The following is a 49,455-nucleotide window of genomic DNA, read 5'->3' as shown; positions in this document are numbered from 1 at the left end:
GGGTTGACCCTGCGGCCAGGTAGCCCCTTGGGGCGCGCCGTTCGTAGAATCGTTTAGTGGCGTCGATCCGGCCATCACCGGGGAGCTTTCGGAAGAACGGCCGCCTGGCTCAGTAGAACCGAACGGGTAGGCCCGTCACAGCCCAATGAGCGGCCGCGCAGCGCGCGGCAAGCGGGGTGGTACCGCGGCGCTCGCGCAGCCAGCGCGTCGTCGTCCCCGGCCTGACAGGACTGGGCACAGGAGACGACGCACACCGTGACCGAAAACGCTGACGTCCAGGCGTATCCGAAGCCGGGAGCTCCCGACTTCCCGGCGCTCGAGCTCGAGGTGCTCGACTACTGGGCCCGCGACAACACCTTTCGCGCCAGCATCGCCCGCCGCGACGGCGCCGACGAATACGTGTTCTACGATGGCCCGCCGTTCGCCAACGGGCTGCCGCACTACGGGCACCTGCTCACCGGCTACGTCAAGGACATCGTTCCGCGGTATCGCACGATGCGCGGCTACAAGGTGGAGCGCCGGTTCGGCTGGGACACCCACGGGCTGCCCGCCGAACTCGAGGTCGAGCGGCAGCTGGGCATCACCGACAAGTCGCAGATCGACGACATGGGCATCGCCGCGTTCAACGACGCCTGCCGCGCCTCGGTGCTGCGCTACACCGACGAATGGCAGGCCTACGTCACCCGCCAGGCGCGCTGGGTCGACTTCGACAACGACTACAAGACGCTCGATCTGCCGTACATGGAATCGGTCATCTGGGCGTTCAAACAGCTGTGGGACAAGGGCCTGGCCTACGAGGGCTACCGCGTGCTGCCGTACTGCTGGCGCGACCAAACCCCGCTGTCCAACCACGAACTACGCATGGACGACGACGTCTACCAGAGCCGCCAGGACCCCGCGCTGACCGTCGGGTTCCGCGTCGCTGGGGGCGAGCTCGACGGCGCCTACCTGCTGGTGTGGACGACGACCCCGTGGACCTTGCCGTCCAACCTCGCGGTCGCCGTCAACCCCGACGTGACCTACGCCCACGTCAAGGTGGGGGAGCGGCGTTTCGTGTTGGCGCAGCCCCGGCTGGGCGCCTACGCCAAAGAGCTCGGTGACGAACCCGAGATGCTGGGCACCTACCGGGGCGCCGAGTTGCTGGGCACCCGCTACCTGCCGCCGTTCGCGTACTTCGCCGACACCGAGAACGCGTTTCAGGTGCTGCCGGGCGACTTCGTCACCACCGAGGACGGCACCGGGATCGTGCACATGGCGCCGGCCTACGGTGAGGACGACATGGCGACCACCGACAAGGTCGGCATCGTGCCCGTCACCCCAGTCGACGCCCGCGGGCGTTTCGACGCCACCGTGCCGGACTACCAGGGGCAGCATGTCTTCGACGCCAACCCGCACATCATCCGCGACCTGAAGAACGGCAGCGGCCCCGCGGCGACCAACGGCGCGGTGCTGCTGCGCCACGAGACCTACGAACACCCCTACCCGCACTGCTGGCGGTGCCGCAATCCGCTGATCTACCGCGCGGTGTCGTCGTGGTTCATCGCGGTCACCCAGTTCCGCGACCGCATGGTCGAACTCAACCAGCAGATCACCTGGTACCCCGAACACGTCAAGGACGGCCAGTTCGGCAAGTGGCTGCAGGGCGCCCGGGACTGGTCGATCTCACGAAACCGCTACTGGGGCACGCCGATTCCCGTGTGGAAGTCCGACGACCCCGCCTACCCGCGGGTCGACGTGTACGGCAGCCTCGACGACTTCGAACGCGACTTCGGGGTGCGGCCCGACAACCTGCACCGGCCCTACATCGACGAGCTCACCCGGCCCAACCCCGACGACCCCACCGGGCGCAGCACCATGCGCCGCATCCCCGACGTGCTCGACGTGTGGTTCGACTCGGGATCCATGCCGTACGCGCAGGTGCACTACCCGTTCGAGAACGCGGACTGGTTCGACACCCACTACCCCGGCGATTTCATCGTCGAATACATCGGCCAGACCCGCGGTTGGTTCTACACGCTGCACGTGCTGGCCACCGCGCTGTTCGACCGCCCGGCGTTCAAAACCTGTGTGGCGCACGGGATTGTGCTCGGCTCCGACGGGCAGAAGATGAGCAAGTCGCTGCGCAACTATCCCGACGTGTCGGAGGTGTTCGACCGCGACGGCTCCGACGCGATGCGCTGGTTCCTGATGGCCTCGCCGATCCTGCGCGGCGGCAACCTGATCGTCACCGAGCAGGGCATCCGCGAGGGCGTGCGGCAGGTGCTGCTGCCGCTGTGGAACGCCTACAGCTTCCTGGCCCTCTACGCGCCCAAAGTCGGCGCCTGGCGCACGGATTCGGCCCAGGTGCTGGACCGCTACATCCTGGCCAAGCTCGCCGAGCTGCGCGACGATCTGACCCGCGAGATGAACACGTGTGACATCTCCCGCGCGTGCGACCGGCTGCGCCAGTTCACCGAGGCGCTCACCAATTGGTATGTGCGACGGTCGCGTTCGCGGTTCTGGGAGGAAGACCCCGACGCCATCGACACGCTGCACACCGTGCTGGAGGTGACGGCGCGGCTGGCCGCCCCGTTGCTGCCGTCGGTCACCGAGATCGTCTGGCGCGGGCTCACCGGCGGGCGCTCGGTGCACCTGACCGACTGGCCCGGCCCCGGTGCGGTGCCCGCAGACCCCGAGTTGGTTGCCGCGATGGACCAGGTGCGCGAGGTCTGCTCGGCCGGGTCGTCGCTGCGCAAGGCCAAGAAGTTGCGGGTGCGCCTGCCGCTGCCGAAACTCACTGTGGCGGTGGCTAACCCGCGATCGCTGGAGCCGTTCACCGACCTGATCGCCGACGAGCTCAACGTCAAGTCCGTCGAGCTGACCGACGCCATCGACACCTACGGACGGTTCGAGCTCACCGTCAACGCGCGGGTTGCCGGGCCGCGGCTCGGCAAGGACGTGCAGGCGGCCATCAAGGCGGTCAAGTCCGGTGCGGGCGTCGTCAACCCGGACGGCACCCTGACCGCCGGTCCGGCGGTGCTGCAACCGCAGGAGTACAGCTCCCGGCTGGTCGCCGCCGACCCGGAATACACTGCGGCGCTGCCCGACGGTGCCGGACTGGTCGTCCTGGACGGCACGGTCACCCCCGAGCTGGAGGCCGAGGGATGGGCCAAGGACCGGATCCGCGAGCTGCAGGAGCTGCGCAAGTCCACGGGACTCGAGGTTTCCGACCGCATCTCGGTGGTGATGGCGGTGCCCGCCGAACGCGCCGGCTGGGCCGCGACGCACCGCGACCTGATCGCGGGGGAGATCCTCGCGACCAGCTTCGAATTCGGCGAACCGGTCGACGGCGCCGACATCGGCGACGGGGTGCGCGTCGCCATCGCGAAAGCCTGAGCGGCGTCAGGCCCGCGTCGCCGCCGTCGCCAAAGTGACGTAGTCCATGGTGAATTCGCCACCAAGCCGGTCGATGACGGTCCCGACGGCGTCCTGCACCGTTGCGACCTCGTCCGGCCCGAGAAGGGTGAGCTGGCCGGTGGTGGCCAAATGGTCCAGCCACTCCTCACGCGTGTACCGCCGCTGCCATTCGAACCGCCACTGCTCGGGTTCGGCGAAGCCGCCGGCGGTCCGGATGCCCTGCAGCGCCCGCCGCACGTTCGCCTCTTGCAGCCCGAAACCCGGCGTCAGCAGCGGCGCGTCGGGCGCCACGCGCGCAAGCACGTCCTCGAAGGGCTGCGCCACCTCCGCGGGCGGATCGAAGACATGCCAGTACAGCGCCAACAGGCCGTGTGGCCGCAACACCTGCGAGGCCTTCTCGGCACCCCGCACGGGATCCACCCAGTGCCAGGCCTGTCCCGCGACGACCGCGTCGAAGGAACGGCCGCGGGGATCCCACGTCTCGAAGTTGCCGATCTCAACGTCGATGCCGCTGCGGCGGGCGACCTCGGCCATCCGGGCGTCGGGGTCGACGCCGAGCACCGTCACCCCGGCCGCGGTGTATTGCCGTGCCCCGATGCCCGTGCCGCAACCGACGTCCAGGAATTCGGTGCCGGGACTTGCGGCGATCACGCGCTGGATGAGGGCGTCGGGATACCGGGGCCGGGCCCGGTCGTAGCGATCGGCGTCTACGCCGAAGGACTCCGCTACTTGACGCATCAGGTGCGGCTGCGGGTCGGGCGGGGGGTCAGTCGACACAGGGGGCATGCTCTCCGTTGTACGCCTGGTCCCGATCGCCGGGGCGGCGCGAGCGAGCCCGACCGCGAAGATTTCACGGTGCGATTAGGTGCGCGCAACGCTCACGGCTTGACGGCGCGCCAGCGCAGCCTGCCGCCGCGAACCTCGACGTCGACGTCAGCAAACCCCGCCGCGCGCAACCGGTTTGGCAACGTCCGCGGGTCGACGGTGTTGCAGGTGTCGCGGAAGTGCAGGATCCGGAACCGCAGCGACGTCACGCTGTCGCTGCCCGCGAAGACGCCCCGGCGCCGCAGCACCCGAAACGCCTCGGCGAACAACCGGTCCTGCAACTCGACCGTCGGGACGTGGTGCAGCATCGTGAACGACACCACCGAACTGAACTCCTCGGCCGGCAGCCCGGTGTCGGTGCCGTCGCCGTTGATGATCCGCGCCCGGTCGCCGTAGAGCCGCTGCAGGCGCTGCGCCATCGGCGTATCGATCTCGACGGACGTGAGCTGCGGTGTCTTGTCGACCAGCACCCGCAGGATCGCGCCGTAGCCCGGTCCGATCTCCAGGGTGTTGTCACCCAGATCAACACCGGCCAACGCCCATGGCAGCAGCTCGTCCTCGACCGCTTTCGCCCACCGATCCGAGCTACAGATCCGCCGGTGCGCCAGGTTCATGGCCATGCCAAAACGGTATCCCAGGGGCGCAATACATTTGTCGGGTGGAGTCGCGCTGGGTGCTGCATCTCGACATGGACGCGTTCTTCGCGTCCGTCGAGCAACTCACCCGGCCGACCCTGCGGGGCCGGCCGGTGCTCGTCGGCGGCCTCGGGGGCCGGGGCGTGGTGGCCGGCGCCAGCTACGAGGCCCGCGTCTTCGGGGCCCGATCGGCGATGCCGATGCATCAGGCCCGCCGGCAGGTCGGCGTGACCGCCGTGGTGCTGCCGCCGCGCGGGGTGGTCTACGGCGTGGCGAGCCGGCGGGTGTTCGACGCCGTGCGCAGCTTGGTGCCGGTCGTCGAGCAGTTGTCGTTCGACGAGGGTTTCGGCGAGCCGGCGCACCTGGCCGGGGCGGCCGCCGAACGGGTCGAGGCGTTCTGCGAGGACCTGCGCCGTCGGGTCCGCGACGAGACCGGCCTGGTGGCCTCGGTCGGCGCCGGCTCGGGCAAGCAAATCGCCAAGATCGCCTCCGGCCTGGCCAAACCCGACGGCGTCCGGGTGGTGCGGCGGGCCGAGGAGACCGCGCTGCTCGACGGTCTGCCGGTACGCCGGCTGTGGGGGATCGGGCCGGTGGCCGACGAGAAGCTGCATCGCCTCGGCATCGAGACGATCGGGCAGTTGGCCGCGCTGAGCGACGCCGAGGCGGCGAACATCCTCGGCGCCACCATCGGGCCGGCGCTGCACCGACTGGCCCGCGGCATCGATGACCGGCCCGTGGCCGAACGCGCCGAGGCCAAACAGATCAGCTCCGAATCGACCTTCGCCGTCGACCTGACCACGCTCGGCCAGCTGCGCGACGCGATCGACCCGATCGCCGAGCACGCGCACCAGCGGTTGCTGCGCGACGGGCGCGGCGCCCGGACCGTGACGGTCAAGTTGAAGAAATCCGACATGAGCACGTTGACCCGCTCGGCGACCCTGCCCTACGCGACCACCGAGGCGGCGGCGCTGGGGGCGCTGGCCCGGCGGCTGCTGCTGGACCCGCGCGAGATCGGGCCGATTCGGCTTCTGGGCGTGGGCTTTTCGGGGCTCAGCGACGTGCAACAGGAATCGCTGTTTCCCGACCTGGACCTCACCGGGCCGGCGTCGGAGGCGCCGCACGACGTGGCCTCCACCGAGACCGCGACCGAGGCGATGTTCGCGCCGGCGCCCGCGGCGGGCGCCGCCCCCTGGCGCGTCGGGGACGACCTGCGCCACCGCGACCTGGGGCACGGCTGGGTCCAGGGCGCCGGGCACGGCGTGGTGACGGTGCGCTTCGAGACCCGCAGCTCCGGGCCGGGGCAGGCGCGGACGTTCCCCGCCGACACCGCCGAACTCAGCCGCGCCAACCCGACGGACAGCCTGGACTGGCCGGACTACATCGAGGCCCTGCGGGCCCGCGACGCCGGCGACGCGTCAGCCCCAGCGGCCGACGACCTCGGCGACGTCTAGCCCGGCGGCCAGCGCGGCCATCACCAGCACCCGCGCCTGCGGCGGCCGCAGCCGCGGCACCATCAGCGCGCCGGCCGCCACCAGGTCGTGGCCGGGGCCGTAGCCCGCGCTGACCCGGCCGCCGGGCACGCGCGTCGACACCCCGACGACCACGCCGGCGTGGCACTGCCGCCGCACACCCTCGACCACCGCGGCCGGCGCGTTGCCCGAGCCCAGCGCCTCGACGATCACCCCGCGCGCGCCGGCGGCCACGCAGGCGTCCAGGGCCACGGCGTCGCTGCCCAGGTAGGCGGCGACGATGTCGACCCGCGGAGCGGCGGCGGCGCTCACCGCACCGACCTGCGGGCGCGTCTTGGGCCCCCGCAGCGTCACACCGCCGGAGCTGGTGCCCAGCAATTCACCGGCGAAGCCGCTGAGGTCCTGGGTGGCCGCCTTATGCAGGCCCAGCGGCTGCCACACCCGGCCCGCGAACGACAGCAGCACGCCCAGGCCGCGGGCGGACGGGCTGGCCGCCACCGCCAGGGCGTCGCGCAGGTTGGCCGGCCCGTCGGCGTCGGGCGCGTCGGCGCTGCGCATCGCGCCGGTCAAGACGACGGGCGCCTCGCCGTCATAGGTGAGCTCGAGCCACAGCGCGCTCTCCTCCATGGTGTCGGTGCCGTGGGCGACAACCACGCCGTCGGCGCCGCCGGAGACCGCGGCGGCGATGGCGGTGCGCATCCGGTCCCAGTCCGGCACCGTCAGCTCCGAGCTGTCCACGGCCATCAGGTCGACGACATCCACGTCGAGGCCGCCGCGCACGGGCGCGACCAGGTCCGCGCCCCGCAGGGCGGGCCGGTGCACCCCGTCGGGGCCGGTCGCGGTGGAAATCGTGCCGCCGGTGGCGATGACGGTGAGTCGTCCCATGGGGAAATCATGGCGCACGCCGTGCGCCAACGGGCCGGCCCTTTAGTGGATGATGAGAGGGTGCCCGAAGAACCCTCTGGATCGACCGAGCCGGTGACCGCGCCCGAGCGGGACGCCGCGGCGCCCGCCCCGCGGCGGTTGCGTCTGCTGGTGTCGGTCGCGGCGGTCGTCCTCGCGTTGGACATCGTCACCAAGGTGCTGGCCGTCAAGTTGCTGCCGCCCGGCCAGCCCGTCTCGATCATCGGCGACACGGTCACCTGGACGCTGGTGCGCAACTCGGGGGCCGCCTTCTCGATGGCCACCGGCTACACCTGGGTGCTGACGCTGATCGCCACCGGCGTGGTGGGCGGCATCTTCTGGATGGGACGGCGGCTGGTGTCGCCGTGGTGGGCTGTCGGGCTGGGCATGATCCTGGGCGGCGCGATGGGCAACCTCGTCGACCGCTTCTTCCGGGCCCCCGGCCCGCTGCGGGGCCACGTCGTCGACTTCCTGTCGGTCGGCTGGTGGCCGGTGTTCAATGTCGCCGACCCGGCGGTGGTCGGCGGGGCCATCTTGCTGGTCGCGCTGTCGATCTTCGGCTTCGACTTCGACACCGTGGGCCGGCGCAAACCCGGCGACGGGGCAGCCGACGACAGCGCGGCCGACGATCACAAGGCCGACCAGAACAAATGAGTGCCCGCTCGATGCCCGTGCCGGAGGGCTTGGCGGGGATGCGCGTCGACGCGGGGCTGGCCCGTCTGCTCGGGTTGTCGCGCAGCGCCGTCGCCGCCATCGCCGAGGGTGGCGGCGTCGAGTTGGACGGGGTGCAGGCCGGCAAGTCCGACCGGCTGACCTCGGGCGCCTGGCTGCAGGTGCGCCTACCCGAGGCGCCCGCGGCGCCGGAGAACACGCCGGTCGACATCGAGGGCATGACCATCCTGTACTCCGACGACGACATCGTCGTCGTCGACAAGCCGGCCGCGGTGGCGGCGCACGCCTCGGTCGGTTGGAGCGGACCCACGGTCCTGGGCGGGCTGGCCGCCGCGGGCTACCGCATCACCACCTCGGGCGTGCACGAGCGGCAGGGCATCGTGCATCGCCTGGACGTCGGCACCTCCGGGGTGATGGTGGTCGCCCTTTCCGAACGCGCCTACACCGTGCTCAAGCGGGCGTTCAAGCAGCGCACCGTGGACAAGCGCTACCACGCCCTGGTGCAGGGCCATCCCGACCCGTCCAGCGGGACGATCGACGCGCCGATCGGCCGGCACCGGGGCGGCGAGTGGAAGTTCGCGGTCACCTCCGACGGCCGCCACAGCCTCACGCATTACGACACCGTGGAGGCCTTCGTCGCCGCCAGCCTGCTCGACGTGCACCTGGAAACCGGTCGCACGCACCAGATCCGGGTGCACTTCGCGGCCCTGCATCACCCGTGTTGCGGCGACCTCGTCTACGGGGCCGACCCGAAACTGGCGAAAAGGCTTGGCCTGCAACGGCAATGGCTGCACGCGCGGTCGCTGTCGTTCGCCCACCCCGCCGACGGCCGGCGGGTCGAGTTCGTCAGCCCGTACCCGGACGACCTGCGCCACGCGTTGGACGTCCTGCGCGACGAGGGCTGATCAGGCCGGCGTGCGCGCCTCCACCAGCAGCCGCGTCGAGTGGGCGACGAACGATCCCTGCGCCGTGATGCGCTCGTGCAGTTCGGCGAGCCGGTCCCGGTAGCGGTGCACCGTGAAATCGGGCACCGTCCAGATCACCTTGCGCAGGAAGTACACGACGGCGCCGACGTCGAAGAACTCCGCCCGCATCCGCTCCATGCGCAGGTCGACGACTTCCAGCCCGGCGGCCTCGGCCTGCGCGCGCACGGCGTCGGGGCGAAACTCGGCCCACCGTTGCGGCTGGGGCCCGATGAAGAACTCGACCAGTTCACCCATGGTGGCCGGGCCGATGTGCTGGGCGAAGTAGGTGCCGCCCGGCCGCAGGACCCGGCGGATCTCCGACCACCACACCGAGACCGGGTGGCGGGTGGTGACCAGGTCGAACGCCTCGTCGGCGAACGGCAACGGCGGCTCGTCGCGGATCGCGACCACCAGCACGCCGAGCGGGTGCAGGCGCCGCGTGGCCAGCGCCGCATTGGGGGGCCACGTCTCGATGGCCGCCATGGTCGGCGGGAACGGCGCCGCGCCGGCAAGCACCTCGCCACCGCCGGTGTGGATGTCCAGGGCGGCCGACGCCGTCGCCAACCGCTGCCGCAGCAACCTCTGGTAACCCCACGACGGGCGTTGTTCGGTCGCGCGGCCGTCGAGCCACGCGAAATCCCAACCGTCGGCAGGAGCGGCGGCGGCTTCGGCGATCAGCTCCTCGAAAGTGCGCGGCATCCCAGCATTGTCGGACAGCGCTCAGATCTGATGCGTACCGGCCTTCCCGTTGACCAGCGCGAGGGTGCTCCAGGTCTGCGTGGTGCCGTGAGAGTAGATCTCGACGATGTTGCCGAACGGGTCCTCGCAGTAGCAGACGTAGAAACCGATCCCCGGCGCGAATTCCCACACGGCGCTGCGCTGCTTGCCACCGCTGTCGACGATGCGCCGCGCCAGACCTTCGACGTCGGGGTCGATGACGCAGAAGTGGAACGTACCGGTCCTGTGCAAGTAGAACTGCGTGTTCTCGTCCGCGCTTCGCTGCGTGGGTTGGGGATCGGAGAACTCGAACAGTTCCAGCCCGACGCCGTTGCCGGCGTCCATCATCGCGATCCGGCCCGACACCACGTGCGGTCCCAGCATGTCCGCGACCAGCCGGCCGAAGTATCCGTCACCGGCGGTGTACTCCTGGGGTTCGTGCAGCAGCGCGAAGCCCAGCACGCGCTGGTACCACTCGACGGCCGCATCGGCGTCGGTGACGGTCACACCGACGTGAGTGATGGTGCGGGGCTGCACATTTGGGCTGGCTGCGGTCATTGCTGAGTCTCCGTCGGGGCCTTGCCAGCCTCAGTGCAGCACGGCGTAACTGCCGGTCGGACAGGTTCGCCCGAACTCGTCACCGATGCGCGCGCATTGAGTCATCGGGCGGCCCCGCGGGCTTCCGGCCGGGGCGCGTAGTCACGGGGGGTGGCCCCGAATCGCGTCCGGAACTCCTTGATGAAATGTGAGGCGCTGACGTAGCCGACGCGCTGGGCGACGTCGGACACGCTCAGCCGCCGATCCAGCACCAGCTCGCGCGCCCGGTTCAACCGAACATCCTTGACGTATTGATAGGGCGAAGACCCCGTCACCTCGCGAAACGCCCGGGTGAACGCCGAGGGGCTCAGGCCCACCTGCGCCGCCAGGGTCGCGACGGTGAGCGGTTCGGCCGAATGCGCGTCGATGTACGTCAGGGCGGCGCCGATCGGATTGCCGGCCGCCTGCTGGGCGGCGAAGTGCAGCAGCCGGGCGAACTGCTCGCGTTGCAGCACCCGGTAGACGAGTTCGCGCACGTACAGCGGCGCCAGCACGCGCCGGTCGACGTCGCTCGACAGCGTCCGCAGGAAGCGCAGGACCGAGCCGAGCACCTCGTGGTCGAGCGCGGAGACGACGCACGCCGGGGCCTGCGCCGGCACCGCCGCGGCACCGCGCCGCCGGCCCGGCATCTCATCGGAGAGCGCACGCACGGTGCCGGGGTCCACCTCCAGCACCATGCACACGCAGGGCCGGCTCGGTGAGGCCTCGAGCACCTCGCTCTGAAAGTGCAGGTCGCCGTTGATGACCAGGTAGCTGAACTGGTCGTAGACGTGGCGCCGGCCCCTCTCGATGACCGCTTTGCGGCCTTGCGCGACGAGGCCCAGCGAGAGTCCCTGGATCTCCTGCCACTCGGGTTCGGTGGGGTCGGTGAAACGGTAGATCGTCAGGCCCGGCCACAGCCCGACGTTGGCGCCCGTCCGCGGTGCGCGGGCCGTCAGCTCGGCGACGAGGTCGGCGGAGCTGACATGGTGCTCGATGTGTGCGGTGGCGGTCAGGTCGTCACCTCCTCGAGCAGCAACACGCCCCGAACGCGGCCGGCGCCGCGCCTAAAAGGTATCGAACCGGCGGGTCGTGTGTTGGGAAACCGATGCGCCGGCCGCGGTGAAATCGGCAAACATCGAGCAGGAATCTTGTACCGCGGTCGTCGACGATCGGGTTGGCTGTGGTGACACCGGGACCAGGACCGGCGCCGGCGATGACGACGACAAGAGGAGGGGTCATGCCGATGCGGGCAGCGCGCATGCACGGGTACAACCAGCCGTTGGAGATCGACGAGGTCCCGGTTCCCGATGCCGGGCGCCACCAGGTGCTGATCAAGGTGGCGGCAACGGGCATGTGCCGCAGCGACTATCAGTTGTTGGACGGCTATTTCCGGGACGGCCTGCCGGTCGAGTTTCCCTTCATTCCCGGTCACGAGGTGGCGGGCACCATCGCCGCGGTGGGTGCCGACGTGCCCGCGGCGGCCGGCATCGCCGAGGGCGACCTCGTGGTGGTCGACCCGAACTGGGGGGACGGCACCTGTCGGCAGTGCCACGAAGGAAATCAGCAACTGTGCGCCAACGGGCAGCTCGTCGGTTTCGGACCCAACGGGGGCTTCGCCGAATACATGGTCGCGCCGTTCGACCACGTGATCTCCATTGCCGATCAGCAAAATCCGCAACCCGAGTACCTGGCGCCGCTGACCGATGCGGGGCTCACGCCGTATCGCGGCATGAAGAAGCTGCGTGATGCGGGCAAGCTCGGCGCCGGCCGGACGGTGGTGGTCAACGGCATCGGCGGCCTGGGCGGTTACGCGGTGCAGTACGCGCGGCTGCTCGGTGGCGGCGCGACGGTGCTCGGATTCGCCCGCAGCAACGAAAAGCTGGCGATTGCAAGGGAACACGGCGCCCACCACACAGTGAACGTCCGGGACAAGTCCGTCGAGGACGTCCAAAACGAGCTCGAGGACCTGACCGGCCGGCGCACCGTCGACGCTGTCCTGGACTGCGCCGGGTCCGCGGAATCGCTGGGCCTGGCCGCCGCCATTCTGCATACCCAGGGGGCGCTCTCGCAGGTCGGTCTCATGGGACAGCAGGTGCAGTTGCCGATATTTCCGTTCGTGAGCGGTGAGAAGTCCTACTTCGGCTCGTTCTGGGGCAACTACAACGACCTCAGGGAGGTGCTCGCCCTGGCCGGCGAAGGGCTGATCAAGCATCACGTGGTGCCCGTGAAACTCGACGACATCAACGACAACCTGGAGGCGCTGGGCCGGGGCGACATCGTCGGCCGGGCGGTCGTCGTGTTCGACTGACCGGGACGAGTCAGCTTGTGTGGCAGACGAATTCGGCGCCGCCCAGGTGCAGCGTCACCTCGCCCTGATGTTCCCAGTATTCCGCGCCCTGGCGGCCGTAGCGCGCGCCGCTGCCCGAGGGCTGCTGAAAGAGGATCTGCTGGTTGCCTTTCCAATTCAGCACCGCCGTCGGCGGGTCGAACTGGTTGTAGAACTGGGCGGTCAGCGGGCCGTCTTCGGCGGGGCATCGGTAGGACACGACCGGGGGCTGCGTCGTGGCGGGGTCGGCGACGGCCAGCTGCACCAGTCGCGTCCGGTACGCCTCGAGAACGCAGCTGCGCAGGTCGGTGTTCTGGGGACAGGCGTCGCGCGCGGCCGCCCAGCTGGCCTGCGCGGCGCCCAGCGCTGCCTGGTCCGCGCCCGGGCGGGCGAGCGCCTGTTGGTAGGCGGTCTGCAGGCGCCGGTCGAGGTCGCCGAGTTGCTGGTCGTTGCAGACCAGCCGCTGCGCGTCGGACGCCGGTTTGGCGCAGTCCAGGGCCGCCGGGCGGGCGGCCGACGGCGATGCGGGCGGCGGTGTCGTGCTCCCGGGCGCGGGCTGGTCGGCCTTGGCGCCGCAGGCGCTGGCCACCAGGACCATGGCGAGGGCGGCGAGCAGTCTCATAGGTGCTTGGGTACCGCGTCTCGGGCCGCCCGCGCGCGCGACACGCCGACGCCCGCCCGCGGGACGGAAGCGCTCAGACCGACGACTTGGCGTCGCCCGTGGCGATCTCCGGCGCCAGCGGCGCGATGGCGCCGATGATGTCGGTCACCGTCTCCGGGGGCACGCCCGCAGCGGTCAGCGCGTCCGACAGGTGGCGGGCCACCAGGCCGAAGTGGTGCATGGTGATGCCGCGCCCCTGATGCACCTGCTTCATCGGGGCGCCGGTGTAGGGCTCCGGGCCGCCGAGCGCGGCGGCGAAGAACTCCACCTGCTTGCCCTTGAGGCGGTTCATGTTCGTCCCGGTGAAGAAGCCGGACAGTTGATCGTCGGCCAGCACGCGATCGTAAAAGTCCTCGACCACGACCTCCAGTGCCTCGTGACCGCCGATCCGGTCGTAGACGGTGCTGACCGGTTCGGGCTTGTGGAAGCGCGCCAGAATTTTCATAACCACGATTGGAGCATTTCGCCGTTGCCCGACCGTTAGTGTGCGATCACGCGCGGATTGCCCTGTGTAACAAGCGGATTGCCCGATGCTGGCGCCGGCCGCGACCGGGCCGTGAGGTGGTGGGGCCCGGCACTTGGCGGCAATCCGCGCCGCGCCGGTCCGTTGATGTCCTAGGTTGGCGTAATGACGCACGTCACATCACTCGCACAGCCCCACAAGGCGGTGGCGGTCAACGGGCAGGCCAGCTGCGGTCGGGGGGCCGACATCATCAGGAGGGAATGCCGATGAACCTTGGTGACCTCACGAACTTGGTGGAGAACTCCATCGGGAGCCTCGTGGAGAAGCCGCTGGCGGCGGTGTCGCACCTCGTGAACACCCCGAACTCGGCGGGGCGCTACCGGCCGTTCTACCTGCGCAACCTGCTGGACGCGGTGCAGGGCCGCTCGCTCGAGGACGCGGTCGACAGCAAGGTGGCCCTGATCACGGGCGGGTCGTCGGGCATCGGCGAGGCGGCCGCCAAGAGGATCGCCGACGCCGGCGGCGCGGTGGTGCTGGTCGCCCGCACCAAGGAGAACCTCGAGAAGGTCGCCGACGAGATCCGCGGCAACGGCGGGATCGCGCACTACTACCCGTGCGACCTGACCGACATGGACGCCATCGCCGACATGGCCGACCGGGTGCTCAGCGACCTCGGCGGTGTCGACATCCTGATCAACAACGCCGGCCGGTCGATCCGGCGGTCGCTGGAACTGTCCTACGAGCGCATCCACGACTACCAGCGGACCATGCAGCTCAACTACCTGGGCGCGGTCCAGCTGATCCTCAAGTTCATCCCCGGGATGCGCGAGCGCGGCTACGGGCACGTCATCAACGTCTCCTCGGTCGGTGTGCAGACGCGGGCACCGCGATTCGGCGCCTACATCGCCAGCAAGGCGGCGCTGGACAGCCTGTGCGACGCGCTGCAGGCCGAGACCGTCAACGACGACGTCCGCTTCACGACCGTGCACATGGCGCTGGTTCGCACGCCGATGATCAGCCCGACCACGCTCTACGACAAGTTTCCGGCCCTGACCCCTGAGCAGGCGGCCGGCGTGATCGCGGACGCGATCGTGCACCGGCCACGCCGCGCCAGCTCGCCGTTCGGGCAGTTCGCGGCGGTAGCCGACGCGGTCAATCCGGCGGTGATGGACCGCGTGCGCAACCGCGCGTTCGCCATGTTCGGTGATTCCGACGCGGCGAAGGGCGGTGAATCGCCTTCGGAGGCAGAACGTTTCGATCGACGCAGCGAGGCGTTTGTGCGGGCGACCCGCGGGATACATTGGTGAGACGATGAGCCTGCCGAAGCCTGACATCCAGTCCACCGTCGTCATCACCGGCGCCTCCTCCGGCATCGGCGCAGAGCTGGCGCGCGGGCTTGCGCGCCGCGGGTTCCCGCTGCTGCTGGTCGCGCGCCGCCGCGAGCGCCTGGACGAGCTCGCCAACGAGGTGGGCAAGGAGTTTTCCGTCGCCGTCGAGGTGCTGCCGCTGGACCTCAGCGACGCCAAGGGCCGCGCCAAGCTGATCAACCGGCTGCGGGGTGAGCCGATCGCCGGCCTGTGCAACAGCGCCGGGTTCGGCACCAGCGGCGTGTTCCACGAGTTGCCGGTCGAGCGGGAGAGCGAGGAGGTCACGCTCAACGCCCTGGTGCTGATGGAGCTGACCCACGCGGCCCTGCCCGGCATGGTGAAGCGCGGGGCGGGCGCGGTGATGAACATCGCCTCGATCGCGGGGTTCCAGCCGGTGCCCTACATGGCGGTGTACTCGGCGACAAAGGCCTTCGTGCAGACGTTCTCCGAGGCGGTTCACGAGGAGTTGCACGGCACCGGGGTGTCGGTCACGTGCCTGTGCCCGGGGCCGGTGCCCACCGAGTGGGCCGAGATCGCCAACGCCGAGCGGTTCAGCATCCCTATGGCGCAGGTGTCGCCGCGGGAGGTGGCCGAGGCGGCGATCAGCGGGATGCTCTCCGGGCGGCGCACCGTCGTGCCCGGTGTCGTCCCTAAGGTCGTCAGCACCGGCGGCCGGTTCGTTCCGCGCAGCCTGCTGCTGCCGGGGATCCGGATCGGCAACCGGTTCCGCGGCGGCCCCAGCCGCTAGCAGGCGCCCGACGCCTCGGGGGCCGCACGGGCGCCCCGCGCGGCGCGTTACGCTCGCCCGATGGCCGCCGTTGACGTGACCGCCGAGGTGCCGATGAGCCCGCGGGACGCGTGGGAGCGCGTGTCGGACCTCGCGCACCTGGGGGACTGGCTCGTCGTGCACGAGGGGTGGCGCAGCGAGCTGCCCGACGAGATCACCAAGGGCACTGAGGTGGTGGGCGTCGCGCGCGCCAAGGGGTTCCGCAACCGGGTGGTCTGGACCGTGACGACGTGGGACCCGCCGCACGAGGTGGTGCTCGCGGGTGCGGGCAAGGGCGGCGCGAAGTACGCGGTGACGCTCACCGTGGCCGCGGCGGCCGGGGGTTCCCGCCTCGGCCTGCGCCTCGAGCTGGGCGGACGCCCGCTGTTCGGGCCGGTCGGCGCGGCCGCGGCGCGCGCCGTCAAGGGCGACGTTCAGAAGTCGCTGACCCGGTTCGTCGAGCTGTACGGCTAGCCCCCCGGTGGCGATCGCAAGTGCGGCGGAGCCGGGCGCCGCGGGTCGCCACTGACATCCGCGCGATCGCAAGCGCGGCGGAGCCGGGCGCGGCGGGTCGCCACTGGCATCCGGGCGATCGCAAGCGCGGCGGAGCCGGGCGCGGCGGGTCGCCCACTGACCTCCGCGCGAACTCGGCGAGACACACTTGCGCGACACGCCCAAAAAGCGTCGGTGCGCGGTCATAGACTGGCGTCCCTATGACCGAGTCGTTGCCTCCTGACGCGAGCGTTCGTCGCGAGTCGTCGTTCGTGCATCTGCACAACCACACCGAGTACTCGATGCTCGACGGCGCCGCGAAGATCGCCCCGATGTTCGCCGAGGCGGCGCGCCTGGGAATGCCCGCGATCGGCATGACCGACCACGGAAACATGTTCGGCGCCAGCGAGTTCTACAACGGCGCCGTCAAGGCCGGCATCAAACCGATCATCGGGGTCGAGGCCTACATCGCGCCCGGCTCGCGGTTCGACACCCGCCGCATCACCTGGGGCGACCCCAGCCAGAAGAGCGACGACGTGTCGGCCAGCGGCGCCTACACCCACCTGACCATGGTGGCCGAGAACGCCACCGGGCTGCGCAACCTGTTCAAGCTGACCTCGCTGGCCTCGTTCGAGGGACAGCTGGGCAAATGGGCGCGCATGGACGCCGAGCTCATCGCCGAACACGCCGAGGGCATCATCGCCACCACCGGCTGCCCGTCGGGCGAGGTGCAGACCCGGCTGCGGCTGGGCCACACCCGCGAGGCGCTGGAGTCCGCCGCCAAGTGGCGCGAGATCTTCGGGCCCGACAACTTCTTCCTCGAGCTGATGGACCACGGCCTGTCCATCGAGCAGCGCGTCCGCGAGGGGCTGCTGGAGGTCGGCCGCAAGCTGGGCATCCCGCCGCTGGCCACCAACGACTGCCACTACGTGACCCGCGACGCCGCGCACAACCACGAGGCGCTGCTGTGCGTGCAGACCGGCAAGACGCTGTCGGATCCCACCCGCTTCAAGTTCGACGGCGACGGCTACTACCTGAAGTCGGCGGCCGAGATGCGCCAGCTGTGGGACAGCCAGGTGCCCGGCGCCTGCGATTCCACGCTGTTGATCGCCGAGCGCGTGCAGCCCTACGACGACGTGTGGGCGCCGCGGGACCGGATGCCGATCTTTCCGGTTCCCGAGGGGCACGACCAGGCGAGCTGGCTGCACCACGAGGTGATGGCCGGGCTGCGGCGGCGGTTCGGATCGGGCGTCGGGCAGGACTACATCGACCGGGCCGAATACGAGATCAAGGTCATCTGCGACAAGGGTTTCCCGTCCTACTTCCTGATCGTCGCGGACCTCATCAACCACGCGCGCTCGGTCGACATCCGGGTGGGGCCGGGGCGTGGCTCGGCGGCCGGCTCGCTGGTGGCCTACGCGCTGGGCATCACCAACATCGACCCCATCCCGCACGGCCTGCTGTTCGAGCGCTTCCTCAACCCCGAGCGCCCGTCCGCCCCCGACATCGACATCGACTTCGACGACCGTCGGCGCGGCGAGATGGTGCGCTACGCCGCCGACAAGTGGGGCTCCGACCGGGTCGCCCAGGTCATCACCTTCGGCACCATCAAAACCAAAGCCGCGCTGAAGGATTCGGCGCGCATCCACTACGGCCAGCCCGGTTTCGCCATCGCCGACCGGATCACCAAGGCGTTGCCGCCGCCGATCATGGCCAAGGACATCCCGCTGTCGGGCATCACCGACCCGAACCACGAGCGGTACAAGGAAGCCGCCGAGGTCCGCGGGCTCATCGAAACCGACCCCGACGTGCGCACCATCTACCAGACCGCCCGCGGCCTGGAGGGCCTGATCCGCAACGCCGGCGTGCACGCCTGCGCGGTGATCATGAGCAGCGAGCCGCTGACCGAGGCGATCCCGCTGTGGAAGCGACCGCAGGACGGCGCCATCATCACCGGCTGGGACTACCCGTCGTGTGAGGCCATCGGCCTGCTGAAGATGGACTTCCTGGGCCTGCGCAACCTGACGATCATCGGCGACGCGCTGGACAACATCAAGGCCAACCGGGGCATCGACCTCGACCTGGAGTCGGTGCCGCTCGACGACAAGGCGACCTACGAGCTGCTCGGCCGCGGCGACACCCTCGGGGTGTTCCAGCTCGACGGCGGCCCGATGCGCGACCTGCTGCGCCGCATGCAGCCCACCGAGTTCAACGACATCGTCGCCGTCCTGGCGCTGTACCGGCCCGGCCCGATGGGCATGAACGCCCACAACGACTACGCCGACCGCAAGAACAACCGGCAGGCGGTCCGGCCGATCCACCCCGAACTCGAGGAGCCGCTGCGCGAGATCCTCGCCGAAACCTACGGCCTGATCGTCTACCAAGAGCAGATCATGTTCATCGCCCAGAAGGTCGCCTCCTACACGATGGGCAAGGCCGACGCGCTGCGCAAGGCGATGGGCAAGAAGAAGCTCGAGGTGCTCGAGGCGGAGTACAAGGGCTTCTACGAGGGCATGACCGCCAACGGCTTCTCCGAGAAAGCGGTGAAGGCGTTGTGGGACACCATCCTTCCGTTCGCCGGATACGCGTTCAACAAGTCGCACGCCGCCGGCTACGGCCTGGTGTCCTACTGGACGGCCTACCTCAAGGCCAACTATCCGGCCGAGTACATGGCGGGCCTGCTCACCTCGGTCGGCGACGACAAGGACAAGGCCGCGGTGTATCTGGCCGACTGCCGCAAGCTCGGGATCACGGTGCTGCCGCCCGACGTCAACGAGTCGTTGGTGAACTTCGCCTCGGTGGGCCAAGACATCCGCTTCGGCCTGGGCGCGGTGCGCAACGTCGGCGCCAACGTCGTCGGCTCGTTGATCGCCACCCGCAACGACAAGGGCAAGTTCACCGACTTCTCCGACTACCTGAACAAGATCCACATCTCGGCGTGCAACAAGAAGGTCACCGAGTCGCTGATCAAGGCGGGCGCGTTCGACTCGCTGGGCCACGCCCGCAAGGGCCTGTTTTTGGTGCACACCGACGCGGTCGATTCGGTGCTGGGCACCAAAAAAGCCGAGGCGATGGGGCAGTTCGACCTGTTCGGCGGCGGCAGTGACGGCAGCGTCACCGACTCTGTGTTCACGATCAAGGTCCCCGACGACGAGTGGGAAGACAAGCACAAGCTCGCCCTGGAACGGGAGATGTTGGGGCTCTACGTGTCCGGGCACCCGCTCAACGGGGTCGCGCACCTGCTGGCCGCGCAGACCGACACCCAGATCCCGGCGATCCTCGACGGCGACGTCGCCAACGAGACGCAGGTGCGGGTCGGCGGCATCCTCGCGTCGGTCAACCGCCGGGTCAACAAGAACGGAATGCCCTGGGCTTCAGCCCAATTGGAAGACCTCACCGGTGGCATCGAGGTGATGTTCTTTCCGCACGCGTACTCCAGTTACGGCGCCGACATCGCCGACGACGCGGTGGTGCTGATCAACGCCAAGGTGGCCATCCGTGATGACCGCATCGCGCTAATCGCCAACGAGCTTGTGGTACCCGACTTTTCCAGCGCGCAGGTGAACCGGCCGCTCGCCGTCAGCCTGCCCACCCGGCAGTGCACCCACGATAAGGTCAGCGCGCTCAAGCAGGTGTTGGCCCGCCACCCCGGCACGGCGCAGGTGCACCTGCGGCTGATCAGCGGCGAGCGGATCACCACGCTGGAGCTGGACGCGTCGCTGCGGGTGACCCCGTCGCCGGCCCTGATGGGCGACCTCAAGGCGCTGCTCGGCCCCGGCTGCCTGGGCGGTTAACCGCCCGTCGGGCGTGGCCCGTTCCGCGAACGTGACGCCAGCCGCACACCCGCGCCCGAACGTGACGCCAGCCGCACGTTCGCGCGGGCGGCTCGCTGCGCCGGCTGGTCCGCGGGCGCGCGCGGGAAATCACCCGATGTGTTCCCCCGCCCCCCGCCCGGACGTAGGCTCACGAAGTCGATGCTGATCGGAGGAGGACGGGAATGACGACCGACGGGCGTCCGGCCACCTTGTGCGAGGCGTTCGCGCGCACCGCGGCGATCGATCCGGAGGCCGTCGCCCTGCGGGAGCCGGGCGACACCCGGTCGCTGACGTGGCGCGAACTCGCCGAGCAGGTGCGCCGCGCCGCCGCCGGGCTGGCGGGGCTCGGGGTCGGCCGTGGCGACACGGTCTCGCTGATGATGGCCAACCGAATCGAGTTCTATCCCTTCGAGATCGGCGCCCAACACCTCGGCGCGACATCGTTCTCGGTGTACAACACGCTGCCCGCCGAACAGCTGCGCTACCTGTTCGACAACGCCGGCACCCGCGTGGTCGTCTGCGAGGCACAGTACGTCGACCGCATCCGGGCCAGCGGCGCGCCCATCGAGCACATCGTCTGCATCGACGGGGCGCCGCCCGGCACGCTGACCGTCGAGCAGTTGCACGCCGCCGCGCACGCCGACTTCGACTTCGACGCGACCTGGCGCGCGGTGCGGCCCGAGGACGTCGTCACCCTCATCTACACCTCCGGAACCACCGGAAACCCCAAGGGCGTGGAGATGACTCACGCCAACCTGCTCTTCGAGGCCTACGCCCTGCACGCGGTCCTGCCGTCACGATTCGGTGACCGGGTCACGTCCTACCTCCCGTCGGCGCACATCGCCGACCGGGCGATGGGGCTCTACGGGCTCGAGGTGTTCGGCGTCCAGGTCACGGCGGTCTCCGACCCGCGCGCCATCGTGACCGCGTTGCCCGACGTGCGCCCCACCGTGTGGGGCGCGGTGCCGCGGGTGTGGGAAAAGCTCAAGGCCGCAATCGAATTCACCATCGACGCCGAAACCGACGCGACCAAGCGGCAGGCGCTGCGGTGGGCGATGTCGGTGGCCGCCAAGCGTGCCGCCGCGCTGGTCGCCGGCGACGCGATGTCCGACCAGCTGGCCGCCGAATGGGCCACGGCCGACGAATCGGTGCTCACCGCGCTGCGTGAGCGCCTGGGCTTCGGCGAGCTGCGCTGGGCGGTCTCCGGCGCGGCCCCGATCCCGCGGGAAACGCTGGCCTTCTTCGCCGGCCTCGGCATCCCAATCACCGAGGTGTGGGGGATGTCGGAGCTGAGCTGCGTCGCCGCCGTGAGCCCCCCGGACGACGCCCGGCTAGGCTCCGTCGGCAAGCTGCTGCCCGGCTTGGAGGGCCGCATCGCCGAGGACGGTGAATACCTGGTGCGCGGTCCGCTGGTGATGCGGGGCTACCGCAAGGAACCGGCCAAGACCGCGGCGGCGATCGACGCCGACGGCTGGTTGCATACGGGCGACATCCTGGAAGTCGACGACCAGGGCTACCTGCGGGTGGTCGACCGGAAGAAGGAATTGATCATCAACGCGGCGGGAAAGAACATGTCGCCGGCCAACATCGAGAACGCCATCCTGGCGGCCTGCCCGATGATTGGCGTGGTCATCGCGATCGGTGACGGGCGGCCCTACAACACCGCGCTGATGGTGTTCGACGCCGACTCGGTGGGCCCGTACGCGGCCCAGCACGGCCTGGCCGACGCCTCGCCCGCCGCGCTGGCGGCCGACGCGGAGGTGTTGGCCGCCGTCGCCGCCGGGGTGGCCGCGGGCAACGCCAAGCTGTCGCGGGTCGAGCAGGTCAAGCGATTCCGGATCCTGCCGACGCTGTGGGAACCCGGCGGGGACGAGATCACCCTGACGATGAAGCTCAAGCGGCGGCCGATTGCGGCGAAGTACGCCGCGCAGATCGAGGAACTCTACGCACCGGAGTTGCACCCGGACGTCCACGAGCCCGCCCGCGCCACCGCGGTGCAGCCGGCATGAGCGGGGGACCGGTGTCGACCGCCCGCGAGATCGGTCGGGTCGGCGTGCGAAAGCTGCTGCAGCGCACCGGGATCACTCACGAGGCGGTGACACCGCTGTCGACCGATCCCGACGAGGTCGCCCAGCTGCTGGGGGCGCCCTGGTACGACGAACGGCTGGCCAAGCTCGCCGACGAGCTGGACCGCGACCCGGCCAGCGTGCGCGCCGAGGCGGCGTGTTACCTGCGCGAGATGGCGGCCTCGCTCGACGAGTCGGCGGTGGCGGCCTGGCGCGGGTTCAGCCGCTGGCTGATGCGCGCCTACGACGTGCTGGTCGACGAGGATCAGATCGCCCAGCTGCGCAAGCTCGACCGCAAAGCCACTCTGGCATTTGCCTTTTCGCACCGTTCCTACCTCGACGGCTTGCTGCTGCCCGAGGTGATCGTGGCCAACAGGCTGTCGCCGGCCCTGACGTTCGGCGGGGCGAACCTGAACTTCTTTCCGATGGGTGTCTGGGCCAAACGCACCGGCGCCATCTTCATCCGCCGCCAGACCAAAGACATTCCCGTGTACCGCTTTGTGTTGCGCGCCTACGCCGCGCAACTGGTGCAGAGCCACGCCAACCTCACCTGGTCCATCGAGGGTGGCCGGACCCGGACCGGCAAGTTGCGGCCGCCGGTGTTCGGCATCTTGCGCTACATCACCGACGCGGTCGACGAAATCGACGGCCCGGAGGTGTATCTGGTGCCGACGTCCATCGTCTACGACCAGCTGCACGAGGTGGAAGCCATGACCACCGAGGCCTATGGCGCGGTCAAGCGGCCCGAGGACCTCCGCTTCCTGATCCGCCTGGCGCGTCAGCAGGGTGAGCGGTTGGGCCGCGCCTACCTGGACTTCGGCGAGCCGCTGCCGCTGCGGCAGCGCCTCGAGGAGTTGCGTGCGGAGGATTCCGGCACCGGGACCGAGATCGAGCGCATCGCGCTCGACGTCGAGCACCGGATCAACCGCGCCACCGCGGTCACCCCGACCGCGGTGGTCAGCCTCGCCTTGCTGGGCGCGGACAGGTCGCTGTCCATCAGCGAGGTGCTGGCCACCGTGCGACCGCTGGCGAGCTACATCGCGGCGCGCAACTGGATGGTGGCCGGCGCCGCGGACCTGACCAACCGGTCCACCATCCGCTGGACCCTGCACCAATTGGTGGCCTCGGGCGTCGTGCACGTCTACGACGCCGGCACCGAGGCGGTCTGGGGCATCGGCACCGATCAGCACCTGGTGGCGGCGTTCTACCGCAACACCGCCATCCACATTTTGGTCGATCGCGCCATCGCCGAGACGGCGTTGCTGGCGGCGGCGGAACACGCGGACTCGCCCGACGGCGACGTCTTGCCGGCCACGGTGCGCGACGAGGCGCTGCGCCTGCGCGAGCTGCTGAAATTCGAGTTCTTGTTCTCGGCCCGCGCGCAGTTCGAGAAGGACCTGGCCGACGAGGTTCGACTCATCGGTCCGGTGGAGGACACCACCAAGGCCGCCAGCGCTTCTTACGTGGTGGGGTTGCTGGAGCAGGCGGACCTGCTGCTGGCGCACCTGGTGTTGCGCCCGTTCCTGGACGCCTACCACATCGTGGCCGCGCGGTTGGCCGCCTACGAGGACGAGTCGTTCGACGAGGACGCGTTCCTGGCCGAGTGCCTGCAGGTGGGCAAGCAGTGGGAATTGCAGCGCCGCATCGCCAGCGCCGAGTCGCGCTCGATGGAACTGTTCAAGACGGCGTTGCGGCTGGCCCGCCATCGCGAGCTGGTGGACGGCGGCGGCCCTGAGCTGGCGGCACGCCGACGCGCGTTCGCCGACGAGATCGCCCTCGCCATCCGGCGGGTCAACGCCATCGCGGAACTGGCCAGAGCCCGGTAGCTGGCGCGCGAATAAAAACCGGTCCCGCCCTGTCAGACAGGGCATGGTCCCGGACGCGCGTCGCCAGCCCACGGGTGGCGGCTAGCGGTGCTCACCAACCCATGGACCGTCAACACACGCGCCGTCGTCTCCGGATCGGTCGGTGCGGCTCTTTGCGGAGGACTGGGTATGTTCAGTGCGATCGTCCCCTACGCAGCGGCGACCGCCATCCAACTCGCGCTGGCGATCATTCCGTTCGTGGGCATCCGATTCGGTGCGGCCGCAGGGTTTTTCGCCGGGACAGCGGGTTACGCCGTTCTCGATCGGCTCGACGGGGTCGCCCTATTCGGCAGCTGGAACTGGTGCTTGGCCAACGGGTTCATCGGCCTGCTCGCGGGCGTGCTGAGTTACTACCTCATCGATCCCGACGGCCCGTCCTCCGGCAGGGTTGCGCGCGTCGCGGCGATCGCGACCGTCTCCGAACTGCTCGGCCTGACGTTCACCGCGACGGACGTCCTGATGGGCACGACATTCTCCTACTGGCTGGCCATCGCGTACGTGCCCACCGCCCTCACCACGGCGGCCGCCGTGCTCCTGCTGGTGCCGGTGCTCGACCAGGTGTGGCAGAGCCGCGCCGAACCACCGTCGCATCCATGAGCGCGGGGGGATGGCGATGACCCTGCCCGCGCTGGTGCTGGTGCACGGCGGTTTTCACGCCGCCGACTGCTGGAACCTGACCGTCCAAGCGCTCCACCGGCTCGCCCCCGACTTGCCGGTATTGGCCGTGGACCTACCGGGACGCCGCTCGAAGCCGGCGGATCTGCGCGCCCTGACGATCGACGATTGGGTGGAATCCGTTGTCGCCGAGATCAAGACCGCCGCGCTCGACGACGTCGTGATCGTCGGTCACTCGATGGCCGGCCTGACGGTGCCCGGCGTGGTCAACAGGATGGGTGCGGGCCGGGTCCGGGAGATGGTCCTCGCCGCGGCCTGCGTGCCGCCGCACGGCGCCGCGATGGTCGACGTGTTGAGCCGGCCCCTGGCGGCGATCGCCCGCCACAACGCGAAAAAGGGTGGGCCGCAGACCTTTCCCGGGTTCGCCGTGAAACACCTGTACCTCAACGGCGTGCCGAAGGAGCGGCGTGAGTTCATGAAAGGCCGGCTGGTCCCCGAGTCGTCGCGGGTGATGGTGGAGCAGGTGTCCCGAAAGCCGTTGCCGGACAACATCCATCGCACCTGGATCCTGACCCTGCGGGACCGGACCCACCCGGAGGGTGAGCAGCGCGCGAGCATCGACGCCCTGGGTGGTGTGCAGACGTTGGTGCGGCTGGACACCTGCCACAGCGTGATGGTGAGCGAACCGGAGCTGCTGGCGGGGATCCTCCTTGCGCGCTGCCGGCTCTACGGCTAGGTGGCAACTGATGGGCACCGTGCGGTGTGGGCGCGCTAGTGTTTGAGGCGCGTCACCGATGACGAGCGGTACCGCGGTGACCTGCCGGAAAAGCGCAAGCCTCTACCGGGTGAACGGCGCGGATCGGTCGCCGGATGCCGGTCCGCCGCCACGGCGACGTGCGGCCTACCGCGGGACCGTGACCAGGCAACTCGAGGACACGATGAGTGACACATCCGAGGGACAGACCCGTCCGCTGACGGCCTACCTCACGCACGAGATCGCGCCGCCGATCACCCCGGCGCCGGTGAACAGGACCTGGATGGCCGAGATGAGGGAGGGCTGGCCGCACCGCTGTCTGCCGATGCTCATCGCCAACCAGAGCGGCTGGGAGGTGCGCAACCCGTCCGCGTTCACCGCGACCTGGATGGGCGGCAACGACCGGACGGCCGTGACGATCGCGCCCGACAGGCGCGGCCCCGGGCAGTTCCTGCCGTCCAGCCACTTCGGGTACGGGATTTTGACCTGGCACCTGCCGATGCTGTTCCGCACGCCGCCGGGCTACAACCTGCTGGTCCGCGGACCGTCGAACTATCCGAAGGACGCGGTCTACCCGCTGGAGGGCATCGTCGAGACGGATTGGGCCACGTCCAGTTTCAGCATGAACTGGAAGTTCACCCGGGAGTACATGCCGGTGCGGTTCGAGGTCGACGAGCCGATCTGCATGATCGTGCCGCAGCGACGGGCCGAGCTCGAGGAGTTCGTCCCGGAGATGATGCCCATCGAGGCGGACGAGGACGTCCACGCCAAGCACGAGGCCTTCCTGGCGTCGCGCGGCGCGCTGGGGCGCGGCGACGGCGAGCCGGCCGCGACGGACGGCCCGTGGCAGGGCAAGTACACGCGGGGCAAGCACGCCGACGGGGAGGCAGGGTCCCCCGAACACCAGACCCGGCGCCGTCTTCGCTCCTTTACCGCGCGGCAGCCCGAGGCTCGGCCGTAGCTAGCGCCGCGACGAGCCGCGGCGGGTCGGGTAACCGGCGGGTGGACCCAGCCCACGCGATGTAGCCGTCGGGGCGCACCACGACGGTCGGGCCGCGATCCGTGCGCTGCGCCTGCACCAGCCCGGGCGCCGCGACGGGCGCGGCGCCGCGCTCGCGGACGACCACCCAACTTCCAGTGCGCTGCAGGGTGGCCAGCCGCGCCCCAGCCAGCGGTATCTGCTCGGCGCGGGTGCCCACGAGCCCGCGCCGGCCATAGCGCAGGCCGGTGCCCGCGAAGCTGCCGGCCACCGCATCGCGCACTGTCGGTACACGAAGGAGCCTCGGCGCCAACAGGTCTCGCATTCCGCGCGCCGGCCGTGGGTGCAGCGTGGCCGCGCGGGCGATCAGCCCGGACTGCAACAGCACGCGTTTGCCGATCGGGTGCCGTTCGTCGTGGTAGGTGTCCAGCAGGGCGTCATCGGCCCCGCCGAGCGCCGCGTCGAGCTTCCAGGCCAGGTTGGCGGCGTCCTGGATGCCGGTGTTCATGCCCTGCCCACCCATGGGGGAGTGCACATGCGCGGCGTCACCGGCCAGGAACACCCGGCCGTGCCGATAGTTCTCGACTTGCCGTTCGTCGCAATGGAACCGGGATTTCCAGCTGATTTCGGTCACGCCGAAGTCGGCCTCCAGGGCCCGGGCCAGGGTGTGGACGATCTCCGGGTCGTCGACGGGTTCGGTGTCGGGGACCTGGTGGCGGCGATCCCACACCATCGCCCGGTACCACGTTCCGTCCGCGGTGCCGTAGGGGGCCAGAAACCCAAGCGCGCCGTGGGCGGTGCCCACCGTCAGGCCCGCGGTCGCGGGCCCGTGAGCCAGCTTGACGTCGGCCAGCACCATCGAGCTCAGCACCGTCTTGCCGGGGAAGTCGGCGCCCACCAGTGCCCGGACCGTGCTGTGGGCGCCGTCGGCGCCCACCACGTAGCGGGCCCGCCACGTCTCGCGCCGCCCGGGATCGTCGTCGTCCTTGGGCCGTGCGGTGACGGTGACGCCGCCGGCGTCCTGGGTCAGGGCGACGACCTCGACGCCGCGGCGCAGCTCAACGCCTTGGGTCAGCGCGTAGCGGCGCAACGCCGCGTCGATGTTGGTCTGCGGTGTGACCAGCACGAACGGGTACCGCGAGTCGAGGTGGGTGAGGTCCAGGTAGGCGTCGCCAAACAATCGGACGCCCGGGGCGTGATGGCCCAGGGCCAGGACCTCGTCGGCGATTCCCCGGGCGTCGAAGAGTTCCAAGGTGCGCGCCATGGTCGCGAAGGCGCGGCTGGACGGGTTTTCGGTGGGCCAGCGGTCGAGCACGGTCACCGACCGGCCCGCCCGGGCCAGGTCGCCCGCGGCGGTGAGGCCGGTCGGGCCCGCGCCGACCACCAGAACGTCGACGTCGTGCGTCATCGGAGCGCTCCTTGCGGTTCGGGGAACCAGCGACGGATGTCGCCGGGCGTGGACTCGGCCGCGCGGTTGAACACGAACCGGCAGCCGGGCTGGGTGGCGTGGGCGGCGTTGACGATGGCCTCGAACAACAGCGTGTTACCGGCGACCAGGCGAATGCCGGCCCCGATCAGCACCGCGTCGTAGCGCGTGGCCGCCAGCCAGCGCCGGGCCTTCTCGGCGCCCGCGTCGCCGACGTCGACCAGGCAGTTGTCCACCCGGTAGCCGGCGGCGTGCAGGGCCGCCACATTGTCGTCGTTGGCGGTGCGCAGCGCGTCGCGCGACAGGCCGGCGAACTGCGCGAACTCCGGCGACGCATAGTCGATGACGTCGGGATCGAGCCCGATCTGGATGACGATGACTGTCATGGCGGCCCCTCGTTTCAACAACTGTTGAACCCGACCGTAGGCCCCGACGCTAGTCATGTCAACGGTTGTTGAATACACTTTTTGCCATGGCTCCCACGACCCGTGACGGCAAGGCCACCCGCGCGACGATCCTGGACGCCGCGCGAGCGCAGTTTTCCGCGCACGGCTTCGAGCGCACGACCATCCGCTCGATCGCGGGCGAGGCCGGCGTCGACCCCGCGCTCGTCATGCACTATTTCGGCAGCAAGGCTGACCTCTTCGCGGCGGTGTCACGCCTCGAGATCGACATGCCCGACCTCACCGGAGTCCAGCCGGAGCGGCTGGCTGAGGTGTTGGTGCCGGTGTTCGTCGCGGTGTGGGACCCGCAGGGGTCGTTTCTGCCGTTGCTGCGTGCGGCCGCGACCAATCGCAGCGCCGCCGACGCGCTGCTCGAGGTGTTCGCCGAGCAGGTGGCGCCGGCGCTGGCCACCGTCACGCCCGACCGGGCCGCCGAGCGGGCCGCGCTGGTGGGCTCGCAGGTGCTGGGCATCGCGATGGCCCGGTTCGTCGTCGGTGTGCCGGCACTGGCCGCCATGGACGAGGCGGCGTTGACGGCGTGGTTACGCCCCGTGCTCGCTCACTACCTCACGGCGCCCGGGCCGTAGGCCGGGCACCCCACGCGTCACCGCGCGGGAGGCATGCGGATTTGTGCCCGCCTCACAGCGACAACGTGGGGTGCCGGTGGCGGGCGCTCCGATTGTCGCTGTGAGGCGGGCACTTCGCCACTGCCTCCGGAGAGTGCCGGCGCGCCGCGAATGCACCGCCCTACAGTGGAACCATGCCGCTTTCAGGTGAATACGCCCCGAGCCCGTGGGACTGGGCCCGCGAACAAGCCGACAAGTACACCGCGTCCGGCGGATCCGACGCCGCGGACATGAAGGGCAAGCCGATCATCGTGCTGACCACCGTCGGCGCGAAGACCGGCAAGCTGCGTAAGACCCCGCTGATGCGCGTCGAGCACGACGGTGAGTACGCGGTCGTCGCCTCGTTGGGCGGGGCGCCCAAGAACCCGGTCTGGTACCACAACATCAAGGCCAACCCCCGCGTGGAACTGCAGGACGGCGCCGTCACCCGCGACTACGACGCCCGCGAGGTCTTCGACGACGAGAAGGCCACCTGGTGGGAGCGGGCCGTCGAGGCCTGGCCCGACTACGCCGAGTACCAGAAGAAGACCGACCGGCAGATTCCGGTCTTCGTGCTCACGCCGGTGAGCTGACCGCCACACGGCTGGCCGGGCCGCTCGGCATGGCACCATTGATCGGTGTCCGCCGAACTGAGCCAGAGCCGCACCGTGTCGCCCCTGACCGGCGCCGACATCGACAGCGCGGCTCAGCGGATCGCTCCCGTCGTCTCGCCCACCCCGCTGCAGTTCAGCGACCGGCTGTCGGCGATCACAGGCGCCCAGGTGTACCTCAAGCGCGAAGACCTGCAGATCGTGCGCTCGTACAAGCTGCGCGGCGCCTACAACCTGCTGGTGCAGTTGTCCCGCGAGGAACTGGCCGCCGGCGTGGTGTGCTCCTCGGCCGGCAATCACGCGCAGGGCTTCGCCTACGCCTGCCGCACGCTCGGCGTGCACGGCCGCGTCTACGTGCCGGCGAAAACCCCGAAACAGAAGCGCGACCGCATCCGCTATCACGGCGGTGACTTCATCGACCTCATCGTCGGCGGGACCACCTACGACCTGGCGGCCGAGGCGGCGCTGGCCGACGTCGAGCGCACCGGGGCCACGTTGGTGCCGCCCTACGACGACCTGCGCACCATCGCCGGGCAGGGCACCATCGCCGTCGAGCTGCTGAACCAGCTCGACGAGCTCGCCATCGGGGAGCCCGACCTCGTGGTGGTCCCCGTGGGGGGCGGCGGCTGCATCGCCGGCATCACCACCTACCTCGCCGAGCGGACGTCGAACACGGCGGTGTTGGGCGTCGAACCGGCCGGCGCCGCGGCGATGATGGCGGCGCTGGCCGCAGGACGCCCCGTGACGCTGGACCACGTCGACCAGTTCGTCGACGGTGCCGCCGTGCGGCGGGCCGGCGCGCTGACCTACGCGGCGCTGGCCGCCGCGGGCGACATGGTCTCGATCACCGCGATCGACGAGGGCGCGGTCTGCACCGCCATGCTGGACCTTTACCAAAACGAGGGCATCATCGCCGAACCCGCGGGGGCGCTGTCGGTGGCGGGCCTGCTCGACGCCGACATCGAGCCCGGCTCGACGGCCGTCTGCCTGATTTCCGGCGGCAACAACGACGTCTCGCGCTACGGCGAGGTGCTCGAGCGCTCGCTGGTGCACCTCGGCCTCAAGCACTACTTCCTGGTGGACTTCCCGCAGGAACCCGGCGCGCTGCGCCGCTTCCTCGACGAGGTGCTCGGGCCCAACGACGACATCACGCTGTTCGAGTACGTCAAGCGCAACAACCGGGAAACCGGTGAGGCGCTGGTCGGCATCCAGCTGGGGTCCTCGGCCGAGTTGGACGGCCTGCTGGCCCGGGTCCGGGCCACCGAGGTGCACTTCGAACGCCTCGAGCCCGGGTCGCCGGCCTACCGCTACCTGCTTTTCTAGGACAGATATCGCGGCGGAGCGGTCGCGGCGGCCAGGTCCGCCGCGGGCACCGGCGCACCGGCCACGACGCGCAGCGGCACCACCCCGGCCCAGTGCGGCAGCGCGAGATCCGGTGCATCGTCGACGGGGCCGCCCGCGCGCACCTTCGCCGATACCTCCACGAGGTCCAGCGCGAGCACCCCCGTGGCGGCGAGCTCGCGCGCGTCCGGCGGCCGGCAGTCGGCGGACCGGCCCTGCGCCAGGTGGTCGAGCAGGCAGGCCAGCGCCCGCGTCTTCTCCGCCGGATCGTCGACCAGCCGGGCGTCGCCCAGCACCACGACCGAGCGGAAGTTCACCGAATGGTGCATCGCGGCGCGGGCCAGCACCAGCCCGTCGAGCAGGCTGACCGTCACGCACACCGGCAGCCCCGCGGGCGCCGCCTTGGCCGCGAGCATCGGCCCGCTGCCCGACGAACCGTGCAGGTACAGGGTCTCGCCGAGCCGGGCGTGCGTCGTCGGCAACACGACCGGCCGTCCGCCGGCGAGGTAACCGAGGTGGCAGATCAACGACTCGTCGAGGATCCCGTGCACCAGGTCGCGGTCGTAGCGTGCGCGGTCCCGGTAGCGGGTCGGGGTGGTGCGGGGGTTCGCCCGGTAAGCGGAGTCCACGGCATTGCCCTTATTTTTGTTCTAGTACATACTTAACTGCGTGCCAGTACAAAACAGCATAACGGGAGCCGGCGCGGAAGCGATAGCGGCCAGCGTCGAGGGCGCGATCTCCGCCGGCTCGCTGGCGCCGGGTGATCCCTTGCCACCGGTGCGCGAACTGGCCGCCCAACTCGGCGTCAACGCCAACACCGCCGCCGCGGCCTACCGGCTGTTGCGCCAGCGCGGGGCCGTCGAGACCGCCGGCCGGCGCGGCACCCGGGTCCGGCACCGCCCGGCGACCACGCCGCGTTCGCTGCTTGGGCTCGACGTCCCGGCCGGCGCGCGCGACCTGTCCACCGGCAATCCCGATCCGGCGCTGCTACCGATCGGCGGCGCCGCGCTCCCACACCGGGCCGCCGCCCGGCCGGTGCTCTACGGGGAGCCCGCAATGACGCCCGAGCTGACGGAGTGGGCGCGCCGGGTGCTGGCCGCGGACGGCGTTCCCGCGGCGCACCTGGCCGTGACGAGCGGTGCGCTCGACGGCATCGAACGCGCGCTCACCGCGCATCTGCGGCCCGGCGACCGGGTCGCCGTCGAGGACCCGGGCTGGGCCAACATGCTGGATCTGCTTGCCGCGCTGGGTCTTTCGGCTGAGCCCGTGCGCGTCGACGACGACGGCCCGCTGGTCGCGGACCTGGCCGCCGCGCTGGACCGCGGCGTGCGCGCGGTGATCGTCACCCCGCGGGCGCAGAATCCCACCGGGGCGGCGGTCTCGGCGCCGCGGGCCGACGCGCTGCGCGGCCTGCTGGGCCGCCGGGCCGACGAGGTGCTGGTGCTCGAGGACGACCACTGCGCGGGCATCTCCGGCGCGCGGCTGCACCCACTGGCCGGCTGCACCCGCCGGTGGGCTTTCGTGCGGTCGGCGTCGAAAGCGTACGGGCCCGACCTGCGGGTCGCGGTCCTGGCCGGGGATCAGCGCACGGTCGAGCGCGTGCACGGGCGGCTGCGCCTCGGACCCGGCTGGGTGAGTCACCTGCTGCAGCACCTCGCCGTCAGCCTGTGGGCCGACGGGACCGCCGCACGCCAGATCGCCACGGCGGAACGACGTTACGGCGACGCCCGCCAGGGGCTGTGCGCCGCGCTGGCCGCGCAGGGGATCGTCGCGCATGGGCGGTCCGGGCTGAACGTGTGGGTGCCGGTGGCCGACGAGACGGTCGCCATCACCCGCCTGCTGTCCGCCGGCTGGGCCGCGGCCCCCGGCGCGCGGTTCCGCATCACCGCCCCGCCCGGCATCCGCATCACCGTGGCCGACCTCGCGCCGCAAGAGGTCGAGCCGCTGGCGCGGGCGGTCGCCGCGGCCGTGCAGGGCACCGGCCGCCCCAGCGTGTGACCGGCGTCAGTCCTGCTGGTCGCCGATGCCGGGACCGGTCCACAACAGCTCCACGCTGCGCAGCGACGGCGCATCGTTGCGCACCGTGTGCCGGGCCGACCCTGGATCGCTCCTCGTCACGCGGCGATCCGGACTGCGAAAACCGATCCGCCGCAGCCTGCGGCCGAACTCTGAATGACTCATGGGCGCATCATCGGCGGTGCGCCGCGCGCCCGCCAATCAGTTATCCACAGCGCAGAATCGCGACCGAACGGCCCGGCACGACCGTGGCGTCGCCGCCGACCTCCGGTTCGTCCCACGCGAGCACCACCTCGCCGGTGACCGGCACCCGCGCGGGCTGCTCACCCAGGTTGCACACGATGCGCAACGTGCCGCGCACGACGGCGATCCAACGCTCGGCCTCGTCGTAGTCGACCGCGAGATGGTCGAGCCACGGGTCCGCCAGGTCGGGGTCGTTGTGGCGCAACGCGATCAGCTCGCGGTAGAAGCGGTGCACCCGGCCGTGCTCACCCGAGTCCACCTCGTCCCAGTTGAGTTTGGAGTTGGCGAACGTCTGCGGGTCCTGCGGGTCGGGGATCTCGTCGGCGTCCCACCCGTGTTCGGCGAATTCCGCCTTGCGACCCTCGGCGGTGGCCTTCGCCAACTCCGGCTCCGGGTGCGAGCTGAAGAACTGGAACGGTGTGGAGGCCCCGTACTCCTCACCCATGAAAAGCATTGCGGTGAAAGGGGTCGCGAGCGCCAACGCGGCCTTGATTGCCTGCTGGCCTCCCGTCAGGTTCTGTGACGGCCGATCGCCGAGCGCGCGGTTGCCCACCTGGTCGTGGGTGCAGGTGTAGGCGACCAGGCGGGTGGCCGGAATCCCGGAGCCTTCCGAAGTGTCGATCGGACGGCCGTGCCGCCGGTGCCGGAACGACGAGTAGGTACCCGCGTGAAAGAAGCCGTGGCGCAACGTTTTCGCCAGCGTGGCCAGCGACCCGAAGTCGCCGTAATAGCCCTGGCGTTCCCCCGACACCGCGGTGTGGATGGCGTGGTGGATGTCGTCGGCCCATTGCGCGGTCAGGCCGTAGCCGCCGCGCTCGCGGGCGGTGATCAGCCGCGGATCGTTGAGGTCGCTTTCGGCGATCAACGACAGCGGGCGGCCCACTTCCCGTGCCAGGTGCTCGGTTTCGGCGGCCAACTCCTCCAGGATGTGGATGGCGGTGGTGTCCACCAAGGCGTGCACGGCGTCCAGCCGCAGGCCGTCGGCGTGGAAGACCCGCATCCAACGCAACGCGCACCCGATGATGTAGCGGCGCACCTCGTCGGAATAGGCGTCGGCGATGTTGATGCCCTCGCCCCACGGGTTGCTGGCCGACGACAGGTAGGGCCCGAACTTGGGCAGGTAGTTGCCCGACGGGCCGAGGTGGTTGAACACCGCATCGATCAGCACACCCAGGCCCGCCGCGTGGCAGGCGTCGACGAATCGGACCAGGCCGTCCGGGCCGCCGTAGGGTTCGTGCACGCTGTACCACAGAACCCCGTCGTAACCCCAGCCGTGGGTGCCGGCGAAGGAGTTCACCGGCATCAGCTCGACGAAGTCGACACCCAAATCCACCAGGTAGTCCAGCTTTTCGATGGCGGCGTCGAAGGTACCGGCGTCGGTGAAGGTGCCCAGGTGCAGCTCGTAGATCACCGCGTTCTCAAGCGACCGGCCGGCCCAGTCGCCGTCGGTCCAGGCGTGGCTGGGCTGCCACAGTTGCGAACGCTCGTGCACGCCATCGGGTTGCCGGGCCGATCGAGGGTCGGGCAGCACGGTGGTGTCGTCGTCCAGCAGGAAGCCGTAGCGTGCATCCTGCGCGGCGTCCACCGCGGCGTGCCACCAGCCGTCCTCCGAGCGGGTCATCGGATGGACCTGCCCCTCGACGTCGAGGCGGACCCGCTCCGGTTTGGGTGCCCACACGCGAAAGTCAGTCATGGCTGCGCTCCAGTAAGACGACGGGCAGCTCTCCGAAGAGCTGGGCGGCCGCGGTCGGTCCGCTCACCATGGAACCGGTCAGCGCGTCGGTCCAACGCCCCTCGGGAACGGGCACGACGGTGTTGCCCCAACCGGTTTCGGCCAGCCGCACGGTCCAGCGGGTCACCGCGACCAGGACGTCGTCGCCGCGGCGGAACGCCACCACGTGGTCGGCGGCGTCGCCGTCGGCCAGGACCGGGGTGTAGGCGCCGCGCAGGAAGGTGTCCGGCCGCGCCTTGCGCACCCGCAGGGCGGTGGTGACGACCCGGATCTTGGGGTGCTCCAACGCTTGCAACGCGGCGCGGCGGGTCGCGTAGTCGACCTCCCGGCGGTTGTCGGGATCCACCAGACTGTCGTCCCACAGCTCGGTGCCCTGGTAGACGTCGGGAATGCCGGGCACCGTCAGCGCCAACAGTTTCTGCCCGAGCGCATCGCTGGCGGCGTGCGGATTAAGTTGCGCGACAAGCTCGGTGAGCTGTCCGGCCACCGGCCCGTCGAGCACGTTGTCCAGCCATTGGTGCGTCGCGCCCTCGAACGCGGCGTCCGGGTCGTTCCATGTGGTGTGCGCGGCGGCCTCCCGGATGGCCTTCTCGGTGTAGGCGTGCAGCCGCTCGCGCAGCTCGTCGGTGACCTCACCGGACACCGGCCACACCCCGAAGATGTTCTGCAGCAGGAATTGTCCCGTCGACGGGTCCGGGGAAGGGGCGGCGGCCTCCCACCGCGCGACGAACTCGGTCCACAACGACGGCACCTGGGACAGCACGCCGATGCGGGCGCGCACGTCTTCGCCGCGCTTGGTGTCGTGGGTGGTCAGCGTCGTCATCGCCTGCGGCCAGTTGTGGGCGCGGGTGGCGGCGCTGTGGTGAAACTCGGCCGCGCCGACGCCGAAGCGGTGCGGCTCACCACCGACCTCGTTGAGGGAGACCAGCCGCGCGTCGCGGTAGAACATGCAGTCCTCGACCGCCTTAGCGGTGACGGCGCCGCACAGTTGCTGCAGCCGCGTGGCGGGCTCACCGCCGTGCGCCAGCGCGGCCGCCAGCACCTCCAGCGCGGGGCCCAGTTCCGGTTGCGCCGCTTGGGTATTCGCCAACGCCGTGGGCAGGATGGCCGCCAGGGACGGGTAATCGGACCGATAGACCCCGATGTCGGTGAGCAGCGCCGCCACGGCCTCGGGCAGCAGCGGGTCATCGGTGCCCGCCGCGGCGACGACGGCCCGGCGCAGCCTGGCCAGCTCGCTGGCGAGCGTCACCTTGGCCGCCCGGATCTTTAACTCGGCCAACCGCGCGGGCATCGTGTCGTACGCCGGGCCCGCCGTCTCGACCAGCTCGGTCAACGCCGGCGCCCCGGACGGGTCCACGAATAGGCCGCCCACTTCCCGCAGCACGTCGTAGCCGGTGGTGCCGCCCACGGGCAGGGTCGGTTCCAGCGCCTCGTCGACGGCCAGGATCTTCTCGATGACGATCCAGGCCTGCGGGCCGACCAGCTCGCGCAGCCACGCCAGGTAGCCGCAGGGGTCGGACAACCCGTCGGGGTGGTCGATGCGCAGCCCGTCGACCAGGCCCTCGGCGAACCACCGGGCCACCTCGGCGTGACTGGCGTCGAACACCGCCTTGTCCTCCTGGCGCAGCCCGGCCAGCGAGGTGATGGAGAAGAACCGGCGATACCCGCAGACGCCGTTGCGCCAGCCGACCAGCCGATAGTGCTGGCGATCGTGCACCTGCGGCCCGGTGCCCGCACCGGTGCCGTCGGCGATGGGGAACGCCAGGTCGCCCAACCGCAGCAGGTCGCCGTCGACGGTCAGGTCGGCGACGTCGTCGTCGGAACCCAAGACGGGCAACACGATTCGGCCCTCGTCGTCGAGGTCCCAATCGATGTCGAAGAACGTCGCGTACTGCGACGAGCGGCCGTTGCGCAGGACGTCCCACCACCACGGGTTCTGTTGGGGCTGGTCGACGCCGACGTGGTTGGGCACGATGTCGACGACCAGGCCCATGCCGCGGGCCTGCGCCGCCGCCGACAGTCGCGCCAGGCCGTCGGCGCCGCCGATCTCGTCGGACACGCTGGTGGGGTCCGCCACGTCGTAGCCGTGGGTGGACCCGCGGACCGGCGTGATGATCGGCGACAGGTAGAGGTGGCTCACCCCGAGTTCATCGAGGTAGTCCAGCAACTTCTCGGCGTCGGAGAAGGTGAAGCCGAACCCGCTGGACGCCCCGCGCAGCTGCAACCGGTAGGTCGAAACTATCTGAGATGCCATGCGTCACAGGGTCTTACGCAAAACGAGCACCGAGCGCGCCGGTACGGTCATGGTCTCGTCGGCCGCCACCACGCGGTTGGCGCCGCCGGCGGGCTCGTTGGTGTCCAACTCCACGGTCCACTCCTGGGCATAGTCGTCGTGCGGGATGGCGAATTCCATATCCTTGGCGTGGGCGTTGAAACACAACAGGAACGAGTCGTCGACGACCCGCTCACCCCGCGCGTTCGGCGCGGTGATGGCCTCGCCATTGAGGAACACCGCGACGCACATGTGAAAACTCTTGTTCCAGTCGTCGGGCGTCATCTCCTGGCCGTCGGGTGTCAGCCAGGCGATGTCACGCACCTCGTCGCCGGTGCGGATCGGTTTGCCGTCGAAAAACCTGCGGCGGCGAAACACCGGATGCCTCTTGCGCAGCGCGGTCACCTTGCGCGCGAAGGCGAGCAGCTCGGCGTTCTTGTCCACCAAAGACCAGTCCATCCAAGACAATTCGGAGTCTTGGCAGTAGACGTTGTTGTTGCCCTGCTGGGTGCGCCCGAACTCGTCGCCGTGGGCGATCATCGGCGTGCCCTGGCTGAGCATCAGGGTGGCCCAGAAGTTGCGGATCTGGCGGCCCCGCAGGTCCAGCACCTCCGGATCGTCGGTGGGCCCCTCGACGCCGCAGTTCCAGGAGCGGTTGTGGCTCTCCCCGTCGCGGTTGTCCTCGCCGTTGGCCATGTTGTGCTTCTCGTTGTAGGACACGAGATCGTTGAGGGTGAACCCGTCGTGCGCCGTGACGAAGTTGATGCTGGCGCTGGGCCGCCGGCTGGTCGCCTCGTAGAGGTCCGACGACCCGGTCAGCCGGGAAGCGAACTCGCCAAGAGTTGCGGGCTCGCCCCGCCAGTAGTCGCGCACAGTATCGCGATACTTCCCGTTCCACTCGGTCCACAAACCCGGGAAATTGCCGACCTGATATCCGCCTTCGCCGACGTCCCACGGCTCGGCGATCAATTTGACCTGACTGACGATCGGATCCTGTTGCACCAGATCGAAAAAGGCGCTCAACCGGTCGACGTCGTGCAGCTCGCGCGCCAGCGTGGCGGCCAGGTCGAAACGAAATCCGTCGACGTGCATCTCGGTCACCCAGTAGCGCAGCGAGTCCATGATGAGCTGCAGGACGTGCGGGTGTCGCGGGTTCAAGCTGTTGCCGGTGCCCGTGTAATCCCGGTAGCGGCGCAGGTCGCTGTCCACCAGCCGGTAGTACGCGGCGTTGTCGATGCCCCGGAAATTGATGGTGGGGCCCAGGTGGTTGCCCTCGGCGGTGTGGTTGTAGACGACGTCGAGGATGACCTCGATGCCGGCCTCGTGCAGGCTGCGCACCATGGACTTGAACTCGGCAACGCTGGAATTGCGGTTGGCGGCGTACTGGTTGTGCGGGGCGAAGAAGCCAAAGGTGTTGTAGCCCCAGTAGTTTCGCAAACCAAGGTCCAGCAGCCGCGAGTCGTGCATGAATTGGTGCACCGGCATCAGTTCCAACGCCGTCACGTTGAGCGACTTGAGGTGCTCGATGACGGCGGGATGGGCCAGCCCGGCGTAGGTGCCCCGCAGCTCCTCGGGCACGGCGGGATGCGTCTGGGTCATGCCCTTGACGTGGGCCTCGTAAATGACCGTCTCGTGGTAGGGGGTCAGCGGCGCCCGGTCGGACCCCCAGTCGAAGAACGGGTTGCTCACGACGCTGGTCATGGTGTGGCCCAGCGAGTCGACCATCGGCGGTGTGCCGGGGTCGGCGTCGTCACCGCCGGCCCGCACCGCGCCCATGTCGTAGGAGAACAACGCCTGGCCGAACTGGAATTCGCCGTGAAACGCCTTGCCGTACGGGTCGAGCAGTAGCTTGCTCGGGTCGCAGCGGTGGCCGGCCGCGGGGTCGAACGGGCCGTACACGCGGAAGCCGTACCGCTGGCCGGGCGTGATGTTGGGCAGATACGCGTGCCAGACGTAACCGTCCACCTCGTCCAGGGGGATTCGCGCCTCGTCGCCCTGGTCGTCGATCAGGCACAGCTCGACCCTCTCGGCGATCTCGGAGAACAACGAGAAGTTCGTGCCGGCGCCGTCGTAGGAGGCCCCGAGTGGATAGGGGTTTCCCGGCCACACGGTGGCGAGTCTTGGCCTGTCACCGGCAACGCCTGTTTCTGAAGCGTGATTGTTGGTCGGCACCATATGACCTTATCCGCGCTTTCCGGCGGCCACGAACGCTCACGCCGCGCGTCCCTGTCGATCCGGCCACACCGCCGCCGCGGCTGGTCACCACCACCCGGTGGCCGCGGCGAGCTGCCGGCCGAGTTCGCCGGTCATGGTGCGCACGTAGGTGGGGGACAGGTGGTGGGCGCCGTGATAGATGAGGATGTTGCCCTCCACGGCGCGGCATTCGTCGGCGCGGCAGATGGCGTCGGACATGTCCAGCGGCTTGAGCAACGGGAACTGCGGGACGAAATCGACGGTGGGGTTGCGGTCGGCCAACACCTCGGAGCGCTTCACCCCGCACGACTGGGAATTGCCGCGCTTGGCCAGGCAGTCGGCCGGGTCCAGCGGCTTGCCGTTGCGCACCAGCCATGGCGTGTCCCGCATCGCCAGGACGGGAATGTTGTTGTCGGAGAACGTCTGCCAGATCCCGATGTAGGTCGCCGGCATCACGTCGCCGGGCTTGATGTTCCACGGCCGGGTGGAGGTGGTGAACACGAAATCGGGGTGGTCGTTGACCAACTTGGCCATCGTTCGCTGCACCCACTCGCGGCACTGCGGGTAGGCGGCGTTATTGCCCATGATCAACGGGACTTCCTCGGTGGACAGCGGGCAGCCCATCTTCAGATACGTGACGACCTTGAACTGGTGCAGCTTGCCCAGCAGGTCCAGGGCGGGCAGCCAGTGTTCGGCGTGCGAGCCGCCCGCCAGCGCGATGGTCCGGTCGGCCGTCACGTCGCCGTACGTGCAGTTGACCACGGCCGGGTTGACGAAGTCGCTGATGCAGCCGTCCCGCGTGGACGCGGGCAGGTCCTGCTTGATCTCCAGGACGCTGGGACGCATCGGCAGCGACGGCACCCGCACGTGCTCGGTGAGCGCCCGGGCCCCGGGATAGTCCTGCGGGTTGAGGACGCTGAGCTCCTTGCCGGCCGCCCGCAGGACGGTGACGTGCTGGCGCCAGGTGAACGAGGTGGCGGTCAGGGTGACGCCGAGCAGGGCGATCGCGGTGCCCAGCGCCAGCGTCGGTCGCGGCAGGCGCACCAGCCAGGGAACGGGCACCGCGGGTACCGGGGCGGACGACTTCGCCGACGCGCGGTAGCGCAACGGGTCCTCGACGAGCCTGGTGGTCAGGTAGGCCAGCACGCCCGAGATGAGCAGCACCGCCGCGCCCTCGACGAGGTTCGCATGCCGGTGACCGGTGAAGGACAACCAGAAGATCAGCAGCGGCCAGTGCCATAGGTACAGCGAGTACGCCATCGCGCCCAACGCCACCAGCGGCCGCGTCGCGAGCAACCGGTTGGGCAGCGGCATCCGCTCGGCGGCGTCGGGCCCGGTGCCCAGGTTGGCGCCCGCCAAGATCATCAGGACCGTGGCGCCGACGGGGACCAGGGCCCAGGGACCGGGGAACTGCTGCACGCCGTCGATCAGGGCGCCGCACCCCAGGATCGCGGCCAGCGCCAGCGTCGCCAACGTCGCGCGCAGCCAGGCCGGCCAGCGGATGTGGGGGACCAGCGCCCCGGCCAGGGCACCCAGCAGGAGTTCCCAGCCGCGGGCGAAGGTGTTGTAGTACGCCGCCGCCTGGTCGTGCTGGTGGGCCAGGATCGCGTACGCGAAGGAGGCCAGCGTCAGCGCGGACAGCAGCCCCAGGAACAGGCCGCGCAGGTGGGCGCCCAGCGGCCGGCGGAATAGATAGGCGCACGCGGCGATCAGCAGCAGGAAGCTGACATAGAACTGGCCCTGTACCGACATCGACCAGATGTGCTGCAGCGGGCTGACGGCCTCCCCGGCCCGCAGGTAGTCCGAGGCGCTGTTGGCCAGTTCCCAGTTCTGGTAGTAGCCGAGGCTGGCCAGGCTCTGGTCGGCGAACGTCTCCCACCGGGTCTCCGGTTGGACCAGGATGGTCAGCACGGCGCACCCGGCCAGCACGACGACCAGCGCGGGGACCAGGCGGCGGACCAGGCGGACCACCTCGGCCGGCGGCGACAGGGTGACGGCCGGGTTCAACGCGGCGCGCAGGATCTTGCCGCCGAAGAAGAAACCGGACAGCGCGAGGAAGACGTCGACGCCGCCGGACACCCGCCCGAACCAGACATGGAAGACGGCGACGAGGGCGATCGCGATGCCGCGCAGCCCGTCGAGGTCATAGCGGTAGAACCCCCGCGGCGCCGCGGTGTCCGCCGCGGGCGCGCCCGTTTCCGCGGCGGACAGCGGCGTGGGAGGCGGGGACAGGGTCAGCATGATCGACCGCTAATTTACCGAAACCCGCCGTTCGGCTCCTGGCAGCGCGCGGCGGCGGAGTGCTTCTCTGTGGGGCACTGAGTACCGCCGGCGCCGACAGGGGTCAAGCGACGGGTGATCGGTTGCCGACGTGGGGGGTCAGCGGGCGGTGTTGATCCCGGATTGCAGCGGGGACTGTTGAGCCGGCAGCGGTAGCAGCGGGGCCTGCTGGGCGGGCAGCTGCTGGACCGGGGCCTGCTGCAGCGGGGCCTGCTGCGTCGGGACCTGCTGGACCGGTGCCTGCTGCAACGGGGACTGCTGCGTCGGGACCTGCTGGACCGGTGCCTGCTGCAGCGGGGACTGCTGCGTCGGGACCTGCTGGACCGGCGCCTGCTGCAGCGGGGCCTGCTGGGCGGGCACCTGCTGGCCGGGCGTCTGCTGCGTCGGAACCTGCTGGGCGGGCGTCTGCTGCGCGGGCGCCTGCGGCACCGCCGCCGACTGCGCGCCCAACACCCGCACCAGATACGGCGTCATGCCGGCGGCACGCACCGGGGACACCTGGACGACGTCGCCGACCTCGAGCATCTGATTGTTGCCGAGGTACATCGAGACGCTCTGAGTGCCGTCGGGGCCGTAGAAGATCAGGTCACCCTTGTGCGCCTGCTGCGGGAGGATCTTCTGACCGGCCCGGTAGATCGCGCCCGACGACCGCGGCAGCTTGATGCCGGCGCCCGCGTAGGCGTACTGCATCAGGCCCGAGGCGTCAAAGCCGACCGTGTTGATCCCGGTGCCGGTGCCGCGGCTGGGGCCGTTCACCCCGCCGCCGGCCCACGAGAACGGCACGCCGCGCTGCGAAAGGCCGCGCGCGATCACCACGTCGGTGGCCTGCTGGTAGTCCATGGATCGGGCACCCGGGTCGGCGGCCGCGATGACCGGGGCGGCCACCGGGCCCGCCAGGATGGCCAAGCCGATCGCGAAGGCGGAGATGCGTTTCATGTTCGTTCAGGCCTCTCGGGGCTCGTTGGGCTTCGGCGCGGTGACTTCGCGCCTCCGCCCCCGGTTCACGACCGGCGCCGGCCCCTGCGCCGGGCCCGATCACCGTCGTGACGCTTGCGGACGTGAATGACGCGGGGTGGCCGCTTCATTCCCATCAGTTACAATTGCCACTTTGACAACAGACCGAGTTAGCCGCCAGGGACCAAGGGCATTTTTTGTCGGAACGTGACCGGACGGTGACGGGCGCGGTCAATCACCGCCTCAGCGTTGTGATTTCGGTCTCAGCGGGACGCGGTCATAACCGCTCGACGGGCGGTCGGCGACGAAACGGGTCAGGCCCAGTAACGTTCGCTGAATATCGTCAGGACGGCCCCGGCGACCGAGCTCACCATGACGATCGCGAGGGCCAGCACCGGCCAGAACGACATGTACCAACCCTTCAGAATGGACACCAGCGGGCCCACCACCACGGCCGCGATGGCCGCGCCGATGCCGCCCCACACCACCGGGTGGATGTAGTAGTCGATCCCGAACGGCACGGGCCCGCAGGTGTCCCCCTCGCAGACGTTGGCGAGGAAGCCGAACAGCCGCGACGGCCAGGTCGTCGCCGTGGCCAGCACCACCAGCAGGGCGGACAGCACCACCGTGCACACGACGTCCCAGGGCACCAGCCGCACCCGCAGTACCCGCGGCGCTTCGTCGTCGTAGTCCGCCACCGGGGCGTCGTTGACGGCGTTCGACGGCGGCCTCGCGCCGGGGTCGTCGGGCTGCTGCGGCGTGGCCATGGGATTCCATGCTTCCCGATGGGCGGCGTTCGCGCGACTCCGGCTGTCCTACGCTCGATCACTATGCCGGCGGCGAGGGCCGGGCTGACGCCCGAGCAGATCAGCGCGATCGACGCCGCGCACCTGTGGCACCCCTACAGCACGATCGGCGCCGAGGCCGTCGCGCCCGTCGTCGCCGTCGCCGCCCACGGCCCCTGGCTGACGCTGATCCGCGACGGGCGGCCGGTCGAGGCGCTGGACGCGATGAGCTCCTGGTGGACCGCGATCCACGGCCACGGCCACCCGGTGCTGGACGCAGCGATGACGGCCCAGCTCGCCGCGATGAACCACGTCATGTTCGGCGGCTTGACCCACGAACCGGCGGCCCGGCTGGCGCAGCTGTTGGTGCAGATCACGCCGGCCGGGTTGGAGACGGTGTTCTTCAGCGACTCCGGGTCGGTGTCGGTCGAGGTCGCGGTGAAGATGGCGCTGCAGTACTGGCGCAGCCGCGGCCGGTCGGGCAAGCACCGGCTGATGACGTGGCGCGGCGGCTACCACGGCGACACCTTCACGCCGATGAGCGTGTGCGACCCCGACGGCGGCATGCACTCGCTGTGGACCGACATCCTGGCCCGCCAGCTGTTCGCCCCGCAGGTGCCGCGACACCACGACCCCGCCTACAGCGCGGCGTTCGAGGCGCAGCTGGCCGAGCACGCCGACGAGCTGGCCGCCGTCATCGTCGAGCCGGTGGTCCAGGGCGCCGGCGGCATGCGCTTTCACGATCCCCAGTACCTGCGCGACCTGCGCGACGTCTGCCGGCGCCATGACGTCCTGCTGGTGTTCGACGAGATCGCCACCGGCTTCGGCCGCACCGGCGAGCTGTTCGCCGCCGACCACGCGGCGGTGAGCCCCGACATCATGTGCGTGGGCAAGGCGCTCACCGGCGGCTACCTGAGCATGGCCGCCACGCTGTGCACCGCCGAGATCGCCCACACCATCAGCACCGGCGAGGCCGGGGCGCTCATGCACGGGCCCACGTTCATGGCCAACCCGCTGGCCTGCGCCGTCTCGGTGGCCAGTGTCGAGCTGCTGCTCGCCCAGGACTGGCGGGCCCGCGTCGCCGACATCGCGGCCGGCCTGACCGCCGGGCTGGCACCGGCCCGGGCGTTGCCCGGGGTCGCCGACGTGCGGGTCTGTGGCGCCATCGGCGTCGTCGAATGCGACCGGCCCGTCGACCTGGCCGTCGCCACCCCGGCGGCGTTGGACCGCGGCGTCTGGCTGCGCCCGTTCCGCAACCTCGTCTACGCCATGCCGCCCTACGTCTGCGAGCCCGCCGAGATCGACCAGATCACCTCGGCGATGGTCGACGTCGCCCGCCTGGTCGGCTCTCGTAGGCTCTAGGTCCATGAACGCCCGGCGGCACGCACCCAGCGACGCCTCGCCGCTGGCGTGGCTGGAGGCGGTGGAGCTGCAGCGCCGCGAGGCCGGGCTGCGCCGCTCGCTGCGGCCGCGGCCGCCCGTGGGCACCGAGCTGGACCTGGCCTCCAACGACTACCTGGGCCTGTCGCAACATCCCGATGTGATCGAGGGCGGGGTCGCGGCTCTGCGCATGTGGGGTGCGGGCGCCACCGGGTCCCGGCTGGTCACCGGCGACACCGAGCTGCACCAGCAATTCGAGGCCGAGCTCGCCGGCTTCGCCGGCGCGGAGGCCGGCCTGCTGTTCTCGTCGGGGTACGCGGCCAACCTGGGCGCCGTGGTCGGCCTGTCGGGCCGCGACGCGTTGCTGGTGTCGGACGCCTACGCGCACGCGTCGCTGGTGGACGCCTGCCGGCTGTCCCGCGCGCGGGTGGTGGTGACCCCGCACCGCGACGTCGACGCCGTCGAGGCCGCCCTGCGGTCGCGCACCGAAGAGCGCGCCGTCGTCATCACCGAATCGGTGTTCAGCACCGACGGCGCCCTGGCCCCGCTGCTCGCCTTGCACGAGGTGTGCCGCCGGCACCGCGCGCTGCTGCTCGTCGACGAGGCCCACGGCCTGGGCGTGCGCGGCGGCGGCCGCGGCCTGCTGCACGAGGTCGGGCTGGCCGGTGCGCCCGACATCGTCATGACCACCACCCTGTCCAAGGCGCTGGGCAGCCAGGGCGGGGCCGTGCTGGGACCCGCGCCCGTGCGGGCCCACCTGATCGACGCGGCGCGGACGTTCATCTTCGACACCGGCCTGGCGCCGGCGTCCGTCGGCGCCGCGGGGGCCGCGCTGGCCGTGCTGCGGTCCGAGCCCTGGCGGGCCGAGGCGGTGCTGAGCCACGCGCGCACGCTGGCCGAGATCTGCGGTGTCCCCGCGTCGGAGGCCCCACAGTCCGCGGTGGTGTCGGTGGTCCTCGGCGACCCGGACCTGGCGGTGGCCGCGGCCGCCGCCTGCCTGCGGGCCGGGGTGAAGGTGGGGTGTTTCCGCCCGCCGTCGGTGCCCGCGGGGACGTCGCGGTTGCGGTTGACCGCGCGCGCCTCGCTGGACGCCGACGACCTCGACCTCGCGCGCCGGGTGCTGACCGGCGTGCTCGGCGGCCTCGGTTAGGCCGCGCCGTTGACCGTCGTGGCCGTCACCGGCACCGGCACCGGGGTGGGTAAGACGGTCGCCACCGCGGCGCTGGCCTGTCACGCCCGGCTGGCCGGGCTGGACGTGGCGGTGTGCAAGCCGGTGCAGACCGGCACCGCCGACGGCGACGACGACCTCGCCGAGGTGGCCCGCCTGTCCGGGGTGACCGCGCTGGCCGGGTTGGCCCGCTACCCACAGCCGCTCGCTCCGGCCGCCGCGGCCGAGCGCGCCGGGGCGGCGCTGCCCACCGGCGAGCAGCTGCTGCGCCTGATCCGCGAGCTGGACCGGCCGGGCCGGCTGACGCTGGTCGAGGGTGCCGGCGGGTTGCTGGTCGAGCTCGCGGCCGCCGGCGTCACACTGCGCGACCTCGCCGCCGAGCTGGCCGCCGCCGCCGTGGTGGTGGCCGGCCCCGGGTTGGGCACCCTCAACCACACCGCGCTGACGCTGGAGGCCCTTGCCGCGCGCGGTGTTGCGTGCGCCGGGCTGGTCATCGGAAGCTGGCCGGCGGCGCCCGGGCCCGCCGAGACGTCGAATCGCCCGGCGCTGGCCCGGCTGGCCGCGTTGCGGGCCGCGCTGCCCGCGGGCGCCGGCTCGCTGGACGCCGCCGCGGACGCCGAGGTGGCCGCCGCCGCCTTCGACCCCGCCTGGGTCGCGAGCCTGGTCGCCTGAATGGTGCACTCGATCGAGCTGCTCTTCGACCCCGATACCGAGGCGACGATCCGGGGCGTGTGGGAGGCGCTCGACGACGCGCCCGACGTCGTCAGCCAGACACCGGCCGGCCGCCCGCACGTGACGCTGGTGGTGGCCGAGCGCATCGGCGCGGCGGCGGACGCCGCGCTGCGGCCGCTGACCGGACGACTCCCGCTGCGCTGCACCGTCGGGGCGCCGGTGCTGCTCGGGCGCTCGCACGCCATCCTGGCCCGGCTGATCGTGCCGAGCGCCGACCTGCTCGCCCTGCACGTCGCGGCGCACGGTCTATCGGGCCCCCACCTGGAATCCGCGCCGGCCCCCAACACCCTGCCGGACCAGTGGACGCCGCACGTCACGCTCGCGCGTCGGGTCGCCGGTCCCACGCTGAGCGCCGCGGCGGGTGTCGCGGGGACCCCGCCGGCGTTCGAGGGCACCTTCGCCGCGCTGCGCCGGTGGGACGGCGACGCGAAAGTCGACTATCTGATCGGTTAGCCGCCGAACAACAGGTACAGGCCGGTGAAGGTGTAGGCGACCATGACCAGCATCATGGTGAGCTGCCCGGTCAGCTGGTGGCCCTTGGGGAGCAGCCGCAACGCCTTGTCGTGCGCCGCGATCACGGCCACGATGTGCCCGGTGACCACGCAGGTCACCTTGACGGCGGCCAGCACCGGCGGGTGCAGCGAGAGCACGTAGGCCACGTGGGAGTGCGCCAGCCCCAACACGTTCCAGCCGCGGCCGAACGGGTCGGCGAGCGCGATCACGGCCTGCTGACCGCGCTCGACCAGGTAGGACAGGTAGTGGGCGAAGATGTAGCCCACCACGATCGGGATCAGCGAATGCGCCATCTCCCCGGGCAGCGCGCGGCGCTGCGCGCGGTCGACGCCGCCGGTCGCCCGGGCCGCGCCCGAGAAGGTGAGGGCGACGACCGCGACGAACACGAGCAGGCCGACCGTCCGCAGCACCGACGACGCCACGGCGGGCGGCATGCCCAGGCCCCGCCCGGCCCCGTCGGCGAAGCCCCGCCAGGTCGGCGAGGAGGAGAAACTGTCGAACGCGGTGGAGCCCAGCAACACCGCCAGCAGCACCACGACGCCGGGCCGGACCGGCAGCGACGGCAGGTGGTCGAGCGGATTGCCCAAGGCGATCATCCCGGTCTCCCGGTTGCGGCGAAACGCCGAAAGCCGCGACACCGCGACGCTGTAGACGCCGAACGGGTCGGCCCGCGCCAGCCAGCGCTGCCCGCACAGCCAGGCCCCGACCAACATCGCCAGCGCGTAGACCAACAGCCAGCCGCGGACCCAGGGCAGCGACGCCGAGTTGGGGCTGGCCAACTCCATCCACACGAACGCGAACAGACCTAGCGCGGCCGGCCGGTAACCCCAGGCCTCGGGATAGCCGAGCCGCGGCCGGCCCAGCCGCTCGCCGACGGCGCGGCGCAGCAGCACATACACCGTGCGAATCGGGGAGATCACCCGCCAAACCGGGCCCGCCACCAGCGACAGCGCCACCAACCCGACCCACAGCAGCACGTAGAACACGCCGAGCAGGGCGTTGGCCTCCGAGTCGGGGCCCCACACCCCGGCGGCCACCGCCCAGCCGGCCACCAGCAGCGCCAGTCCGGCGGCGGTCCAGCGGGTCGCCGGGGCGTCGACCACCCGCGTCAGCGCCGGCAGCTCCCGCCCCGGCTTCGCGGGATCGAACCTTGGCCGTTTCCACGCGAAGGCCACCAGGGCGAAGGTGAACGTCAACGCCCACGCCGCGCCGACCATCGCGTAGGCGTAGGGCACCGGAAGGTCACCCGAGCCGCCGAGGCCGTGCGCGACCAGGACGGTCGCGCCGGCACCGCTCACGGTTGGACTTGGATGGTCGCGATGGTGCGGTTCAGGTGGTGCAGCTCGACCTCGACGTTGCCCGGGACGCCGACCGAGAACTGGAAGCTCTGGTTGGGCGCCGCGGCCACCGGGAACTTGTGGTCGGGCGTCGAGTGCACATGCAACTCGTCGGTCGCGTCGCTGGTCACGTGCAGGGTGATCTGCTGGTTCACCTTGGCCTGCAGCGTCGCGTTGGTGGGGGTGACCTGGCCGTTGGCGATGGTGACGTTGATGTCCAGGCCGGCCGCGGCCGGCTGCCCGGGTGACGATTTACCGCCGCAGGCGACCAGGGCGCACACCAGCGCCACCACCCACGCCGCGACCAGGGTGCTGCGAGCTCGCATCGGTCACGCCGCCTGGGGGGTGCCGGGCATCGGCTGCTTGGCCTCCACCGGTTCGGGCGCTTCGTCGGCGTTGTTGAGGCGACCCGCGCCCCAGGTCAACGCGGAGATCACCATCAGCGTGAAGATCAACACCACGATGCCCCCGGCGGTGAACAGCCAAGCCGGCGCGCTCTGGTCACGTTCGCGCTGCAGGATCGTCACCTCCAGGACGAACGGCCGGGTGCTGGACGCCAGCGCGGGCACCTCGGGCGCCGGGATGGCGTCGTCGGCCGGCTCCCAGATGGGCACCGCCGTCATGGTGCGGCCGTCCTGCACCCGCAGCAGCGTCTTCCATTCGCCCCACACCGGTACGGGCTGGGTCGACCGGTAGTGCCCCGGCCCGACCTTGGCGAGGCGGTCGATCGTCAAACCGCGGTGGTTCTGCATGCGCCCCTGCCAGGACAGGATGGTCAGCCAATCCGGGTTGTCGCTGACGAACGCGGGATTGAGCTGGACGTCGGCCGACACCATCCGCTGGTCGGGCGCGCTGGGCAGGTCCGTCAGCGTGACCGTGGCGGTGTTCTGGCTCGGCACGGTGATGTGCAGCCCGTTGGCCACCGCGCCGCCGATCACCAGCACCGTCAGCGTGACCACCGCGATGCCGAGCCGGCGGCCAGGAAGGCGTTGCCCGGTCAGCACCATGCCGAACATGGCGCCGCACATGCCGGTGAGCACGGCTACCGGCACCGCCGTCACCAGGGCCTCGGCCCACATGCTCGTCGGCCACGG

Annotated in this window: 41 protein-coding genes and 1 pseudogene (1 of these 42 cut by a window edge); 22 read left to right on the top strand and 20 right to left on the bottom strand. The window is 70.6% G+C overall.

Going from position 1 to position 49,455, the window contains the following annotated elements; translation table 11 throughout:
- The first annotated feature begins 255 nt into the window (after nucleotides 1–255).
- Nucleotides 256–3,375: an isoleucine--tRNA ligase gene (ileS, locus tag A5700_RS13310; RefSeq protein WP_068067118.1), complete on the top strand. Its 3,120-nt coding sequence runs from the start codon at nucleotides 256–258 to the stop codon at nucleotides 3,373–3,375.
- A 6-nt stretch (nucleotides 3,376–3,381) separates the two neighbouring features.
- On the opposite strand, the gene A5700_RS13305 is transcribed toward ileS, so the two are convergent.
- Both A5700_RS13305 and A5700_RS13300 read right to left on the bottom strand, forming a co-directional pair.
- Complete coding sequence (locus A5700_RS13305; RefSeq protein WP_068067116.1) at nucleotides 3,382–4,182, bottom strand: class I SAM-dependent methyltransferase; 801 nt, start codon at nucleotides 4,180–4,182, stop codon at nucleotides 3,382–3,384.
- 92 nt (nucleotides 4,183–4,274) lie between these two features.
- Nucleotides 4,275–4,841: a class I SAM-dependent methyltransferase gene (locus tag A5700_RS13300; RefSeq protein ID WP_068067113.1), complete on the bottom strand. Its 567-nt coding sequence runs from the start codon at nucleotides 4,839–4,841 to the stop codon at nucleotides 4,275–4,277.
- A gap of 53 nt (nucleotides 4,842–4,894) precedes the next feature.
- On the opposite strand from A5700_RS13300, the gene A5700_RS13295 reads away from it, so the two are divergent.
- Nucleotides 4,895–6,307: a DNA polymerase IV gene (locus A5700_RS13295; RefSeq protein WP_197504157.1), complete on the top strand. Its 1,413-nt coding sequence runs from the start codon at nucleotides 4,895–4,897 to the stop codon at nucleotides 6,305–6,307.
- Here A5700_RS13295 and A5700_RS13290 read toward each other — a convergent pair.
- Complete coding sequence (locus A5700_RS13290; protein WP_068067109.1) at nucleotides 6,272–7,210, bottom strand: asparaginase; 939 nt, start codon at nucleotides 7,208–7,210, stop codon at nucleotides 6,272–6,274. The two genes, A5700_RS13295 and A5700_RS13290, sit on opposite strands and share 36 nt — an antisense overlap.
- Before the next feature lie 60 nt (nucleotides 7,211–7,270).
- Between A5700_RS13290 and lspA the strand changes: the two genes are divergently transcribed.
- Entirely contained in the window at nucleotides 7,271–7,882 is a 612-nt protein-coding gene (gene lspA, locus A5700_RS13285) for a signal peptidase II (protein WP_068067106.1), read from the top strand.
- Nucleotides 7,879–8,805, top strand: a complete 927-nt coding sequence (locus tag A5700_RS13280) for an RluA family pseudouridine synthase (protein ID WP_068067104.1) — start codon at nucleotides 7,879–7,881, stop codon at nucleotides 8,803–8,805. Before lspA ends, A5700_RS13280 begins: the two co-directional genes overlap by 4 nt.
- On the opposite strand, the gene A5700_RS13275 is transcribed toward A5700_RS13280, so the two are convergent.
- The 3 genes from A5700_RS13275 to A5700_RS13265 form a co-directional block, all read right to left on the bottom strand.
- The gene (locus tag A5700_RS13275) at nucleotides 8,806–9,564 is read right to left on the bottom strand and encodes a class I SAM-dependent methyltransferase (protein WP_068067102.1); all 759 of its coding nucleotides are present in this window, start codon (nucleotides 9,562–9,564) and stop codon (nucleotides 8,806–8,808) included.
- A 21-nt stretch (nucleotides 9,565–9,585) separates the two neighbouring features.
- On the bottom strand, nucleotides 9,586–10,140 hold the full coding sequence (locus tag A5700_RS13270; protein WP_068067099.1) for a VOC family protein: 555 nt from the start codon (nucleotides 10,138–10,140) through the stop codon (nucleotides 9,586–9,588).
- Nucleotides 10,141–10,241: 101 nt separating this feature from the next.
- A complete protein-coding gene (locus A5700_RS13265; RefSeq protein WP_304440512.1) occupies nucleotides 10,242–11,060 on the bottom strand; it encodes an AraC family transcriptional regulator in 819 nt (272 codons plus the stop codon).
- A 338-nt stretch (nucleotides 11,061–11,398) separates the two neighbouring features.
- On the opposite strand from A5700_RS13265, the gene A5700_RS13260 reads away from it, so the two are divergent.
- Nucleotides 11,399–12,469 (top strand): NAD(P)-dependent alcohol dehydrogenase, encoded by a 1,071-nt coding sequence (locus tag A5700_RS13260; RefSeq protein ID WP_082960377.1) that lies wholly within the window; start codon nucleotides 11,399–11,401, stop codon nucleotides 12,467–12,469.
- Between the two features lie 10 nt (nucleotides 12,470–12,479).
- On the opposite strand, the gene A5700_RS13255 is transcribed toward A5700_RS13260, so the two are convergent.
- Both A5700_RS13255 and A5700_RS13250 read right to left on the bottom strand, forming a co-directional pair.
- Nucleotides 12,480–13,109: an MliC family protein gene (locus A5700_RS13255; protein WP_068067093.1), complete on the bottom strand. Its 630-nt coding sequence runs from the start codon at nucleotides 13,107–13,109 to the stop codon at nucleotides 12,480–12,482.
- A 73-nt stretch (nucleotides 13,110–13,182) separates the two neighbouring features.
- Nucleotides 13,183–13,593, bottom strand: a complete 411-nt coding sequence (locus A5700_RS13250) for a group 1 truncated hemoglobin (RefSeq protein WP_068067090.1) — start codon at nucleotides 13,591–13,593, stop codon at nucleotides 13,183–13,185.
- Nucleotides 13,594–13,877: 284 nt separating this feature from the next.
- Between A5700_RS13250 and A5700_RS13245 the strand changes: the two genes are divergently transcribed.
- From A5700_RS13245 to A5700_RS13205, 9 genes are all read left to right on the top strand, one after another.
- Nucleotides 13,878–14,918 carry an SDR family NAD(P)-dependent oxidoreductase gene (locus tag A5700_RS13245; protein WP_068067138.1) on the top strand — a complete coding sequence of 347 codons (1,041 nt, stop codon included), beginning with the start codon at nucleotides 13,878–13,880 and terminating at the stop codon, nucleotides 14,916–14,918.
- A 4-nt stretch (nucleotides 14,919–14,922) separates the two neighbouring features.
- Entirely contained in the window at nucleotides 14,923–15,726 is an 804-nt protein-coding gene (locus A5700_RS13240) for an SDR family oxidoreductase (RefSeq protein WP_068067087.1), read from the top strand.
- Between the two features lie 60 nt (nucleotides 15,727–15,786).
- A complete protein-coding gene (locus tag A5700_RS13235; protein ID WP_068067084.1) occupies nucleotides 15,787–16,218 on the top strand; it encodes an SRPBCC family protein in 432 nt (143 codons plus the stop codon).
- Nucleotides 16,219–16,457: 239 nt separating this feature from the next.
- Entirely contained in the window at nucleotides 16,458–20,030 is a 3,573-nt protein-coding gene (dnaE, locus tag A5700_RS13230) for a DNA polymerase III subunit alpha (RefSeq protein ID WP_068067081.1), read from the top strand.
- A gap of 203 nt (nucleotides 20,031–20,233) precedes the next feature.
- Nucleotides 20,234–22,060, top strand: a complete 1,827-nt coding sequence (fadD11, locus tag A5700_RS13225) for a fatty acid--CoA ligase FadD11 (protein WP_068067078.1) — start codon at nucleotides 20,234–20,236, stop codon at nucleotides 22,058–22,060.
- Nucleotides 22,057–23,943, top strand: coding sequence for a lysophospholipid acyltransferase (locus A5700_RS13220; protein ID WP_068067075.1), 1,887 nt, complete (start codon nucleotides 22,057–22,059; stop codon nucleotides 23,941–23,943). The genes fadD11 and A5700_RS13220 overlap by 4 nt, the downstream gene beginning before the upstream one ends.
- 87 nt (nucleotides 23,944–24,030) lie before the next feature.
- Nucleotides 24,031–24,579 (top strand): ECF transporter S component, encoded by a 549-nt coding sequence (locus A5700_RS13215; RefSeq protein ID WP_082960376.1) that lies wholly within the window; start codon nucleotides 24,031–24,033, stop codon nucleotides 24,577–24,579.
- Nucleotides 24,580–24,595: 16 nt separating this feature from the next.
- Entirely contained in the window at nucleotides 24,596–25,333 is a 738-nt protein-coding gene (locus tag A5700_RS13210) for an alpha/beta fold hydrolase (protein WP_068067136.1), read from the top strand.
- Between the two features lie 202 nt (nucleotides 25,334–25,535).
- Complete coding sequence (locus A5700_RS13205) at nucleotides 25,536–26,312, top strand: DUF6065 family protein (RefSeq protein ID WP_068067133.1); 777 nt, start codon at nucleotides 25,536–25,538, stop codon at nucleotides 26,310–26,312.
- Here the strand turns inward: A5700_RS13205 and A5700_RS13200 are convergent.
- Complete coding sequence (locus tag A5700_RS13200) at nucleotides 26,281–27,738, bottom strand: FAD-dependent oxidoreductase (protein ID WP_068067070.1); 1,458 nt, start codon at nucleotides 27,736–27,738, stop codon at nucleotides 26,281–26,283. The genes A5700_RS13205 and A5700_RS13200 overlap by 32 nt on opposite strands.
- Nucleotides 27,735–28,142, bottom strand: a complete 408-nt coding sequence (locus tag A5700_RS13195; protein WP_068067068.1) for a hypothetical protein — start codon at nucleotides 28,140–28,142, stop codon at nucleotides 27,735–27,737. The genes A5700_RS13200 and A5700_RS13195 overlap by 4 nt, the downstream gene beginning before the upstream one ends.
- Before the next feature lie 86 nt (nucleotides 28,143–28,228).
- Between A5700_RS13195 and A5700_RS13190 the strand changes: the two genes are divergently transcribed.
- From A5700_RS13190 to ilvA, 3 genes are all read left to right on the top strand, one after another.
- Nucleotides 28,229–28,786, top strand: a complete 558-nt coding sequence (locus tag A5700_RS13190) for a TetR family transcriptional regulator (protein ID WP_068067062.1) — start codon at nucleotides 28,229–28,231, stop codon at nucleotides 28,784–28,786.
- 173 nt (nucleotides 28,787–28,959) lie between these two features.
- Nucleotides 28,960–29,397 (top strand): nitroreductase family deazaflavin-dependent oxidoreductase, encoded by a 438-nt coding sequence (locus tag A5700_RS13185; RefSeq protein WP_068067059.1) that lies wholly within the window; start codon nucleotides 28,960–28,962, stop codon nucleotides 29,395–29,397.
- Nucleotides 29,398–29,442: 45 nt separating this feature from the next.
- Nucleotides 29,443–30,738 (top strand): threonine ammonia-lyase, encoded by a 1,296-nt coding sequence (gene ilvA / locus A5700_RS13180; protein WP_068067056.1) that lies wholly within the window; start codon nucleotides 29,443–29,445, stop codon nucleotides 30,736–30,738.
- On the opposite strand, the gene A5700_RS13175 is transcribed toward ilvA, so the two are convergent.
- Nucleotides 30,735–31,385, bottom strand: a complete 651-nt coding sequence (locus A5700_RS13175; RefSeq protein WP_068067053.1) for a pyridoxamine 5'-phosphate oxidase family protein — start codon at nucleotides 31,383–31,385, stop codon at nucleotides 30,735–30,737. The two genes, ilvA and A5700_RS13175, sit on opposite strands and share 4 nt — an antisense overlap.
- A 40-nt stretch (nucleotides 31,386–31,425) precedes the next feature.
- Here A5700_RS13175 and A5700_RS13170 point away from each other — a divergent pair, with 40 nt between their 5' ends.
- Complete coding sequence (locus tag A5700_RS13170) at nucleotides 31,426–32,754, top strand: aminotransferase class I/II-fold pyridoxal phosphate-dependent enzyme (RefSeq protein WP_068067051.1); 1,329 nt, start codon at nucleotides 31,426–31,428, stop codon at nucleotides 32,752–32,754.
- A gap of 223 nt (nucleotides 32,755–32,977) precedes the next feature.
- Here the strand turns inward: A5700_RS13170 and treZ are convergent, their stop codons facing one another.
- From treZ to A5700_RS13140, 6 genes and pseudogenes are all read right to left on the bottom strand, one after another.
- Complete coding sequence (gene treZ, locus A5700_RS13165) at nucleotides 32,978–34,708, bottom strand: malto-oligosyltrehalose trehalohydrolase (RefSeq protein WP_068067046.1); 1,731 nt, start codon at nucleotides 34,706–34,708, stop codon at nucleotides 32,978–32,980.
- The gene (gene treY / locus A5700_RS13160; RefSeq protein ID WP_068067042.1) at nucleotides 34,701–37,001 is read right to left on the bottom strand and encodes a malto-oligosyltrehalose synthase; all 2,301 of its coding nucleotides are present in this window, start codon (nucleotides 36,999–37,001) and stop codon (nucleotides 34,701–34,703) included. The genes treZ and treY overlap by 8 nt, the downstream gene beginning before the upstream one ends.
- A gap of 3 nt (nucleotides 37,002–37,004) precedes the next feature.
- Entirely contained in the window at nucleotides 37,005–39,194 is a 2,190-nt protein-coding gene (gene glgX, locus A5700_RS13155; RefSeq protein WP_068067039.1) for a glycogen debranching protein GlgX, read from the bottom strand.
- 84 nt (nucleotides 39,195–39,278) lie between these two features.
- Complete coding sequence (locus A5700_RS13150) at nucleotides 39,279–41,453, bottom strand: acyltransferase family protein (RefSeq protein WP_068067037.1); 2,175 nt, start codon at nucleotides 41,451–41,453, stop codon at nucleotides 39,279–39,281.
- A gap of 318 nt (nucleotides 41,454–41,771) precedes the next feature.
- A pseudogene (ripD, locus tag A5700_RS13145) lies at nucleotides 41,772–42,428 on the bottom strand (NlpC/P60 family peptidoglycan-binding protein RipD); the annotation flags it as partial.
- Between the two features lie 332 nt (nucleotides 42,429–42,760).
- Nucleotides 42,761–43,213, bottom strand: a complete 453-nt coding sequence (locus A5700_RS13140; RefSeq protein WP_068067031.1) for a hypothetical protein — start codon at nucleotides 43,211–43,213, stop codon at nucleotides 42,761–42,763.
- A gap of 63 nt (nucleotides 43,214–43,276) precedes the next feature.
- Here A5700_RS13140 and A5700_RS13135 point away from each other — a divergent pair, with 63 nt between their 5' ends.
- From A5700_RS13135 to A5700_RS13120, 4 genes are read left to right on the top strand one after another with little or no spacing between them, the layout of a single operon-like run.
- Nucleotides 43,277–44,593: an adenosylmethionine--8-amino-7-oxononanoate transaminase gene (locus tag A5700_RS13135; RefSeq protein WP_068067027.1), complete on the top strand. Its 1,317-nt coding sequence runs from the start codon at nucleotides 43,277–43,279 to the stop codon at nucleotides 44,591–44,593.
- 4 nt (nucleotides 44,594–44,597) lie between these two features.
- A complete protein-coding gene (locus A5700_RS13130; protein WP_068067024.1) occupies nucleotides 44,598–45,761 on the top strand; it encodes an 8-amino-7-oxononanoate synthase in 1,164 nt (387 codons plus the stop codon).
- Nucleotides 45,762–45,770: 9 nt separating this feature from the next.
- Nucleotides 45,771–46,451 carry a dethiobiotin synthase gene (gene bioD / locus A5700_RS13125; RefSeq protein ID WP_068204786.1) on the top strand — a complete coding sequence of 227 codons (681 nt, stop codon included), beginning with the start codon at nucleotides 45,771–45,773 and terminating at the stop codon, nucleotides 46,449–46,451.
- A complete protein-coding gene (locus A5700_RS13120) occupies nucleotides 46,452–46,964 on the top strand; it encodes a 2'-5' RNA ligase family protein (RefSeq protein ID WP_068067019.1) in 513 nt (170 codons plus the stop codon).
- On the opposite strand, the gene A5700_RS13115 is transcribed toward A5700_RS13120, so the two are convergent.
- The 3 genes in view from A5700_RS13115 to A5700_RS13105 are tightly spaced (at most 3 nt apart) and all read right to left on the bottom strand, a layout consistent with a single transcriptional unit that may run on beyond the window.
- Nucleotides 46,961–48,322: a hypothetical protein gene (locus A5700_RS13115; RefSeq protein WP_068067016.1), complete on the bottom strand. Its 1,362-nt coding sequence runs from the start codon at nucleotides 48,320–48,322 to the stop codon at nucleotides 46,961–46,963. The two genes, A5700_RS13120 and A5700_RS13115, sit on opposite strands and share 4 nt — an antisense overlap.
- Nucleotides 48,319–48,687, bottom strand: coding sequence for a hypothetical protein (locus A5700_RS13110; protein WP_068067012.1), 369 nt, complete (start codon nucleotides 48,685–48,687; stop codon nucleotides 48,319–48,321). Before A5700_RS13110 ends, A5700_RS13115 begins: the two co-directional genes overlap by 4 nt.
- A 3-nt stretch (nucleotides 48,688–48,690) precedes the next feature.
- On the bottom strand, nucleotides 48,691–49,455 hold the 3' portion of the coding sequence (locus tag A5700_RS13105) for a hypothetical protein (RefSeq protein WP_068204784.1). Its footprint extends 1,074 nt past the window's final position; only the last 765 of its 1,839 coding nucleotides appear in the window; its start codon lies off the right edge, out of view; it ends in the stop codon at nucleotides 48,691–48,693.

This window comes from Mycobacterium sp. E1214 (assembly GCF_001666755.1).
Taxonomy (GTDB): Bacteria; Actinomycetota; Actinomycetes; order Mycobacteriales; family Mycobacteriaceae; genus Mycobacterium.
Note: the sequence above shows the minus strand (reverse complement) of the source record. Positions and strands in the feature narration are given on the sequence as shown.

What these genes read in the sequence shown, in the direction of transcription:
- A5700_RS13305 (WP_068067116.1), bottom strand. Translation starts at nt 4,182, where the DNA reads ATGCCCCCTGTGTCGACTGACCCCCCGCCCGACCCGCAGCCGCACCTG.
- A5700_RS13300 (WP_068067113.1), bottom strand. Translation starts at nt 4,841, where the DNA reads ATGGCCATGAACCTGGCGCACCGGCGGATCTGTAGCTCGGATCGGTGG.
- A5700_RS13290 (WP_068067109.1), bottom strand. Translation starts at nt 7,210, where the DNA reads ATGGGACGACTCACCGTCATCGCCACCGGCGGCACGATTTCCACCGCG.
- A5700_RS13280 (WP_068067104.1), top strand. Translation starts at nt 7,879, where the DNA reads ATGAGTGCCCGCTCGATGCCCGTGCCGGAGGGCTTGGCGGGGATGCGC.
- A5700_RS13275 (WP_068067102.1), bottom strand. Translation starts at nt 9,564, where the DNA reads ATGCCGCGCACTTTCGAGGAGCTGATCGCCGAAGCCGCCGCCGCTCCT.
- A5700_RS13270 (WP_068067099.1), bottom strand. Translation starts at nt 10,140, where the DNA reads ATGACCGCAGCCAGCCCAAATGTGCAGCCCCGCACCATCACTCACGTC.
- A5700_RS13260 (WP_082960377.1), top strand. Translation starts at nt 11,399, where the DNA reads ATGCCGATGCGGGCAGCGCGCATGCACGGGTACAACCAGCCGTTGGAG.
- A5700_RS13255 (WP_068067093.1), bottom strand. Translation starts at nt 13,109, where the DNA reads ATGAGACTGCTCGCCGCCCTCGCCATGGTCCTGGTGGCCAGCGCCTGC.
- A5700_RS13250 (WP_068067090.1), bottom strand. Translation starts at nt 13,593, where the DNA reads ATGAAAATTCTGGCGCGCTTCCACAAGCCCGAACCGGTCAGCACCGTC.
- A5700_RS13245 (WP_068067138.1), top strand. Translation starts at nt 13,878, where the DNA reads ATGAACCTTGGTGACCTCACGAACTTGGTGGAGAACTCCATCGGGAGC.
- A5700_RS13240 (WP_068067087.1), top strand. Translation starts at nt 14,923, where the DNA reads ATGAGCCTGCCGAAGCCTGACATCCAGTCCACCGTCGTCATCACCGGC.
- A5700_RS13235 (WP_068067084.1), top strand. Translation starts at nt 15,787, where the DNA reads ATGGCCGCCGTTGACGTGACCGCCGAGGTGCCGATGAGCCCGCGGGAC.
- dnaE (WP_068067081.1), top strand. Translation starts at nt 16,458, where the DNA reads ATGACCGAGTCGTTGCCTCCTGACGCGAGCGTTCGTCGCGAGTCGTCG.
- fadD11 (WP_068067078.1), top strand. Translation starts at nt 20,234, where the DNA reads ATGACGACCGACGGGCGTCCGGCCACCTTGTGCGAGGCGTTCGCGCGC.
- A5700_RS13220 (WP_068067075.1), top strand. Translation starts at nt 22,057, where the DNA reads ATGAGCGGGGGACCGGTGTCGACCGCCCGCGAGATCGGTCGGGTCGGC.
- A5700_RS13210 (WP_068067136.1), top strand. Translation starts at nt 24,596, where the DNA reads ATGACCCTGCCCGCGCTGGTGCTGGTGCACGGCGGTTTTCACGCCGCC.
- A5700_RS13205 (WP_068067133.1), top strand. Translation starts at nt 25,536, where the DNA reads ATGAGTGACACATCCGAGGGACAGACCCGTCCGCTGACGGCCTACCTC.
- A5700_RS13200 (WP_068067070.1), bottom strand. Translation starts at nt 27,738, where the DNA reads ATGACGCACGACGTCGACGTTCTGGTGGTCGGCGCGGGCCCGACCGGC.
- A5700_RS13195 (WP_068067068.1), bottom strand. Translation starts at nt 28,142, where the DNA reads ATGACAGTCATCGTCATCCAGATCGGGCTCGATCCCGACGTCATCGAC.
- A5700_RS13190 (WP_068067062.1), top strand. Translation starts at nt 28,229, where the DNA reads ATGGCTCCCACGACCCGTGACGGCAAGGCCACCCGCGCGACGATCCTG.
- A5700_RS13185 (WP_068067059.1), top strand. Translation starts at nt 28,960, where the DNA reads ATGCCGCTTTCAGGTGAATACGCCCCGAGCCCGTGGGACTGGGCCCGC.
- treZ (WP_068067046.1), bottom strand. Translation starts at nt 34,708, where the DNA reads ATGACTGACTTTCGCGTGTGGGCACCCAAACCGGAGCGGGTCCGCCTC.
- treY (WP_068067042.1), bottom strand. Translation starts at nt 37,001, where the DNA reads ATGGCATCTCAGATAGTTTCGACCTACCGGTTGCAGCTGCGCGGGGCG.
- glgX (WP_068067039.1), bottom strand. Translation starts at nt 39,194, where the DNA reads ATGGTGCCGACCAACAATCACGCTTCAGAAACAGGCGTTGCCGGTGAC.
- A5700_RS13150 (WP_068067037.1), bottom strand. Translation starts at nt 41,453, where the DNA reads ATGCTGACCCTGTCCCCGCCTCCCACGCCGCTGTCCGCCGCGGAAACG.
- A5700_RS13140 (WP_068067031.1), bottom strand. Translation starts at nt 43,213, where the DNA reads ATGGCCACGCCGCAGCAGCCCGACGACCCCGGCGCGAGGCCGCCGTCG.
- A5700_RS13135 (WP_068067027.1), top strand. Translation starts at nt 43,277, where the DNA reads ATGCCGGCGGCGAGGGCCGGGCTGACGCCCGAGCAGATCAGCGCGATC.
- A5700_RS13130 (WP_068067024.1), top strand. Translation starts at nt 44,598, where the DNA reads ATGAACGCCCGGCGGCACGCACCCAGCGACGCCTCGCCGCTGGCGTGG.
- A5700_RS13120 (WP_068067019.1), top strand. Translation starts at nt 46,452, where the DNA reads ATGGTGCACTCGATCGAGCTGCTCTTCGACCCCGATACCGAGGCGACG.
- A5700_RS13110 (WP_068067012.1), bottom strand. Translation starts at nt 48,687, where the DNA reads ATGCGAGCTCGCAGCACCCTGGTCGCGGCGTGGGTGGTGGCGCTGGTG.